Raw genomic sequence first — 57,671 nt, forward strand, 5'->3', positions numbered from 1 at the left:
GTGAATACTGAAAACTTACAGCTACCGGCAAAAACATCTAAAATAAATTATGCCTATAAAAGAGAAGCCTCTCCCGCGTTAGCAGAAGAGGCTTCTCTTTTCAATCTATACTTTAGAATTCTAAACCAGAATTCTAACCGGGTTCTCCAACAGGTTTTTGAATGTCTGCAGGAAGGCAGAACCAACAGCACCGTCTACTACACGGTGGTCGCAGGACAAGGTCACTTTCATCACATTGCCAATTTTGATCTCCCCGTTTTTCACAACCGGTACCTGTGAGATACCACCTACAGCCATAATACAGGCGTTCGGTGGGTTGATGATAGCTGTGAATTCATCAATGCCAAACATACCCAGGTTGGAAATTGAGAACGTGCTGCCTTCCATTTGAGCTGGCTGCAGCTTCTTGCTCTTCGCTTTGCCTCCAAGGTCTTTCACCTCAGCAGAGATAGCAGAAATAGTTTTGAAATCAGCGTTACGCACCACTGGTACCAGCAAGCCTTCTTCTACCGCTACAGCTACTCCGATGTTGATGTGCTTGTTGTAACGGATCTTATCTCCTAACCAGGAGGAGTTAACCGCCGGATGCTGACGCAAGGCTGCAGCAGCGGCTTTAATAACTAAGTCGTTAAAAGAAATTTTAACCGGAGACACCTCATTCATGCTGACACGTGCTTCCATCGCTTTGTCCATATCAATAGACATAGTCAGGAAGAAATGCGGTGCAGTGAAAAGGCTCTCTGACAGACGACGGGCAATTACCTTACGCATCTGCGATACGTTCACCTCTTCGTACTCCTCTGATGGCATACCCGGCGTGGTCGCAATTTGCGGAACAGCAGCTTTGTCCTTGGAGGCAGCTTCCTGCGGTGCGGCAGATGGGCTATAGTTCTCAATATCGCGCAAAACAATGCGGCCACCTTCGCCTGTACCTTTTATCTGGGATATTTTATAGCCTTTTTCCTCTGCCATTTTCTTGGCAAGCGGAGAAGCTTTAATACGTCCGTTTTCAGAGGAGGCATCCCCTTCTGATGGTGCAGCAGACTCCGGACCTGGCACTTTCGTTTCCTCTACTTTATCTGAAGTAACAGCGTCAGCTCGTGCTTCAATGTCCTCGTCAGTCTGGGCATTCTCTTCGCGCGACTGGTTGTTAGAAGAAGCAGCTTCCAATAGAGCTTTGTAGTTAGCACCTTCTTCACCTATAATGGCTATGATGGCATCTACAGCTACTGATTCACCTTCCTTTACACCTGTATAGAGCAGGGTGCCGTCTTCGTAAGATTCCAGTTCCATAGTCGCTTTATCGGTTTCTACCTCAGCTAATATATCACCGGATTTTACTTTATCGCCTTGTTTCTTCTGCCAGTTCACAAGCACACCTTCTGTCATGGTGTCACTCATTTTAGGCATTCTGATGATGTTTGCCTTGATGCTGCTTACATCCACAGCGGGCTTGGCAGGAGCTTCTTCTCTGGAAGCAGCAGGTTTTGTTTCAACCGGCTTCTCTTCCTCCTTCTTCGGCTCTTCTTTGGCAGCAGGCTTACCTCCGCCTTTTATTTCTTCCAGCAAGTCTGCAATATCCTCACCGTCTTTACCGATGATAGCGAGCACACCATCCACAGGAATAGTGTCTCCTTTTTTAGGCCCTATATATAACAGGGTGCCATCTTCGTAAGACTCCAGCTCCATTGTTGCCTTGTCTGTTTCAACCTCGGCCAGGATGTCGCCGGAGCTTACCTTATCGCCTTCTTTCTTAAGCCAAGATGCAATCACCCCCTCAGTCATCGTGTCACTCATCTTGGGCATTCTTATAACTTCAGCCATAAATTTTGTCTTATATTATTCGCCCAGTTGGTCTGTTTGTCTGTATATATCAGCCCAAATTTAGATTTAAAAATATTTTATTCAAACTATATGCTTCTTATTTGTTAAAAGCCTTCAAACAGGTTGCTCCTCCACCAGATGCGATACGTCACAATGCTTCTTAACAGTGAATATACTACCCGTATAATCGAGCTCGTAAAGGCACAGGTTTAGGTGCTCAAACTGGTCCATGCAGCGCAGCGGGTAGCGCAGCAGGTTGCATAGCATAATCCGCATCGCGCGCCCGTGCATACAAATCAGTATTGTTTCTTCCTCCGGCCTACTCAGCATCAGGTCTATGAACGGCTTTTGCCTTTCTGCCACCACCTCAGGGCTCTCCCCTCCTTCTACACATACATCGCAATTTCCCTCGCGCCAGGTTAGCAGCATATCAGCATAGTACTGATCTTCTTCCGGTGTCATACGGGTTCCTTCGCGGGTGCCCCAGTGGATTTCATTCAGCCCGGCGTGCTGCTCATGCGGCAGCCCCAGGTCCAGAAAACCCTGCACCGACTGAATAGTACGCTGCAAGGTAGAGGTATAAACCTTGTCAAAAGGAATATCTTTATACTTCTGATAAAACAGCCTGGCCTGCGCTTGTCCGGTCTCGTTTAGAGAGGAGTTAATGCCACTGCCCTGTACAATACTTTGCAGGTTATAATCCGTCTGACCGTGACGAATGAGGTATACTTTCTTAATACTCAAAATTCTTCTACTTTTGCCTTTTATACAAATGAAGCCCTAATTTAGGCATACATGTCTACACACGAAAATTATAATACGTTAGAACAGGTAAAGCAGTGGTGCAAAAATACAATGATGGAATACCTTGGCATCGAAATAACAGAAGTAGGCGATGACTACGTCTGTGGTAAAATGCCGGTAGACCATCGTACACACCAGCCAATGGGGTTATTACATGGCGGCGCCTCTGTGGTGCTGGCAGAGTCGCTGGCAAGTATGGGAGCCGCCCTTCAGGTAGATCTAACAAAGAAGGCCTGTGTTGGTTTAGAAATTAATGCCAACCACATCAGGGGTGTGCGTGAGGGCTGGGTTTATGCAAAAGCCACAGCCATACATAACGGGCGCAGCACTCAGGTTTGGGAAACAAAAATCACGAACGAAGCAGGCGATATGGTTTGCATCAGCCGCATGACAGTGGCCGTAATCGATAAAATATAATTAAATGGAACAAGCTACTGCTTCAGAAAGCGATACAACTGGTGCAGAGGCACATAGCAACACCTTAGCTCCTGTTATTCATACAGCTATCGGGAAGGGTAAAGCAGTAGCAGCCTGGAGGTTGCCTCATACAAATGAAGCACATGTAGCAGTGTCGCTTCAGGATAGCTTCACTCCAACGCCACCAACACTGGAAAACAGCCCGTTCGGCTTTCTCTTCTGCCCTTTTCAGGAAAGCGAGCCAGCACCAAATCTCTTTATCAAAGCGGATCTGTATATCAGCCAGGCAACAGGTAAACTTACAGCAGCAATTGATGCACCCGCACCTGAGGTGGCTGATTTTATGCAGGCACTGGAGCTTGGTTCAACCACACCTCAGCGGAGTTGGCACACTTCGAACGCTGGTGTACAGCAGCAGTCGGATTTGCATTTTCAGGACGCTGTAGCGGCGGCTGTAGCCGCGATAAAGGAGGAGCAAATGGAGAAGGTGGTACTGTCCCGCAACAGCATCCTTCCATTGCCTTTGCACCTGGACCTGGCAGCTGTCTTTGAACAGATGTGTCAGAAGCACTCAAGGGCCTTTGTTTCTGTGGTTTCGGTTCCGGGCGTAGGAACCTGGGCTGGAGCCTCTCCTGAGATTCTGGTCAGTATAAATGAGCAACAGGTTTTCCATACAGTGGCGCTGGCAGGCACACAGCCTGCTACCGAGAGTGTAGCCGATGCTATCTGGCGACAGAAAGAGATTGAAGAGCAGGCCATGGTAGAACGTTATATCCTGCTCTGCTTTAAAAGCCTGCGCTTACGCGAGTATACCGAAATAGGACCGCGCACGGTGGTGGCAGGCAACCTGATGCACCTGCGCACGGATTTTAAAGTTGATTTGAAAGAGGTGGACTTCCCGAGCCTGGGAACAGACATGCTGCGCTTGCTGCACCCTACTTCTGCTGTCTGCGGGCTGCCTAAAGCACCTGCACTGCAGTTTATACTGGAGCACGAGGGCTATGACCGTAGTTACTACAGCGGGTTCTTAGGTCCTGTGAACAGCAAAGCAGGCACCCATTTATTCGTGAACCTGCGTTGCATGCAATTATTAAAAGACAAAGCCATTATTTACGCTGGCGCAGGTATTACTGCTGAGTCTGACCCGGTAAAAGAATGGATGGAAACGCAGCACAAAATGGTTGCCATGCAGCGGATTCTTCAACAATTCTAGTTTCGTTGTTAGTTGCTCGTTATTAGTTGTTCGGGAAAGTTTAGAGTTAACTTGAATGATTTATTATACTATACACTTGTTCGTCATCTTTCTGATATAATCTGTAAGGCCTTCTGTACAAGAAAAAACGAACAACGAATAACCAACAACGAAAAACGATGATAATCCAACCTGTTGTAAATATAGCCGAGATATGTGCCCGCAAAGGCGTGGAGCAGGTAGTCCTCTCCCCTGGCTCCCGCTGTGCGCCGCTCACGATTGCTTTTGCCCGCCACCCGAAGCTGACGGTGCGCACGGTAAGCGATGAGCGTGCCGCGGCCTTCATTGCCTTGGGTATGGCCCAGACAACAGGTAAGCCAACAGTGCTGGTATGTACCTCCGGCACGGCAGCTTTGAATTATGCTCCTGCTGTAGCCGAGGCTTTCTTCCAGCAGGTACCGCTGCTGGTGCTCACCGCTGATCGGCCTCCGGAGTGGATTGACCAGCTAGATGGGCAAACTATCCGTCAGCAGAACATATATGGGCAGCACATCAAGCAGAGTTATACCTTTCCCGTAGACTTTTCTCATCCTGATGCTGTTTGGCACAGTGAACGCATGGTGTCAGAGGCACTGAATACAGCAGTTGCTTTCCCGGCAGGGCCGGTACACATCAATGTGCCGCTACGCGAGCCATTTTATCCTGCCCCGGATGAAGAGGTGACCTTTAGTGAAAGGTTAAAAGTGATCGATGAAGAGCACAATGCCTTCGAGCTAAACCACCAGCAGGTACAGCGACTACAGCAGGAACTGCAGCAGCATCAGCGTGTGCTTATAGTGGCTGGGCAGGATATATATGACCAACAGCTGCTGCAAAGCCTGGAGACGTTCGCAAGAAAAAGAGGTACTGTAGTGGTTGGAGACATCATCAGTAATGTGCAGCAAAACCCGGAGGTAATCAGATACCAGGATGCCATCTTCTCCTGCCCTGACGAGGAGAAGCTCAAAGTCTTGCAACCTGACCTGCTGATTACGTTCGGGAAGTCCATTATTTCGAAAAGCCTGAAGCTGTACCTCCGGAAATACAAGCCAAAGGCACACTGGCACCTGCAGCCAGCAGGAGATGTGGCAGACACTTTTCAAACCTTAACCAGAATCATACGCTGTAAACCTGTTCATTTTTTCACTAGTCTGGCAGGTGCAGAAGAAAAAGGTGCTAAGGCTTTTGCCGGGGTGTGGCAAAATATGAATGAAAAGGCCGGGAAATTTATACAGCAACATGTTACAGAAGCAGCTTACGGAGAATTGGCTGTAGTGGCACGTGTACTGCAGCACCTGCCGCAACAAAGTCACCTGCATCTGGCCAACAGCATGTCGGTGCGCTATGCCAATATACTGGCACTGCAACCTACACAGCATGTACAGGTATATGCCAACCGGGGCACAAGCGGCATTGACGGCAGCACCAGCACCGCTGTTGGCTGCGCCCTCGTCAGTTCCGGTATCACCACCCTGCTCACCGGCGACCTTGCCTTCTTCTACGACCGGAACGGGCTGTGGCACAACTATCTCCCCCAGAACCTGCGCATTGTGCTGTTAAATAATCACGCTGGCGGCATCTTCCGGTTAATTGATGGCCCTAAACAGCAGCCGGAACTGGAGCCTTACTTTGAAACGCACCAGGCGCTGAATGCAGAAAACACGGCGCGCGATTTCAACCTGAATTATACCCCGGTACATACTTTAGAAGAGCTGGAGAATGCCTTGCCTGCTTTCTTTTCAGCAGAAGCCGCTGGTATCCTGGAGATTTTCACTGATAGCCCCGCCAATGCAGAAGCATTTACCCGGTACAGGCAAGATGTCAGAAAGGTTATTTACTAATTTGTAAACAAGGCTGAAAAAGACGGGCTAATTCAAAAAAAATTCTCGGCGGTATATACCATAAAGCTGCAGCATTCCATTTTGTGGGTGCTGCTTTTTTATGCCAGGACTCCAGCTGATAATCTATTTTATACCTGCACAACCAGTTAGGTAAATGAAGACGTATATATAAATATAGCACCTGTTATATTAAATTTCTGCCCATGAGTTTAACACAGGAGGTAAACACTTCATCCCGCGTAAACAGCGCCAGCAATCCCGTCTGGATGGATGGTTTACGCATTCTACTAGGTCTTTTTCTATTCTTTAAAGGAATTATGTTTCTGGAGCATACCAGTGACGTGTTCTATATCTTCAGCCAAAGTCAGGATGTGCTTGATATAAAGAGGGCCTCCATATTAACCAGCGTAGTGCATATAGTGGGAGGATTGATGATAGCCTTTGGTTGTTTAACCCGTCTTGCCCTGCTTTGCCAGTTTCCCATCCTGATTGGTGCCGTACTCATTGTAAATCCACAGCGCGGTGTTCAGGTAGGAAACACGGAACTTTGGTTATCCATATTAGTTACGTGCCTGCTCCTGTTCTTTATGATTGTAGGCCCTGGCCGTTACTCTGTCGACAATAAGATCCTGCGTCAGAAGCACCCGGAAGCAGCTGATTCCGAGTAGAACAGCAGAAAGGTAAACTCCTGAAGCCAGGGTGTCTTTTAACTAATAGCAGTAATGATTTTGCTTACAGGTTAAGGCAAGTGTTTCAGCTTTTGCCCTTTCTCTCTTTGTTTCTAATTACAAAAATGAAATAATCTGAAAACAATTAAACCGGTTATGTCCAAATATTAACAGGAATCGTTTAAATAATTATAAATCAATGTTTTACTTAAATTTTTACAGCCATGAACCTGACACAAAGCATGCATCGCGTAGAGCATTGGTCTGACACACACCACCCGCTCTGGCTCGACTTTATTCGCGTTGGGCTTGGAGTTTTCCTCTTTATAAAGGGTTTTATGTTCATCCAGGACACTGGTGCCTTAATGAGTATCCTTCAGAAAAGCGAGTTTCCATGGGTTTCTGTGGGTCTGGCACATTATGTTGCCATGGCACATTTAGCAGGTGGGGTACTTATTGCTATTGGACTAGTCACGCGCGTCGCCATTCTTTTCCAACTTCCTATTCTGATAGGCGCCGTTTTCTTTGTTAATCCGGAACGGGGCTTTTACTCTGAAAATACAGAATTGTGGTCTTCTATCATTGTGCTCGCTTTACTGGTTTTCTTCCTGGTGTTTGGGTCAGGACGCTTTTCAGCAGATTACTTAATTCGGGAGAAGAAAAAAGACACAGTTGCTGATTAAATCAAATTGTGAGAGAATGATGTAAAGCGACACAAGTATATAGACATAAGTCTGATTTTATTTACAGCTTATATCAGGTATAAGCAGGCAAAACAAGCAGAGCAGGCAAAGCGTTATTTCTTTGCCTGCTCTGCTTGTTTTAAAGCTGCATTACAATGAATTTTGTAAGGAAACGTAACCAATAAAAATAATCATCCGCGTTGCCAATCATCCTCTTTGCATACTGTTAATTGACTGATATATGAACGAAAAATATCTTCTGCTCAACGGCAGAAAATTCTATTACGACGAAATAGCAGCCTATTCTTTCAGGAACAGCATTCCCCTGGACGGATACGAGAGCAAAACGCTGGAGTTTTGCCGCAATTGGTTAACCGGTGTACAGGAATTTCCTATCATGACCTCTGGCTCTACCGGGGTTCCCAAGACAATTTCCCTGACTCGTAAGCAAATGGAAGCCAGTGCTCGCAGAACGATAAAGCTCCTGCGCCTGGAAAAAGGGGACTGTGCCTTTGTGTGTCTGAATACAGAATATATAGCTGGTATGATGATGCTGGTCCGGGCATTTAAAGCCGATTTGAACATCATCATTGTAGACCCTGTCAGCAATCCGCTTTCGCTCGTAAGCCGGGAAGAGCAGCTGGACTTTGCCTCCTTTGTACCTTTGCAACTGCAGACTATTTTGCAGGAAATGCCGGAGGCCCTGCCGCAGCTAAACCGGATGAAGGGCATTCTGGTTGGCGGTGCCCCAATATCCGCTACCTTGCAACGGGAAATCCAACAAATAAAGCCACCGGTCTGCCTCACATATGGTATGACGGAAACTGCCTCACATATAGCCATTCGCCGCCTGAACGGATCTGAAGCGACCGATTATTACCAGGTGCTGGATGATATTGAGATAGGAATAGATAAACGCGGCTGCCTGACCATAAAAGGGGATGTTACAAACAATGAGCTGCTTGTGACAAACGATATAGTCGAACTTCTCACCCCAAGTCGTTTCCGGTGGATCGGCCGCGCTGATAACACCATCAACACAGGGGGCGTGAAAGTTCAGATCGAGAGCGTAGAACTGGCAATAACAGAGGCTTTAGCAGATACAGAAATCGCCCCCCGATTTTTTGTAGCAGCGCAACCCGATGAACTGCTGGGTGATAAAATTGTGCTGATAATGGAAGGGAAACCTTTAGGTGAGGCTGCAGAAAAGAAACTGTTTAGCCGCCTTCATACACGCCTTAAAAAATATGAAGTGCCGAAAGAAATCATCTACAGCCCCACATTTTCAGGAACAGCCACCGGTAAAATTTCGCGTCAGATTACCCTGCGGAAGCTTGGTTTACACACAGACTAACGCCCAATTATACAACAGCAGGAAGTTAGAACCGTAGAATATATAAATCAACATTATAATATATTATGCGAATTTTACTTCAGAATGCTTTTTTTGTTTTCCTGCTGGTGGGCCTTAACAGTTGTATCGGCAGGCTTTTCTCGTCCAGGGCTCCTGTAGAACTGGAGCAGGCCTGGGCGTCTGATAATACTTTGCGTACTCCTGAATCGGTTGTACACGACCCATTGCGTAACACCATTTATGTTTCCAACATCAACGAACAATCCGGTACCCGCAAAGACGGGGATGGCTTTATCTCCCGCCTGAGCACAACCGGACAAATAGAAGAACTGTACTGGGTATCAGGCCTGAACGACCCAAAAGGAACAGCCTTGCATAACAATGTGCTGTATGTAGCCGATGTAGATGAAATTGTAGCTATCTCTACCCAAACCGGCTCCGTTCTTGGGAAATACAAAGCCGATAATGCCCGGGATCTGAATGGTATAACAGTGGATAATAATGGAAATGTGTTTGTCACAGACTCTGACCAACGGCGCATTTACCAACTCAACAATGGCCGCGTGAGCGTTTGGGTAGATAACACCAGGCGTGAAAATCCGAATGGCATTTACAAGGAAGGCAACCGCATGATTGTAGCCTTTATGAACAGCGGTAAGATTCGCTTTCTGGATCCGGAAACAAAAAACTTCACAGACTGGACTGATGGAATAAAATCTGCGGACGGTATTGCGGAAGCCGGCGATGGAAATTATCTGATTTCGAGCTGGGACGGTGAAATATTCTATGTAAACAGCAATGGCAAGAACTGGAGCGTGTTGAATACCCGTGGCCAGAACATGAATACCGCCGATATAAGCTACGCTGAGAGATTAGGTGTTTTATTAGTCCCCACATTTAAAGATAACAGAGTGGTGGCTTACAGGGTAAGACAACGGTAAGCTACTACTAACATAACGAAGAGACTTAAAAAGGCAGCTGCACGGATGGTGTTAGCTGCCTTTTTTATATTGCTACAGAAAATTAAAATGACGATAGCATGAAAAAGCTCCCCACACTACACATCATAAACGGCGATGCCTCTCTTCCAGCCTTCGAAGCTGCCAGGCTACCAGGGCAGGTGCTGGTATGGCGTGAAATTCTTTCAGAAGGGCCTGCTGTAGCAAGCCTGCCCGAGCACGCGTTCTGGCAGAAGCGACAGGAGTACATCACAAAGACCTACAAGGAAGCAGCAGCTGACTATAATAAGAAAGTCCTGGATGAACTGCCCAAATTGAATGCGGCAGGCGCTTTCTTTGAGGTAGTGCTTTGGTTTGATGCTGACCTAATGTGCCAGGTAAACCTCCTGTACCTGCTACACCGCATGTACCTGCTTCAGCTATCCTCTGTAACTATTTGCACACCTCCCCTGCCTGAAAATATCGGCCTTCTTAAACCAGAAGAACTGCAACAGCTTTTCGAGACACGGCATCAGCAAAATGCCGCTCAGCTAGAAGAAGCCCACAGGATCTGGCAACTATATGCAGGTCCGGATCCTATGAAGCTTCAGAGCTACACACAGCAGCATCAAGAAGTTCAACCACCTTTTGGTAAGGCGATGGCCCTGCATCTGAGTCGCTTCCCGGGTTGTAAAACCGGCCTAGGCCAGCCAGAACTTGGACTGCTAGAGCTTATACAGCAAGGCGCTAATACAAAGAAGCAACTCATGCAACAGTTTTGGAAAAGCTATCCGGAGTATGGCTTTGGCGATTGGCAGCTCCTGCAACTACTTCAGCGCCTGCAACCACAACTCGTAGACGACAATGGGCTTCTAACAATGAGCCCTTTGGGGATTCAGGTATTACAAAACGAAGCCACTGTCATACCTAAAGAATACTGGCTTGGAGGCATTAAAATAAATGGCGCTACTAACAACTTGTGCTACAACACTCTACTTCAGCAGTTGCAAAATTCTTCTTCGCTATAGAATAAATTAAGAATTCTGGCCTCAAATGTGTATACTTCCTGCTGTACCTATACTTTTTCCAAAGGAATATGAAGACGAAGCAAAAGTATACCTTAGCGCTTGCCACCGTGTTACCACTGGCAGCCGCTTTTTGTTTGAGCACCACCGCACAAAGCCCTGCATCAGTACTGCCAGCACAACAGCAACCACATGTGCTGGTAAGCAATGCGAAGCATAGCAGCCAAAATTACGAAACGCTTTCAGGTATAAACCTTTATCACACCGGCAAGGGCAGCTATCAACTGGATTTCTCTCAGCATCTAAAAGAAAACGCATTATTGAGCATAAAGAACGTTGCTCAAAAAGTGGTTTACCAGAAGCCGGTGAGTATAAAAAGCAACAGCTCTTCCTGGCGCTACAAGCTAGGCAAAATGAAACCTGGCACTTACCTGGTAGAGGTCATTACCAGCGACACTACGTACTGGACCAAATTCAGAATAGGGCGCTAAGATATACTTTAGATGTTCAATGGATGCATCTGTGCCAGATGATCTTTTGGCACTTCAGGCAGGCAGTTATACTTTAGCCCACTCGCTTACGGCATGATACAGCAGCCCTGCAGCCAGTTTGGCGGTGCGGTTGTCGGTGTCAAAGGCAGGGTTAAGCTCTGCCACATCGAGGCTTAGCAATTTACCACTTGCTGCCACCTGCTGAAGCAGTTGCAGCACGATTCCCGGTTGAAGCCCCAAGACATTGACGGCACTCACTCCGGGAGCATAGGCAGCAGAAAAAACATCGAGGTCAATCGTCAGGTATACAGCTTCTACCTGTTCCAGCCATACCTGCAACTGCTCCTGCAGAACAGGAAACGTATGATGCCCCTGTGCTTGTTCCGCGAATGTATACTGTACTTGTAGCTTTTCTGCTGTATGGAAGAGAATTCGCGTATTTCCCTGCTGCTGTATTCCGATGCAATTGTATACAAATTCTTTTCCCTGTTCATGCAGCTTATCTGCTATCTGCAGAAATGGCGTACCAGAACTTGATTGCCGGGCATAAGAGCGCAAATCAAAATGAGCATCGAAATTCAGAATACCGAGCCTTTGCTTTACGGTTGCCTGCTCCAATCCTAAAAAGTGACCAAAGGCAATCTCGTGTCCGCCGCCCAGCACCAGTGGCCTATACCCATGCTGCAGCAAAACCGCCACTTTTCTTCCTAACTGTTCCTGTGCCTCCTCCAGGTTCTGATTGGTGCATAGCACATCTCCGGCATCGTAAAGCATGACTTTGGAAGGCAGGTGATGCGCAAAAGATGCCATGGCACTGCGCAGGCTTGCAGGACCGTCAACGGCCCCTGTTCTGCCCTGGTTCCGGCGCACCCCTTCATCACAGCAGAAACCTAAGAAAACAAAAGCAATCTTTGTGTCAGGCACAGGAGGCACTTCTCCTGACAAATCCAGAAACTTGATTACCTGATGCCACCGATACTCCAGTTCCTCATCATGTGCGTCAGTTCTGCCCTTCCAGGCCTGTTTAGAAGCGGGTTTATACATCAGATTGGTTGCTGTTGATGAATCTTTAAATACTTACCTTAAGGCCTGAGTTTATAATGTTTGTAAGGAAGACCAGGGATTGTCCATTGAAAGTACGTTTCTTTTGTATGGCTTCTTCTACAAGCAAACCCGTACCCCCTTCTTCCAGATGATAGCAGGTTTAAGCTTGCCTTGCTGGTACAAAATCTCTCTGTAATCTGCTGTCGGGAAAGCAATTATATCAGCTAAACATCCTTTTCCCAACTCACCCCTGTCAGATAGGTTGAGGGCACGGGAGGCACGGGTGGTAATGGCCGCAAAAGTTTCAGCAGTCGAAAGCTTTTCAGCAGCTCCTAAAAGAGCCGCCTGCGTTAGCAAATCACCCATTGGCGCTGAACCGGGGTTCCAATCGGTGGCAATGGTAAGACACAGGCCGCTGTCCAGCATCGTGCGTGCCGGGGCATAGCCCATGCCTAAGCCCAGAGAAGCACCCGGTAATACGGTTGCCACTACTCCTGCCTCTTTCAAAAGCGCCACAGAAGCCTCATCACTGGCCTCTAAATGATCTGCACTGAGGGCTCCTGCTTCAGCTGCCACCCTGCTTCCACCGGTACTGAACTGGTCAGCATGTACCGTGATGTCAAAGCCCATCTCCTTCGCTTTCAACAGGTAATCGAGTGATTCTTTCTCAGTAAAGGCTGATTCCTCTACAAAAATATCAACTCGGCTGGCTAAGTTCTGTTCCTGCACCTGCGGCAATAACACGTCCAGCAGGTGCTGCAGATAGAGTTTTGAATCTGTGAATTCCGGTGGTCGTGTATGAGCAGCCAGGCAAGTTGGTATCAGGTCCAGCGCATGATGCTTGTGCACAAGTGCTATCGCCTCAAGCATCTTCAATTCATCATCTACTGTAAGGCCGTAGCCACTTTTCACTTCACAGGTTGTCACTCCCTCCGCCAGATGCCGATCGCAGCGCTTCTTTAACAGGTCTACCAGTTCAATAAGCGTGGCTTCCCTTGTTTTGCGCACCGTTTCCAGAATACCGCCGCCACTGTGTGCTATCTCCAAATATGATTTACCGGCCACACGAAGCGCATAATCATTCGCGCGGGAGCCGGCGAAGCAAAGGTGAGTATGCGCATCAATTAGGCCTGGTAACAGCACCATCGGCTGCGCTATCCTATCAACCTGGTATGCATTCGCCTGCGCCCCCTGTTCCAGCTTCTGGTAAGCATCTACCTTTACAATTTTGCCTTCCTGTACCAGCACCCCTGCATTCGCCAGCACCTGCAGCTGCGTATCTTTTATGGGACCTGTCTTTGGCAGCCCCGTCATAGGTATAGCCTGGCTGAAGGGGCCGATTAGAGAAATTTCGGAATCACTTGTTTTCATTGTAATTGATGTGTTTGCTGTATGGCGCTGCATTTATTTACAATAATGCTTCACCCTTTTAGAAGGTGTGGCTATAAATCTAATCCAAACTTCTCCGCATTACCCTGCGCTGCTTCATACCCTGCATCTGCATGACGGAAAATGCCCAGGGCCGGATCATTGTATAGCACACGGCGCAAACAACGTTCAGCCCTATCAGTACCATCCGCTAAAATAACCATACCCGCATGCTGAGAATATCCGATGCCTACGCCGCCACCGTGATGAAACGATACCCAGGTGGCGCCCCCGCCGGTATTGGCCATGAGGTTAAGCAGTGGCCAGTCAGAAACGGCATCTGAGCCATCTTTCATGTCTTCCGTCTCACGGTAAGGCGAAGCGACAGAACCGCAGTCTAGGTGGTCGCGCCCTATCACCAGAGGTGCCTTCACTTTACCTTCCCGCACCAGCTGGTTAAACAGGAGTCCGGCTTTTTCCCGCTCACCCATTCCCAACCAGCAGATGCGGCAGGGCAACCCCTGAAACGCCACCTTTTCTTCCGCCTCATTCAGCCAGTGAATCATGTGCTTGTTCTCAGGGAACAATGTCTTCAGCGCTTCATCGGTCACACTTATATCTTCAGGATCTCCTGACAATGCCGCCCAACGAAACGGACCTTTACCCTCGCAAAAAAGCGGGCGGATATACTCCGGCACAAAACCGGGAATCCGGAAGGCATCTGTTTCCCCGCCCTGCTGCGCAAACTCCCGGAGGTTATTGCCATAGTCAAATACTTTACTGCCCCGTTTTTGCATCTCCAGCATACAACCGACATGGCGGGCCATGCTTTTCAGGGAGCGCTCCTTATAAGCTTCTGGAGTTGTTGACAGAAGTTCTTTAGCCTCTTTTAAGGTAAGGCCAACCGGTACGTATCCATTAAGCGGATCGTGCGCGGAAGTCTGGTCTGTAAGTATATCAGGAATAATACCTTCCTGCAGCAGGCGCTCCAGCACATCTCCTATGTTGCCGACCAAACCAACCGAAACAGCTTCGCCCTTCTCCTTTGCCTCCAGCACCCACTGCTTTGCCTCATGATAGTCTTCCGTCATTTTATGAAGATAGCGGGTTTCCAGGCGCTTCCGGATACGCTCCGGGTCAACATCCACACCCAGAAAAGTAGCTCCGGCCATAGTAGCGGCTAAAGGCTGGGCGCCACCCATGCCGCCCAACCCACCTGTTACCAGCAGCCTGTGGCGCAGGTCTCCCTTGAAATACTTTTCCCCGCAGGCCACAAAAGTTTCATAAGTGCCCTGGAGAATGCCCTGTGTGCCGATGTAGATCCAGCTGCCTGCCGTCATTTGGCCATACATAATCAGCCCACGCTTGCGCAGGTCGTTGAAGTGCTCCCATGTTGCCCAATGCGGCACCAGGTTACTGTTAGCAATCATTACCCGTGGCGCCTCCGGATGGGTGCGCACCTTCCCTACCGGCTTGCCAGATTGCACTAGCAGGCTCTCATCCTCCTCCAGTTCCAACAGGACTTCTATAATTTTACGGGCATCATCCGGGGTGCGTGCTGCCTGGCCTGTTCCGCCATATACAACCAACTCAGCGGGCGCCTCGGCTACTTCATCTGTCAGGTTATTAAGAAACATCCGTAGCGCTGCCTCTGCCTGCCAGTTTTTAGCGTTTAGCTCAGGTCCGCGAGGAGGATTGTAGACAGGATGATTCGCATACTTCTGCAGGAACTGTGCTGCTGTAAGCCTGGCCTTTTGCGGGGATGCTGGTGCAGGAATTGTGTTCATAGTTTGTAGGTTTAGATAAGCGTCTATTCAATTATGCGAAATTTTCTTTAGAAAGTATAGCGAATGTGTTTTAAATTGAGCGGAAGAACATTTTCAAACCTTGATATGAACGTACCTGCTATTGTCACTTTGCCCGCTATTTTTGGGAATATAGATATTTACCTGTTCGACCAGCTCCTGAAAGGCCGCATTAGGGAGGGTATGACAGTATTTGACGCAGGATGTGGCGCCGGAAGAAACATAGAATATTTACTAAAAGCAGGTGTAACGGTCTACGGAGCTGATATCTCAGCAGAAGCCATTAATCAAGTGCGTCAGCTAGCTTTACAGGAAAACCAGGAAGGTACAAATCAGAACTTTATAGTCGCTGACTTAGCAGATTTACCCTATCCAGATGAAAGCTTTGATGTGGTGCTTTGCAGCGCGGTACTACACTTTGCTAAAGACGAGCAGCATTTCAGAAGTATAGTGCAGGAACTATGGCGCGTACTAAAGCCTGGCGGCATGCTTTTTAGTCGGCTTAGTACGACCATTGGTATGGCAGGAAAGCTGCAACAGGTAAATGAACGCCAGTACCAGATGCCACATGGCCAAGTGTGGTTTCTGGCCGATGAGGCGCTGCTGCGGGAAATGGCATCTTTCTTACCGGCTGATTTTCTGGAGCCACTCAAGACCGTTTTAGTGGAGCAGGAAAGAAGCATGACGACGTGGGTATTGCAAAAGCAGTAAGCAGCGCCTTGAATCACTTAAGAGAATTTAAATTTTGCCCCCACTAACATTTACGGTGTGACTATAAACAATAAAGAGTCCCTTACCCTTAGCTAATGATTAGCAGCCAAGTGCAAGGGACTCTTTATTGTTTAACCTATGGCATAGAAACCTGCCACGTATAGAAGATCTACGACAGCAAGGTGTTAGTTACATAGTCATGACTCTGTCTGATGCTTTGATATGGATCCATATTCTCGGCAAAGTTTTCCTGCTCCACATATATATGCTCCACGTTAGAAGCAGACTGATTGAACAGCGACTGGTAATCGATGCTGCCACTGCCAATCTCCGTGTTCAGGGTCCTGTCGTTTCTATCCATGTCCTTCACATGCCACATCACAAAACGATTCGGATTTTCGTTCATCATGGCTACCGGGTCTTTTTCAGCTCTGTATACCCAGTAAAGATCCAATTCCATTTTCACTAACTCAGGGTCTGTCTCCTCCAATAGAATCTGATAGCCTGTTGTGTCACCAAACTGATCAAATTCAAAAGCATGGTTGTGGTAAGCCAGTTGGAGCCCCTCCTCATTTACTTTTTGTGCAGCCTCGTTGATGCGCTGTGCTAATTTTCTGTAGTCATCGGCACTCTGACGAAGTGAATCACCGATGTGAGGGATAACGATGTAAGTTTGGCCGATTGCCTTGGCTGCGTCTATAAAAGACTGGAGCATTTCCTCATTACCCCCTGATAAATAAGGGTCCATACTATAGTGACCACTCGGACTTGTTAAATTGTGAGACCTGAGCAGGTCATTAAAAGCACTTGGCTCCATTCCGAAGAAACCATTTTCCTGTGAGTAGCCATAAGTCTCTACTTTCTTGTAGCCTGCTTCAGCTACCTTCGGAATCACAACCTCTATTCCTTCACTTCCAATCTGCTCACGCAAGGAGTAAAGCTGTATACCAATCGCAGTATCTGTGTTGGCAGTTGCAGTACCGGTATCTGCTGTAGCACCCGTTGTTGCAGTGTCTTCATTGGCTTCGTTGTTTGTGCCACAGGAAATAAGGGCAGGAGTCATGAAAACCCCGGCAGACATTAAACCTGCGTATCGCAGGAAAGATCTTCTTTTGTTCATTATGCTCTTTTAAAGTATAAGTGGATAGTTTTATTTCTGAGATTAGATTAGTTTAAACATCACATATTTGAATAGCCTTCTGTAGCGAAGCCAGCTTATCTTCCTGTTCTGGAATAAACTCCTGCGCCACATATCCCTTGAATCCTGTTTCTTTGATGGCTCTCATAATGGCAGGATAATAGAGTTCCTGCGATTCATCTATTTCATGCCTGCCCGGAACACCTGCTGTATGGTAATGGGCAATATAAGGATGACTATCTCTGATGGTTCGAATAACATCTCCCTCATCAATCTGCATGTGGTAGATGTCGTATAGAAGTTTAAAGTTTTCAGAACCCGTTCTTTTTGCCAGTTCTACTCCCCAGGCGGTATGGTCGCACATATAATCTTTGTGGTCAATTTTGCTGTTTAGAAGCTCCATTACCAGCACCACCTTGTGCTTTTCAGCCAGGGGCATTATCTTTTTCAGGCCCTCGGCACAATTTTTAAGCCCTGTCTCATCATCCATTCCTTTTCTGTTTCCGCTATAACATATCAGGTTGGTATAGCCTGCCTTGGCAACGCGTGGAATCATTTCAGAGTAGTTCTTCATTAAGGTGGCATGGTATTGCGGGTCGTTCCATCCTTCCGAGAGACCTATCTCTGCTCCGTTGCACATAGTAGAATGTAATCCGTGCTTTTGCAGTGTAGGCCATTCGTTCGGACCTACCAGGTCTATGCCTTTTATACCCATTCCCTTTGCTGCCACACACAGCTCTTCTAACGAAAGGCCGCTGTAGGTCCAGCGACACACTGCGTGGTTGATATTACCTTTTAGTGGGGAAGCCTTTATATTGTCAGCTCGTGCTAATAATGGACTTATCATACCTGTAGCAGTTAAAGCGGCAGTACCTGCCAATACATTTTTAATTGCAGTTCTACGGTTAGGATGCTGTGACATAAATTGGGGTTAAATTATAAAGTATCGTTAAGGCAAGCTTGTAACTTTTATCTGCCCGGAGGCAGTATTCAGCGGCTGAGGCTCCGTAGCCTCCTGACCTGCATTCCTGTCTCTGAACAGCAGCAGGAAAAGAATCAGTACCACCGCAGCAATGCCAGCCGGTATCAGCCAAACAGACTGCCAGTTGTGGCCTCCCCCTGATGTTTGAAAAGCATCTACGATCACTCCAGACAAGAGGGAGCCAATCAGCATCCCCACACCATAGGTAGCCAGGGTAATCATGCCCTGTGCTGCACTTTTAAAGCGTGGCCCGGCAAGGTTATCAGTGTATATCTGGCCGGTCACAAAAAAGAAGTCATAGCAAATGCCATGTAAGACAATTCCCCCTATCAGCATCCAGTAATTGGTATCTATATCACCAAAAGCGAAAAATACATACCGCACAACCCAGGCAAACATCCCGATGGCCAGCATCTTCTTTACACCCAGCCTGACAAAGAACAAAGGCATCAGGAGCATAAACAGCAGCTCAGACATCTGCCCCATTGCTTGTTTCCCTGCAGCGGAATCCATCCCTAACTCGTTCAGGAACGGATTAGTAAAATTATAGTAGAATGCCAGTGGTATACAAATGGCAACAGAAGCCAGGAAAAAAGTAAGGTAAGAGCGGTTCTTCAATAAACCTATCGCCTCCAGACCTAGCATGTCACCAACAGTAGCCTTACCTGCAGCTTTTACAGGTGGCGTATGCGGCAGGTCAAAGCTGAAAAGACCCAGAACAGCAGAAGCAATAGCTGCCATACGGAAAGTAAGGCCAAGGTTTCCGTCCTGTTCCCAGTTAAGCCAACCGATGGTTAAGCCGGCAACAATCCAGCCAAGCGTACCAAGCACTCTGATTGGGGGAAATTCCTTGCTTGGATCCTGCATCTGCCGGAAAGAAACAGAGTTCACCAACGCCAGCGTAGGCATATACAGCACCATGTACACCAGGATAGTAGGATAAAACGTATCGAAATCCGTAGTGATAGAAGCATACCACAATAAAGCGGCTCCTAACAAGTGCAGCACACCAAGGATGCGTTGCGCTGGAAAAAAGCGATCCGCAATAAGACCAATGATGAAGGGAGCTGCAATTGCCCCGATAGACTGCGTTAAAAAAGCAACCCCCACCTGTGTGGCGGAGGTTGACAGTTCTGATAGTAAATAGGTACCTAGTGTAACAAACCAAGCCCCCCAGATAAAGAACTCCAGGAACATCATGAAAGACAACTTTACACGGGTAACCGGATGCATGGTTTCTTAGATTTAACTTGAGATACCTTTCAGCAACGCTAGCAGCTTTCCCAATAGCGTTATGCTCTGGATGGCATGTATTAGAGTTTTAAAAAATTTCTAATAAACTGTTTACTAAATGATTAAGCACTTAAAGTTAAAGTGCAGGATTAAAGCTCTTTGATCACAATATTTCTGTACCAGACTTCGTCACCGTGGTCCTGCAGCGCAATTTTACCTGTTTTAAAGGTTCCCCAATCGGGCATATCCGCAAACTTACTTCCGGCTACCATCGCTTTCCAGTTGTCATCCCACAGCGTAGTGTCTACTACCTGTGTTCCGTTCTGGATTAACTGCAGCTTACCGTCTTTGCTGATGATCTCCGCTTGGTTCCACTCTCCGGCTGGCTTTACATTCTCGGGACTACCTGTCACCAGATCATAGAGATCTCCTGAGCGGTGCTTAACAATTTTAGCATCCGGGTGGCCTTCGTTATCCAGCACCTGCATTTCGAGACCTGAATTATAGGTATTGGGGTACTTGGCAGGGTCTTCCTTCACATAAAAGATAATACCGCTGTTTCCGTTTTGCGCCACCTTCCAGTCCAGTTTCAGGTGAAAGTCGTCGTACTCTTCATCCGTCACAAGATCGCCCCTACTTCCCTCATCCGCTTTTGGATCCAGGTATAATGTACCATCTTCAGCCTTCCAGGCCTGCCCAGCAGTACTTTTACCGTAAGTGTGCCAGCCACTTATGGTCTGGCCATCAAACAATGGCTTCCAGTCTCCATCTTCGTTCTGTGAAGTGGCTGCTGGTGTTTCTGTGTTCATAGCCGTTTCGTTTTCTGTTTGAGATGACTGACAGGATAAGAGTACTGCAGACAGTAACACTGCGGAGAAGAAAGTACGAATCATATGTTTATTTCTTTAGTGACAACACATACTTAGCCATTTCACTGGCATCTTCACGACTTAAATCCGGATGAGGCGACATTGGTATCTGCCCCCAAACACCAGCTCCCCCTTCGATGATCTTGCCGGCCAGGTAATTAACATTCTTATCGTTGAATTCATACTTCTCGGCAACCTCTTCATAGCTAGGGCCTACCAGCCTAGCATCCACCTGGTGGCAGGCTAGGCAGTCAGAAGTAGCTATCAGGTTTTTACCTCTCTCAAAGTTCTCCTGCGTAGCAGCTGTACTGGCAGCAGTGTTTTCACGTGCAGCAGCTCCTGCTCCTGCTCCCGCCTGAGCGTCACCTGTAGTTGCTCCAGTACCTGTTGTTGTAGGCGTACGATCGGTTCCAATATTATTTAAATTGGTATCCACCTCAGACTGACGTGTTGAAGCACTTAATTCTGCCTCATTGGCAGAATCCGCATAAACAGGTGCCTCAGCTGTCGATTCTCTGTCGTAATACGACTCGTATTCTGCATTTTCTGCGTTTTCAGGGTTACTGCATGCCGCCAGAAAAGCAAAGCAGCTGGCAACCATCCATATTTTTTTCATAAGTTTTCTTTCGTTTAATATTATAAGCCTAGTATAGTACGATTTTTTGCTTCATCTACCCCAGAAGCGGCAAAATCGTCAAAAGCCTTTTCTGTTACTCTTATTATATGGTCTTGTATAAACATAGCACCTTCGCGGGCTCCGTCTTCCGGATGCTTCAGGGCACACTCCCACTCCAGCACAGCCCAGCCCTTAAAATCATACGCTGTGAGTTTGCTGAATACAGCACCAAAGTCTACCTGACCATCTCCAAGCGAACGGAAACGCCCTGCACGGTTTACCCAGCTTTGGTAGCCGCCGTACACGCCCTGCTTTCCGGTAGGATTGAATTCCGCATCTTTTACATGGAACATTCTGATACGCTCATGATAATGATCAATGTAAGAAACGTAATCCATTGCCTGTAGCACGAAGTGCGACGGGTCATATAGCAGGCAGGCTCTGGAATGGTTATTCACCGCTTCCAGAAACATTTCATAGCTCACACCATCATGCAGATCCTCACCCGGATGAATTTCATAGCAAACATCTACGCCTGCTTCGTCAAATGTGTTCAGGATAGGTGTCCATCGGTTCGCCAGTTCTTTGAAACCGGCTTCTACCAAACCTGCAGGGCGCTGAGGCCAAGGGTATACGGTATGCCATAGTAAACCTCCACTAAAAGTGCCGTGGGCAGTCAGGCCTAAATTCTGAGATGCTTTTGCGGCGTTCTTCAACTGCTGCACAGCCCATTCTGTGCGGGCTTTCGGGTTGTTGCGGTATTGCTCCGGAGCGAAGCCATCAAACAGGGTATCGTAAGCGGGGTTAACGGCTACCAACTGCCCATGCAAGTGGCTGGACAGTTCGGTTATCTTGAGTCCCTGGCCTTCCACTATCCCTTTTATCTCATCAGCATAAGTCTTACTCTCTGCCGCTTTCTGTACATCAAAATACTTCGTATCCCAGGTTGGGATCTGCACGCCTTCATAGCCTAGGCCTTTTGCCCATCGGCAAATAGACTCCAGGTTGTCAAAAGGTGGCTGATCGCCTAGAAATTGTGCTAAGAATATGGCTGGTCCTTGTATAGTCGTCATAGTCGTTTTAAATAGTGAAGTCAATCCATTTTTTGTCTGATTTGCCCGATGCAATCACATTCTCGATGAAGGCCATGCCACGCACGCCATCTTCAACACCCGGATAATCCTGCCACTCAGGCTGTGGCTCTTCACCATTCATTGCTGCTTTTACGCACAAGGCAAAGTTGCGGTAGAGGTTGGCAAATGCCTCCAGGTATCCTTCCGGGTGGCCGGCCGGAGTGCGGGAATTATGCTGTGCATACGAGCTAAGGTAGTTGCCTCCGTTTGTACGGTAAATTTCGGCAGGCCGGTCAAGCCACTTCAGCTTCAGGGTATTCTCATCCTCCTGCTGCCACTCCAGGCCTCCTCTTTCGCCATACACCCTGATTTTAACATTGTTTTCTTCACCTGCTGCAACTTGGGTGGCAAAAAGAACTCCACTGGCTCCGTTATTAAATTTAAGCAGGGCAGCACCGTCATCATCCAATTGGCGGCCTTCTACCACTACATTAATATTAGCGTTGATTTGCGTTACTGCTAAACCACTTACATACTCGGCCAGATTGAAAGCATGGGTACCAATATCACCCATAGCACCGGCTATACCACTTTGCTTGGGGTCTGTTCTCCAGGAAGCCTGCTTGAGCTGTGGGTTGTCACCTCCTTCTTTAAAGGTGCTCAGCCAACCCTGCGGATACTCCACATATACTTTGCGAATGTTACCTAACTTACCGGAAGCCACAATTTGTCTGGCTTCTTTCACCATAGGATAGCCGGTATAGGTGTGGGTCAGGCAGAACAACTTGCCGGTACGCTCTACTACCCCACGAAGTTCTAAGGCTTCAGCCAGGGAGAAAGTCATTGGCTTGTCCAGAATAACATGGAACCCGCTTTCCAGCGCTAGCTTGGCTGGTTCGAAATGCACATGATTTGGCGTCACGATGCTGATAACCTGCACCCTTTCGTTTTCCGGCAGCTGCTTCTCTTTATCGAACAGCTCCTGGTAAGTAGCATATACTCTTTCTGGAGACAAGCCTAACTCTTCGCCGCTAGCTTTAGATTTCTCCGGATTGCTGCTGAAGGCACCACATACTAACTCATATTGATTGTCTATCTGAGCTGCAATTCGGTGTACGGCCCCAATAAAGGCTCCCTGTCCGCCACCAATCATTCCTAATCTTAATTTTTGATGCATTAAAAGACTCTTTTTATAGCTTTATTTAAGTTGTTAAAATCGAAGTACAAATAAATTGCACACATGCCTTCTACGTGCGAAAAATCATTTACTATGAATCCGCAAGAAAATTATGAGACAGCCCAGGCTCTGTCACCTTTTTTATAAGGCATACAACCGTCGTACCGTCCCGGTACAGCCTCAAAGCGCAAAGCCTGTGTAGCGCCAACCTCAGATGAAAAGAACCCAAGGAGGGTGAGTTCTTTGATCATTCTGAAATAATGATTGGGCGCCCCTTCTTCTTTCGTGCGCATTTGCTCCTGTTGCTCCGCGTCCAATGCCCTTACCAGGGTGGTGCGCTGCTGGGGATTCAGTTCCATAAAATTCTTCCCAAACTCATTGTCGCTGGCTTCATTTAGCTTGGTGATGCCCTCTACAAATATTTGCTGATCTTCAGGTGCATAGCAGTCTCTCACCATAACAGCCATAAACTCACCTACATTAGCCGCCTTGGCTCCAGGAGTACTTGTGGCAGGCAGAATGGTATCTCCTACTTCATTTAAAAGCGCAACCTGCTCCTGTTGAAACAAATCACCTACTTCCAGTTTTCTGGAAGTACAGGATACCAAAAGGTCGGCACTGATTAAAGTACCACCCATTAACCAGGCTACTGCTGATATAGCTTCTCGTCTGTTCATGTTATTTTAATGACAGCGTTAATAAATATTTTCTTATTCAGGACCGGCACAGGAACTTACAAGGCCGGTATTAACAAAATTAAACCCCTAAGCTCCATCCATTTCGGTAATCCCGCTTCACGAACTGGTTTACCTCATCAAAATTGGTGATGCGCATGTTCTGGTTATCCCAAAGCAGCTTTTTGTATCTGCCTGGGTAGTCATATCCTTCACCCTCCGCTTTAGGCCTTCTGATATCATAGCCCCTAATAGCCAGGTTTGCCATGAGCAATGCTTCAGTAAGTGGGCCGGAAATCTCAAAAGGAGCACTCAGCTCTTTCTTACCGTATCCTGCAATGCAACCCTCTACCCACTGCGCATAGTGTCCGCTGGCACTGCCCGGCACACGTGCAATGGTTTGCTTCACCTTCACCTCTTCGTTTCTGGATAGCGGCAGCAAGCGTGGATTCTCAGCATAGGTACTGGACATCATTTTACCTTTAGTACCTATAAACAAGGTACCGTTCCCACCATCGCCAAACAATTCGTTCGGGCCCAGTTCCTCTGGTCGTACCGGCTGTATACCGCCATCCATCCAATGAAGTTTTACAGGACCATTTGTTTTCGATGTTTTAGGGAAGGTAAGGGTGACGTGGCTGGAGGGAGGACAGCTTTCGGGAAAGTACCCGCGCTTAAACTCATCCACGTATACACTGCCCACACTTGCCTGAACATCAGTGGCATATTGAAGTCCCAAAACACTGAACGGTGCTTCGATCAGGTGGCAACCCATGTCTCCCAGCGCTCCGGTGCCATAATCCCACCAGCCGCGCCAGTTGAAAGGCACCAGCTTTTCTACATAGTCTTTTTCAGGGGCAGTGCCCAGCCAAAGATTCCAGTCCAGGCCCTGTGGCACTTCAGCTTTACCTGTAGGCCAGGAAATGCCTTGCGGCCATACGGGTCTGTCTGTCCAGGCATAGATGGTATGCACATCACCGATAACACCGGCATCATACCATTCACGCAACTGCCGCACGCCATCGCCGGAAGCTCCCTGGTTACCCATCTGCGTGACAACTTTGTAGCGTTTGGCAGCATCGGTTAAGGCACGGGCCTCATAAATATCGTGGGTTAAAGGCTTCTGCACGTAAACGTGCTTGCCCAGTTGCATGGCGGCCATCGCCTGCACCGCATGGTTGTGGTCTGGAGTGGATATGGAAACGGCATCGAAATTCTTCGACTCCTTGTCCAGCATTTCCCGGTAATCTTTGTAGTACTTCGCCTTCGGGAAACTGGCCTTTGACTTGGCAGCTCTTTTGTCATCCACATCGCAGAGGTAGGCAATATTTGCCTTGCCACTCTTATAGAAGCTGGCCAGATCACTTTCGCCCTTACCGCCCACCCCAATACCCGCAATCACCAACTTGTCGCTGGGTGCCAGAAAACCGGGGCCTCCCAATACATGACGCGGCACAATCATGAAACCGGCTGCTGCAACGGCACCCGCTTTTAAGAAACTTCTTCTTGAACTGCTGGCGGATGAATCGGCTGTTTCCTTTTTAGACATTGCCTTCCTGTTTATAAGTGACTGAATGATTGAACACTATACCAGTTAACTCAACTATTTGATTAGATATTCTGTCGCTTTAACTCATTCACAGCATGGTCTACTGCTCTTGCGGTAAGTGCCATATAAGTGAGCGAAGGGTTCTGATTTCCGGCAGAGGTCATGCAGGCGCCATCGGTTACGTACACGTTAAGTGCATCCCACACCTGGTTGTTTCCATTGAGCACAGAAGTTTTAGGATCTCTTCCCATGCGTGCTGTTCCCATCTCGTGTATGCCCTGCCCTAAGCCATAGCCTGCATCGTAGGTTTGCACGTTTTTGATACCGGCCATTTCCAGCATCTCAGCAGCGTCCGCACTCATGTCCTTACGCATTTTACGCTCATTCTCCTTTATTTCAGCATCAATGGCCAATACTGGCAGCCCCCACTTGTCTTTCACATTTTGATCCAGACTGATCTTGTTCTCGTGATAAGGCAGTGTTTCACCGAAGCCGTTGATACCCATTGTCCATTGGCCTGGTTCTGTCAGGGCGTCTTTGAATTCGCCTCCCACATTCATTTCGGCAATCTCTCGGCTCCATCCTTCACGGCCTGCGCTGCCTTGATAACCGAAGCCACGGATGTAATCACGCTTATCGTCTCCGATGTTTCGGTAACGTGGAATATAGATACCGTTTGGCCGGCGACCATAGTAGTACTTGTCTTCGTAGCCTTCTACTGTACCGTTAGCTCCCGTACGGAAGTGGTGGTCCATCAGGTTGTGGCCTAATTCACCGCTGCTGCTGCCAAGGCCTTCCGGCCATACATCGGTAGCTGAATTCATCAGTACCCATGTAGAATTCAGCGCAGAGGCATTCAGGAACACCACTTTGGCCAGGTACTCATAGGTCTGGTTTGTCTCTGCATCCAGCACCTCCACTCCTCTTGCTTTCTTAGTGTCTTTATCATAAAGCACACGTGTAACAATAGAGAAAGGACGTAAAGTTAGATTACCAGTAGCCATGGCAGCCGGCAAAGTAGCAGACTGTGTACTGAAATAGGCGCCGAAGGGGCAACCCAACCAGCAATGGTTACGGTACTGGCAGTTGGTTCTGTTAGAGTGGGCCTGGGTAAGGTTTGCTACCCTGCCAATGATCATGTGTCGGTTATTATTGTAATGCGCTTTGATACGGGCAGCCACATCTTTCTCCACACAGTTCATGTCCATCGGAGGCAGGAATTCACCATCCGGAAGATGTGGGATATTTTCTTTCGAGCCACTGATGCCGGCAAAACGCTCTGCATGGCTGTACCAGGGGGCCAGGTCAGCGTAACGGATAGGCCAGTCTACTGCAATGCCATCTTTTGCATTGGCTTCGAAGTCCAGGTCGCTCAGGCGATAGCTCTGCCGCCCCCACGTAAGAGACCTGCCTCCCACATGGTAGCCACGGTACCAATCGAAGCGCTTAACTTCGACATAAGGGCTTTCCTTTTCATTCACCCAGTAATCCAGGTTTCGTTCGTTCAGCACGTAATCCCGTTTCAGCACAGGGTAGTTCTCGATCATCTCCTGTGTACGGCCACCACGGTGCTCAAATTCCCAGGGAGCCTTTGTCGCGTTTACATAATCCTTCACGTGTTCTATGTTCCGTCCACGCTCCAGCATGAGAGTTTTTAAGCCTTTCTCGGTAAGTTCTTTGGCAGCCCAACCGCCAGAAATTCCGGAACCTACTACAATTGCATCATAAACATTTTCAGCCATAATTCAGGGTGATTCGCTTTAAAAGTCAACTAAGATCAACATTCTCATGATGGAGGAAGACATGCCAAAAGGCTTAGCCAGAACTGCAGCACGACAAATGAACGAATAAGTATAAAGTTTAAATCAAACAAAAACAAGTTATACAGCGAAATACTGCTGCTTGTACCTGAGTACTCACTGTAATATAGAAGCCTAAATATAGGAATATTATGTTTTGGCGGCGATAGTTCCTGCTCTGGCCCTTTAAGTTAGCTATGTACAGAATATGGAAACACAAAGGATGTACGAAACGCTGGAAATTTTTCTTTCGCACCATTCACATTTTAAATTATATGAATGACCTGAAAGCCATTTCCTGGTGAGCGTAGCATTGCAGTTGTGTTGTATGGCAGCCCTCCTTAATGTTGACTCTCATTAATCCACTTTTCCTGTTACCTATAAAACCTTATCTTTCCCTTTCTATTCATTAGCACTATCATATAAACATGAGAAACACCCTTCGCAAACTCAGGCTACTGCTGCTGTTACTGCCATTCATGGTAAACATGGCCTTAGCTCAGAAACTCCCTAGTATTGTCTCCAAAACGGAAGGCATGAAACGATACCCCGGCTACTTTACCTTTTACTGGGATGAAGCCGGAGGCAAAGTCTGGCTAGAAATCAACCGCTTTGATACCGACTTTTTATATGTCAACTCCCTCGCCGCCGGACTGGGCTCCAACGATATCGGCCTCGACCGTGGGCAGCTGGGGGGCGAGCGTGTGGTTTCTTTCCGTAAAATTGGCCCGAAAGTAATGCTGGTGCAACCGAATTTAAGCTACCGCGCCAACACCACTAACCGGAACGAAGCCCGCGCGGTAGAAGAGTCCTTTGCACAGTCTATCCTTTGGGGGTTTAAAGCTGAGGCTGAAGAGGGAGGCCGCGTGTTGGTAGACGCTACCGATTTCCTGCTCCGCGATGCACATGATGTTATCGGAAGCCTGAAAGGCAGCAGACAGGGAAGTTACCGACTCGATGCCAGCCGCTCTGCCTTATACCTACCCCGCACAATGAACTTCCCAAAGAACACGGAGTTTGAAGCCATGCTGACTTTTACCGGGGGCGACGATGCCGGGCGTTATGTGCGTGAGGTGGCCCCGGATGTGCAGGCCCTTACCATGCGCCAGCACCACTCTTTTATTCAGCTGCCGGACGGTAATTATGAACCCCGAAAAATGGACCCTCGGGCGGGCTACTTCGGCATAACGTACTATGACTATGCTACTCCCGTCGGCGAAGACATTGAGAAACGCTTTATTGCCCGGCACCGGTTGCAGAAAAAAAATCCGGGTGCTGCCCGTTCAGAGGCAGTGGAACCAATCGTATATTATGTAGACAATGGCGCACCGGAGCCAATCCGGACTGCCTTGCTGGAAGGAGCCCGCTGGTGGAACCAGGCGTTTGAAGCGGCTGGTTACCAGAACGCTTTCAAGGTAGAAGTACTGCCCGATTCGGCTGATCCGATGGATGTGCGCTATAATGTGATACAATGGGTGCACCGCAGCACACGCGGCTGGTCCTACGGCGCAACCGTTACAGACCCGCGCACCGGTGAAATCATTAAAGGGCATGTATCACTGGGTTCTCTGCGGGTGCGCCAGGATTATCTGATTGCAGAAGGATTGCTGGCGCCATACCAGGAAGGAAAGCCGGAGTCAGAGGAAATGATGCAGATGTCACTGGCCCGCATCCGGCAGCTTTCGGCGCATGAACTGGGCCATACGCTGGGCATTATGCACAACTATGCCGCCAGTGTAAGCGACCGCGCCTCGGTAATGGATTACCCGCACCCACTGGTGCAGCTGGATAAAGGCGGTAACCTGAATCTCTCTAACGCCTATGCCGCAGGCATTGGAGAATGGGACAAGGTAGCTGTGACGTATGGTTATGAAGATTTTCCGGAAGGAGTGAACGAAGAACAGGCTTTAAACAAGCTGTTGCTGAGTGGTATCGACCGCGGTCTGCAGTTTATCTCCGACCGCGACGCAAGAGCGACAGGTGGCGCACACCCGCAAGCGCACCTGTGGGACAATGGACCTGATGCAGCTGAAGAACTGAGAAACGTGCTGGCCGTGCGCCAGAAAGCGCTTCAGAACTTTTCACCGAATAACATTAAGCCCGGAATGCCTTATGCACTGTTAGAAGATGTTCTGGTGCCGGTATACAATTACCACCGCTATCAGACGGAAGCTACCGCCAAACTAGTGGGAGGCGTGAACTATACTTACGCTGTCCGTGGAGACAAGCAAACAGTAACAGCGCCCTTAGACAAAAAAACACAGCAGCAGGCGCTGGATGCTTTGCTGGCCACACTGCAGCCGGACGTGCTTACTGTGCCCGAACACATTATTAAGCTGATTCCACCGCGCCCGCCAGGCTACCAGGCATCACGAGAGTTATTCGACAAGCGCACAGGCCTAACCTTTGACCCAATGGCCGCCGCCGAAGCCTCTGCTGATTTCACTATGAGCATGCTGCTGCACCCCGAACGCGCAGCAAGGCTGGTAGAATTGCAGGCCCGCCACAACAGCCTGGGATTAAGCGATGTGACAGACCAACTGGTGAAGAGCACCTTTAAAGCAACACGCAAGAAAGGTCTGGAAGAACAGGTGCAGCAGCAAACGGAGCAAGTGGTATTAACACACCTGCTGGCGCTGGCCAACAACGAAAGCACCTCATACCAGGCGCGCGCTGTAGCTAGCCTGACACTGAACAACCTGAAAGACTACCTCCAGCGCCAGACCCGCCGCATGGGCGACAGCCCTTATAAGGCCCACCTGACTTACGCCATAGAGCGTATCGAAAATCCAGGTATGGTGACCGTGAAGCTCCCGCAGCATAAAGATCTTCCTCCTGGTGCTCCGATTGGCAGTGGGGTGATGGGATGTGAGTAGAATGATTGAGATTAAATGAAAAGCGGCCCTGCCAGTTATACCTGGCAGGGCCGCTTTTCATTTAGTTTAAGATATGGGTACTATAACATTATATGTCTTATTCGTGCCAGCTACCCATTTTGCCAGCCTGGTAGTCGCGGAAGGCTTCCTGTATTTCCTGCTCTGAGTTCATTACAAAAGGACCTTGGGCCACAACCGGCTCATTAAATGGAAGGGCGTGGCCAAAGAGCAGCACCGCATCCTCAAGGGCTTCAACTTTTATTTCATCACCATCCTGCTCAAACTCCACAAGGTGTAGCTTTTCTACCGGCTCATTATTTACGTTTACCTTTCCGCGTACTACATAAAAGAAGATATTGCGTTCGGCTGCCACTGTTGTTGTGAAGGTGCCGCCTTTCTGCAACTCTATACTACTCATATCAATTCCGCCCAAGGAATCGATTGGCCCCTGCACATCACCCCATTTACCGGAAATGACATTGACTTTTACGTTACCGTTATCTTCTGTAGCCGTTGGTATCTGGTCCTGCTGCAGGCCTATATAATTAGGTTTAACCATTTTGTGTTTGGCAGGCAGGTTAAACCATAGCTGCAGAATCTCAAGAGGGCCTCCCTCCTTTTTAAATTTATCGGAGGAGATTTCAGCATGTATCAATCCTGAGCCAGCGGTCATCCATTGCACTCCTCCTTTTTCAATCACGCTTTTGCCGCCGCCAGTGTCCTGGTGCATGATATCACCTTCCAGAATGAACGTCAGCGTTTCGAAGCCACGGTGCGGGTGCGGCCCGAATGGCAAACCATTATTTTTCGGCTTGTATGTTTGTGGTCCGTGGTGGTTCAGAAATAGAAACGGATCTATATACTCTACCTCACGCGTAGGCAGCGCCCGATAGGTAATAAGATCAGCAATGGGAGCGCTGGTGGCTTTGTATTTCTTTTTTATTTTTCTCATCGTCATTTTTGCTTCTTATGATTTTACCTGCTAATTAATGTATGTACATACAAAATAGCAAATTGTTTAAACTTTGATGTTATAGCCTAATAGAATACAGCCTGAAACCTGCTTTGAACATTTTCTCCTTGATTAGCGAAAAGCCATGACTTTGCAGCGCAGGGAAAGTTTCTATGGCAGGACTACAAAAAAAAGCTTCTCATTTATTCATAGTACACCCTTCACTACGAAAATTTGGCAGCTAGTGTATACAATGAAACCTCGATGTAAAAGAAAGAAGCCGGACATACAGCTGATTAAGCTTGTCCGGCTTCTGGTAACAGTTTCTTTTGCCACCTATTATTTTGCTGTTGCCTAGGCGAACAGGTCAGAAGACAGGTACCGATCGCCTCTATCGCAGATAATACATACCACTACCCCTTCCTCTAAGTCTTCTATCAGTTTAGTGGCCGCAAAAACGGCGCCTCCGCTGCTCATGCCCGCAAATACCCCTTCCTCTTTTGCGAGCCGCCTGGTCATAGCAGTGGCTTCCTCCTGAGACACATCAATGGTGATATCTACGCGCTCTTTTTCAAAAATTTTGGGCAGGTACTCCTGCGGCCAGCGGCGTATACCGGGAATCTGCGAACCTTCTACAGGCTGTGTGCCAACAATCTGAACGATGCTGTTCTGCTCCTTCAGATAGCGTGACACACCCATGATAGTACCCGTTGTTCCCATAGAAGAGACAAAATGCGTCACCTCTCCGTTGGTGCCCCGCCAAATTTCCGGGCCGGTAGATTGGTAATGCGCTATATAGTTATCCGGGTTTGCAAACTGGTTCAGCAAGAGGTAGCCTCCCTGCGCCACTTTATCGTTCACATAATCAATCGCTCCTTCCATAGAGCTTTCAGCGGGTGTGAGTGTCACTGTGGCACCATAAGCTTCCATTGTCAGCACACGCTCCTGAGTGGCATTTGCTGGCATTACGAGCTCTATCTCCACACCAAAAAGACGCGCAATCATGGCCAGTGCAATGCCGGTGTTGCCACTGGTAGCCTCAATTAATTTCATGCCAGGCTTCAGTTCGCCACGGTCCAAGGCGCCTTTGATCATGCCATACGCGGCACGGTCTTTTACGCTACCGCCGGGGTTGTTACCTTCCAGCTTTGCGTATAGTTTAACACCGGGTTTTGTATTTATATGCTGCAGCTCCACCATTGGAGTGTTGCCAATTAAATCAAGTAGCGTAGCCATTTGTGTTGGTTATGTTATGTGCCATTTTCCTTAACCACAAAAGTAAGGGGTTTGTTGGAAAACGGGTAAAGAAAAACATCTACCCTCTACTCTTATGGCAGGATGAGTTAACCACCATTTAACATAAAAACCCCACTTAACAATTTTATGTCAAGTGGGATTATGAAATAATGCGCTATAGCAGAAACCAATTATCTATTCATCAGCCTCAGCAGTTCTTCAGCCGCCCCTTCTGAGGAAGCAGGATTCTGGCCTGTAATCAGGATACCATCACGCACTATATGCGGCTGCCAGTCTTCTACCTTTGAATAATGGCCTCCCAACTCTTTCAGCTTATCCTCCAGTAAAAACGGTACAACTTCTGTCAGTTTCACAGCCTCTTCTTCTGTGTTGGTAAAACCTGTCACATTCTTTCCTTTCACCAAAGGCTCACCGTCTCCCCCTTTCACTTTTGCAAATACAGCCGGTGCATGACACACCGCTGCAATCGGCTTCTTCTGCTTCGCAAAGTTCTCAATCAGCCTGATAGAATCTTCACTGTTTGTCAGGTCCCACAGTGGCCCGTGGCCTCCGGGGTAAAAGACTGCGTCGTAATCATCTGCCTTCACCTCACTCAGCTTCACCGTCTGTGACAGCTTCTTTTGTAAGTCCTGGTCGTCATTAAAGCGGTTTGTAGCCTCTGTCTGGGCTCCGGGAGCTTCGCTGCTCGGGTCCACCGGCGGCTTACCTCCTGCCGGTGACGCCAGTGTGATGTCTACACCAGCATCGGACAATACGTAATATGGAGCGGCAAATTCTTCAATCCAAAAACCTGTTTTATGTCCTGTATCCCCTAGTTTATCATGGGAGGTTAATACAAAAAGTACTTTTTTCATAGCTTATAATTTATGGTTGCTTACTGATTTGTTCTTTATATACGGCTGCCCTCCCTACTATATACATGCAACCTGCTACCGACTGGTGTGTACCGACAAAATTCAAAGACAGACAGCGAGTTGCCAGCACAGGAAATTAAATGCCGTAATTCGTACCTTTGCCTCCTAACCGCATCTGTATTGAGTCAAGCAATCCGAAAGATAATCCACGTGGACATGGACGCTTTTTTTGCGTCGGTGGAGCAGCGCGATCACCCCGAACTGCGTGGAAAGCCCGTGGCGGTGGGTGGTTCGAGGGAACGTGGTGTGGTGGCTGCGGCCAGTTACGAAGCCCGCAGGTTTGGTGTGCATTCAGCGCTGGCCTCTAAAATTGCAGCACAGCGTTGCCCGCAACTTATTTTTGTAAAGCCCCGGTTCGAGGTATACAGTGCGGTGTCGCGGCAGATAAGGGAGATCTTCTTTTCCTATACCGACCTGGTGGAGCCGCTGTCGCTGGATGAAGCCTACCTGGACGTGACGGAAAACAAGATTGGCATGCCCTCTGCCAGCATTATCGCCAAAGAAATAAAAGCGCGTATTGCAGAGGTAACCGGGCTAACCGCTTCAGCAGGTGTCTCCTATAATAAGTTTCTGGCAAAGCTTGCATCCGACATGGACAAGCCAAATGGCTTCACTCTTATCACACCAGATAAAGCGGAGGCAATTGTCGCAGGTTTATCCATAGATAAATTCCACGGCATTGGCAAAGTGACAGCGGCAAAAATGCAAAGTATGGGCATTGTAACAGGTGCCGACCTGCGTCAGCGTTCAGAGGAAGAACTGGTGCGCAACTTCGGCAAGGTAGGGCGCTACTACTACCGCATTTCCCGCGCCCAGGACGAGCGCGAGGTACAGCCACACCGCATCCGCAAATCCATTGGCTCAGAGCGTACCTTTGATGCGGACCTGACGGAGGAGTATGACATGCTGGAGCGCCTGCAGTATCTGGCAGAGGAAGTTGCCCAGGACATGGCACGGCTGAAAGCCACCGCCAAAACGGTAACGGTGAAAATCAAATATTTCGATTTCACGCTGAACACCCGCAGCAAAACCTACCTCAGCGAGTTCAGCTCCGCTGATGCCATTTTCACCATTGCACGTGACCTGCTGCGCACGCCGCAACTCCCTGCTTACCCGGTGCGCCTGCTTGGCATCGCCGTGTCTTCTCTCCTTTACCAGCACGACAAACAGGAAGGCTACCAACTAACAATAGAGTTCTAGCACAAGAATTCACGAGGCTACTTGTGCAAGACTATAAAGCAAAAAGCGTTATATAAAAATCTCTATTAAACCTTCTTCTTAGTCCGCAGTCTTAAGAAAAGCTGCACCTGCTTAGAAGTTTCAGCACAAATCTCTATTTTCGAAAAACTTTACCTAACAAACCTATCTTAATTAACCTGATGCAAAAAAAATTACGCTATGCGCCCATAGTGGCCTTGCTGCTGACGGGTTGTACACTAGCCTCACCGGCCACAGCCCAGAAAGACAAGAAAAAAAATAAAGCCAGGCAAGAGGCTACTGCGGCTTCACCCACAAATAAAGATGACGGTTCTCCAAAGGCTTATGCCGAGGTGATAACAGCCAAAGCGGTCACCGATGATGGCCTCTTCAAAGTACACCGTATCGATGAAAAATATTTTTACGAAATACCGGACACGCTCCTGAACCGTGATATGCTAATGGTTAGCCGCATAGCCAAAACGGCGAACAACGTTGGCTACGGCGGTGAAGAGCTGAATACGCAGATGCTGCGCTGGGAGAAGAAAGGCAACCGTGTGCTGCTCCGGGTAGTATCCACTGAAAACGTAGCCGCTGACACCCTTGAAATTTTCCGGTCCGTGCAGAACTCAAATTTGGCTCCTGTGGTACAGGCTTTTGATATTAAAGCCTTTGGTGAGGGAACGCAGGTGGTAGAGGTGACAGACTTCTTCTCTAAAGATGTGCCTGCCCTTGGTCTGGATAAAGACAGCCGTGAAAAGTATAAAGTAAAGAAACTCGATGACAAGCGCTCATTCATAGAAAGCGTAAAGAGTTTCCCACTGAACATTGAGGCACGTTCTCTGATGACGTATGACGCGACGGATGCCCCATCCAATTCTTCAACCGGAACTATATCAGTGGAACTGAACCACTCGATGGTGTTGCTGCCTAAGACTCCGATGGCTGCCCGTAAATTTGATCAGCGGGTCGGGTTCTTCACTATTTCTCAGACAGACTATGGTACAGATGAGCAGCGGGCCGCTGCCCGCAAGTATATTGTGCGCTGGAGGCTGGAGCCAAAAGACACGGAAGCCTATGCCCGTGGCGAACTGGTAGAGCCAAAGAAACAGATTGTCTATTACATTGATCCGGCCACTCCTATGAAATGGCGCCCTTACCTGAAGCAGGGCGTGCAGGACTGGAACAAAGCGTTTGAGGCGGCAGGGTTCAAAAATGCGATTGTGGCCAAAGACCCGCCTTCTTATGAGGAAGACCCGGAGTTCAGCCCGGAAGATGTACGTTATTCCGTTATCCGCTACTTCTCTTCTGAGACGCAGAATGCCTATGGTCCCAACGTGCATGATCCCCGTTCCGGTGAAATCCTGGAAAGTGATATCGGCTGGTACCATAACGTGATGAACCTTGTCCGCAACTGGTATTTCATTCAAACAGCAGCCGTTAACCCTGATGCCCGCAGTGTGAAATTCAAGGATGAAGTAATGGGTGAGTTAATCCGATTTGTGGCCGCTCACGAGGTAGGCCACACCTTAGGTTTGCCGCACAACATGGGATCCAGTGCCGCTTACCCTGTAGAGAAGCTGCGTGACGCTGAGTTCACTAAAACCATGGGCACGGCACCTTCTATTATGGATTATGCCCGCTTTAACTATGTGGCACAGCCGGAAGACAAAGGAGTAGCCTTGATGCCCGCCATTGGCGTGTACGACAAGTACGCCGTGCAATGGGGCTACTCATACTTTCCTGAGAAGAACGGTTCGGATAATACTGAAAAACTTGCCTCCTGGATTAAGGCCCACGAAAATGACCCGATGTATCGCTTTGGACGCCAGACAGGCCGCCCAACAGACCCTTCTTCGCAGACAGAAGATTTGAGCGACGATGCAATGAAGGCCAGCACCTATGGTATTGCCAATTTAAAGCGTATCGTGCCGAACCTGATTTCCTGGACAGCCGAGGATAATAAAGACTATGCTGACCTGGAGGAAATGTACCTGCAGGTGCTGGGCCAGTGGAACCGTTACATGGGCCATGTAACCAGTAACATCGGTGGGGTGTATGAAAATTACAAGACCTACGATCAGAAGGGCGATGTATACAGCACGGTGCCAAAAGAAAAGCAGCAACGTGCTATGAAGTTTCTTAATGAGCAGAGCTTCGCTACCCCAACCTGGATGCTGGATGAAAACATTCTGCGCAAAATCGAATCTGCCGGAACAGTGGACCGGGTGCGGAATGCGCAGGTAAACGTGCTGAACAATGTGCTGGAACCAGGCCGCATGGCGCGTGTACTGGAAGCTCAGGCGATGCTGGGTGACAAAACCTATACCCTGCCAGAGATGATGGCTGATTTGCGCACTGGTATCTGGTCAGAGATTGCAACAGGCAAGACGATTGATATGTATCGCCGCAACTTGCAGCGAGGCTATATTGAGCGTATGGAGTACCTGATGAAAGAAGAGCCGGCTGCAGTATCAGGCAGAGCACGTTCATTTATGGGTGTTACGCCTATCAAGGTGTCACAATCTGATATACGTCCGATGGTACGGGGCGAACTGAACCTGCTGCGTAACCAGATTAAAGGCTCTATCGCTAAGACCAAAGACACCATGACGAAGTACCACCTGCAGGACGCGCTTGTACGTATCGATGCTATTCTTGACCCAAAGAGTTAAGCACATACTAATACAGAGTCATAAAAAGTATAGCTCTGGCCTGTTTGGTCGGAGCTATTCTTTTTATATCAGGTTTGGAACAGACTCTGATGTAACAAATCAATGCTCCATGAGCTTATATTCACCGTTGTTGCGTTTTTATCATCAATGGTATACAGGTCAAAGGAATTACAGAAAGGCTTTAAGAAAATCAAAATGATCTTGTATTACTGTGGCACTTGTGCTGATAAAGCAGCTCTTATTGTAAGCGTAAGGAATCTATCAAAGCTAATACCGTCTCCTTTTCTTGTAAGAGTTTTTTCTGGCGTCAGGTGTGGTAAAAAAAATTTAACCATGAACTAGTGAACGATTTAAAATAAGGCTCAATGAAGATTGATGCGAATAAATATTATAACATATAAATATGAAGCTTATATGATGACAATAAAATATACAAAAACTATTTTCTTAACTAACGGAAATCAAAGGACATAGCAAAACTTCATCTCTAATATATATAAGGTTATAAATTAAAGATGAACCATTTTAATGCCTTTAAAGTGCTTGACTATTAAGAAAGATATCCTAAGGGGCGGCGACATCTGTTGACTGATCGTCAGGATAATCAAATTATTACAGTACCTTTGCAGTCCATAAGACTTACCCTAACTTATGGCTACTAAATATATATTCGTTACAGGCGGTGTTACGTCCTCCCTTGGCAAAGGCATTATTTCTGCCTCTCTTGCTAAACTGCTACAGGCAAGAGGCTTCACTGTAACTATTCAGAAATTTGACCCTTACATTAACATCGATCCGGGCACGCTGAACCCTTACGAGCACGGTGAGTGCTTTGTAACGGAAGACGGCGCTGAAACCGATTTGGACCTGGGGCACTATGAGCGTTTCCTAAATACTCCTACATCACAGGCGAATAATGTTACTACCGGGCGCATTTACAACCACGTGATTACGCGTGAGCGCGAAGGAGCTTATTTAGGCAAAACAGTACAGGTTATACCGCATATTACAGACGAGATTAAGCGCCGCATGCTGTTGTTAGGGCAGACGGGGGAGTTTGATATTGTGATTACTGAGATAGGCGGTTGTGTGGGTGACATCGAGTCCCTGCCATTTATTGAGGCCTTGCGCCAGTTGCGCTGGGAATTGGGCGTGCATGAGACAGCGGTTATTCACCTGACACTGGTACCTTACCTGCGGGCAGCGGGCGAGTTGAAAACCAAGCCGACGCAGCACTCTGTGCGAACGCTGTCCGAGGCTGGTGTTCAGCCGGATATATTAGTGTGTCGTTCAGAGCACCCGATACCTGCTGAAATGCGCAAAAAGATTGCTTTGTTCTGTAACGTGAAGACCAATTCAGTGATTGAGTCTCTGGATGCTGAAACCATTTATGACGTGCCTTTGCTGATGCGCAAAGAAAAACTGGATGAACGCGTTATCAGCAAACTGAAGCTGCCACACAGGGTAGAACCAAACCTCGACAGTTGGAAAGAGTTTTTAGGTCGTTTGAAAAACCCTACCGCCGAGGTAAATGTTGCTTTGGTAGGTAAATATGTGGAGTTACCGGATGCCTACAAGTCTATTATAGAGTCTTTTGTACATGCCGGATCTGCCAATGAGTGCAAAGTGAATATCAAGTGGTTCCAGTCTGAGAACCTTAACTGCGACAATGTTGCCTCTTTGCTAAAAGACATGGATGCCGTATTGGTGGCACCCGGCTTTGGAGAGCGTGGCTTTGCAGGCAAATTAGAGGCTATCCGTTTTGTGAGGGAAAACAATATCCCGTTCATGGGCATCTGCCTGGGCATGCAATGCGCCGCTGTGGAGTTTGCCAGAAACGTGCTGGGCTTAGAGGGTGCCGCCTCTACCGAGATGTTCCCGGACACCCAGCATCCGATTATTGACATGATGGAAGACCAGAAACAAGTAACACAAATGGGTGGTACGATGCGATTAGGAGCCTATACCTGTGAACTAAAAAGAGGTTCTAAGGCTTATTCTATTTATGGAAAGGCAAAAGTTACAGAGCGCCACAGGCACCGTTATGAATTCAACAACAGGTACTTAGAGGCCTTTGAGCAGGCTGGCATGATTGCCTCCGGCATCAATCCGGACACAGGCCTGGTGGAGGTAATTGAGTTGCAGCATCACCCTTGGTTTGTAGCGGCACAGTATCACCCGGAATTAAAAAGCACCGCATTGACCCCTCACCCGCTTTTCGTTAAGTTTGTGAAAGCGGCCATAAATTACGCTAAATCTAAATAAGCACAAATAACACTTCAAATTACAGTAAATGGATAGAAATCAAGCAATTGGCTTTGGATTGATTGCCGTGCTGCTGCTGGCTTACTCGTTCTTCTTTTCGAGTCCGGATCCGGAACAGCAGGCAGTGGTAGTACAGGACACAGCCAAGGTAGAACAACTGCAGCCAACAGCAGTTGTGGAAGACGACTCACTGGTTCAGGCTCGCAGAGCGTCGGCTCTGGGTGCTTTTGGCGCTGCCGCAACCGGCGAGGCAAGCACTGTAGCCTTAGAGAACCAGAACATACGGGTAACCTTCAACACAAAAGGCGGCCTGGTAGAAGAAGTACTGCTGAAAAACTATAAGACGTACCTGGGCGACACGCTGGTGCTCTTCGACAGCGAAAGCAGCAATACAGATCTTGCCTTCGCCACCACCGATGGAAGAACTGTTCAGCTTTCTGACCTTTACTTTACAGCCTCTGATGCCAGAGCGGTTCAGGGAGAAGGCAATATATCAGGCAAGACAATTTCTTTCCGGGCTGACTTAGGCAACGGCCAGTATATTGAGCAGGTGTATACCCTCTATGACGAGAACTTCCTGATGGGCTACAAACTCAATTTTGAGGGGCTGGCGAACCAGGTAAGCGGCAACACCATGACCTTTACCTGGACTGATCGACTGAAGCAACTGGAGCATGACCTGAAGCAGAACCGGGCCAAGTCTACCATCAACTATTATACCTCCGAAGAGGATTTTGATTACCTTTCTATTTCTGAGACAACTGAAGCAGAGACGCTTAATCAGCCGCTGAAATGGGTTGCCAACAAGCAGAACTTCTTTACGGCTGGTATCATTGCAGGTAACCAATTTGCCGGTGCAAAACTGGAAACATCTGTAGATGAAGCCGACACCACTGTTGTAAAGACGCTGGCTTCCCAGATTCTGATACCTACAGAGGATGTACTGTCAGGTGAGGGAGAGTTCATGTTCTACTTCGGCCCTAACGACTATAACATTCTGAAGCAAATCGGACATGATTTTGACAGAAACCTTGACTTAGGCTGGGGCATCTTCTCTTATGTGAATAAGTGGCTGATTATACCGGCCTTCGACTTCCTGGAGAACTATATCACCAACTACGGTATCATTATCATGCTGTTGGTGCTGTACATTAAAACCATCCTCTTCCCGCTCACTTACAAGTCTTATGTGTCGATGGCGAAGATGAAGGTACTGAAGCCGGAAATTGACGCCATTAAAGAGCGTAACGATGGCGACATGCAGAAGACGCAGATGGACACCATGAAGCTCTACCAGGAGATGGGCGTGAACCCGATGAGTGGCTGTATCCCGATGGTGCTGCAGATTCCTATCCTGTTCGCGATGTTCAACTTCTTCCCGAACTCAATTGAACTGCGTCAGGAGTCATTCCTATGGGCAAATGACCTTTCAACCTACGACGTATTTGCCAGGCTGCCGTTCGAAATTCCGTTCTATGGCAGCCACGTCAGTATGTTTACGCTCCTGATGACGGCCTCTACCATTCTGTATACCTGGTCTAACAACCAGGTGAATACCATGCAAGGCCCGATGAAGTTTTACAGCTACCTGATGCCGGTCATCTTTATGTTCGTGCTGAACTCTTTCCCTGCCGGTCTTTCATTCTACTACTTTGTTTCTAACATTGTAACTTTTGGTCAGCAAGCTGCCATCCGTAAGTTTGTGGATGAGGGTAAAGTGAGAGCAAAACTGGAAGAGAACAAGGAGAAGAACAAGGACAAGAAGAAATCAGGTCCTTCTTTTGCGGAACGTATGCAGGAAGCAATGCGCCAGTCTGAAGAAAAAAAGCAGCTAAAACGCAAAGCAAAAAAATAATCATCGCCTTATCAAATAGTCAACAAAAAAGCCTTGCCGTTATCGGTAAGGCTTTTTTGTTGACTATACATGTACATGGCACGTATGTAGGAGTACTATGAATAAATCATTACAAAACCTGGCATGTCCTGCCCTGCTGCTCTTTACTCTTACCGTTTTCAGTTGCCAGTCGGGTACTGAAGAAGGCACTATTGCCAGTACGCATCCTGAACTGGCCGATCAGTTGGCAAAAGATTCCGTTAGCATGCCTATTACAGACAACCAAAACCCTGACCTTTACCAGCGTTATCAGATTACGATGGAAGAGTACGCGCGCAGTGGAGAATTTGATGTAGGTGATATGTATAGGGGCCGATTGGCTCCTCTGGATGAAAGCAGCCACGCCGATACCCGCACCTATCGTACTGCCCTGCGGGAAGGACTGGAGGAAGGCGTAAATTTTGCAGGCAGGTATACGGTGGTAACTGTTGGCTGTGGCACCAACTGCCAGCAACATTATGTGGTAGACAGAGAAACCGGTAAAGTGCTTGACAAACTTCAAAGCAGCATTGGCGCAAAATTTACCCCCAATAGCCGCTTGTTTATCGTCAACCCGCCAGACTCTACTGTCAGGTATGGTGAATGCCGCGATTGTACACCAGAAGCTTATGTTTTCGAAAATAAACAATTCCGGAAGCTACCAGCAGCGAAGTGAGCGACAAATAAACACAACCACCCTATACATGAAACGATACATTTTACTACCACTGATAACATGCATATGGCTACTGATGAACGGATGCAACGCAAGGCAGGCACTATCTAATTCAGAAGCAGGGCAATCAAATCAGCCTCTCCTGCTCTTTCAGAAATCACCCTGCCTTGGGACATGCCCTGCTTACAATGCCACTATATACCAAGACGGCAGCATCAGCTTTGTAGAATTTAAGAATGCCCTCGCTCAGGACACCATACTGTTTCAGCTGCCAGAGGAGGAGCTCCGGCAGCTGAAACAGGAACTTGAAAAGTTAAAATACAAAGATCTGCAAAACAGCTACCTCTCAAACTGGAGCGACATATCCACCACCTCTCTTACCTTTTATGAGGACGGCAAGGAGGTGAAGCAGGTGAGGCATGAGGAAGGTGGTCCTCAGCGACTTGTTCAGTTTCAGGAGTGGCTTCATAAACTCATATGGCAACGGGCAGAAGAGAAAAAAAGGCCTACGTATTAATACATACCCTTCCTGTGCATATGCATTAACAGTTTTTTGCACTACTTTACTCTTCCTCACGTCCTGATGGCCTTTTGCACTTCATCAACACCCTTGTCTCCCTTGTTATATCATTGTACTAACCGCCAAATAAAGAAGCACCCTATGCTGCTGTGCTTATACCTTTTTTTGTACATTATTCTGCTTCAAAAGACATAATTTACCTCTTCCCACTACTGCTGCTATTTGGACTGATTCAGTATTTTTCCCAACAATTACTACTTACCACCGTATGAAAATATAAACAGTTTAATAATAGCAAACTCGGCAAAGCTATATTTTTATATGGCCATACTTAAATAGAATGAAGGAATCATCAGATAAAATACAATCAGAGTTTGAGCAGAAGCTCAGGCAAAGTGAGTCAGCAAAAAACAACCCTAAACCTGTTGTTGATGAGCGTAAGACTATTGCTAACGAGCCTGCAAGGGCCCCTGAAACCGCAGACAGAAATGCATCTGCCAATCAGCAGTCCAGGGTGATTCCGGTTGTGGAGGAACAGATAAGGGTAAACAAGAAAACAGTTGAAACTGGCAGTGTACATGTTTCCAAAGATGTACATGAGGAGGAAGTGACAGTAGATGTCCCTACACTTCATGAGGAAGTAAATGTAGAGCGTGTTGCAATAGATAGATACGTTGACTCTCCCCCGCCTCCTGTTCGCCACGAAGGAGACGTGACAATTATTTCTGTACTGAAAGAAGAGATAGTGGTTACGAAACGACTAAAATTGGTAGAGGAAGTTCATGTGACGAAACGCAAGCATGAAACACAAGAAAACCAACATATAACGCTTCGTAAAGAAGAAGTTAAAGTGAACCGGGTTGATTTAAACAATGAAAACCCGAACAAAGTCTGAAAAACAGACTTTACGACGTATAATACAACCTAAAATAAAACACAAACTATGAAAGGACAAACAGTAATAGGAATATTCGATTATGGAGTAGATGCACAAATGGCCGCACAGCAATTAATGTCAAACGGCATACCTGAAAGCAAAATAGACGTTGCCGTAAGAGGTGCAAGAGATAAGAGTGGTAGCACTGCTAACACAGCTAACAATACCACTACTGCTAACCCAGCTGCCGACAGGCCAAATCCTACTGCATCTACCGCAGCTAACCCAAACGCATCAGCTGCAAACAGAACTGATAACGACAGTAACTTCTTTAGCAACCTGTTTACTGATGATAATGACAGGAGCAAATATTCAGAAGTTGCTCAGCACGGATCTATTGTAACGGTACACGCTGAGTCGAAAGACGAAGCACATCGTGCCGCTGAACTATTGGATAAATTCGGTGCTATTGATGTAGACGAGCGTGCAGAGAAATATAAATCAATGCCACGTGAGAAGAGAGCCCAATGGATAAACTCTTCTATACCAGTAGTGCAGGAGGAAATGAAAGTAGGAAAGCGTGAAGTAGAAACTGGTGGCGTGCGCTTAAGAAGCCGCGTTATTGAAAAGCCGGTTGAAGAGCATCTGCGCCTGCGTGAAGAACACGTACGGGTAGAGCGAAACGCCGTTAACCGCCCTGCAAGCGAACAAGACCTGGCTACATTTAAGCAAGGCGACAAAGAGTTTATTGAGCATGCAGAGGTACCTATGGTTGAAAAGCAAGCCCGTGTGGTAGAGGAAGTGAATGTAGGAAAACAAACTAATACACGCGAAGAAACTGTACGCGATACAGTTAGAAAGCAGGACGTAGAAGTAGATAAAATACAAGCTAAAAACGACCCTAAGACAGGTCCAACAGGTCCGGCTAATAAATAAGTTTTGTAAAAATACGCAAAACAGATAATCTGGAAAGGGCAGCTGATTTATTTCGGCTGCCCTTTCTGTGTCCTGTAGCTTCATGTTAAACCTGTGCAAGTTTACTCAATCAGCCAGATATATCTGCCAGCATACTAATTTTTGCTTTGTCAGCGTATAAAAAAACAGCTGCTGCCTTACCAGAAGCCCCTGGAGTTTTAGAAGTCAGCATTTTAACAGTATCATCAAAATATACCGAAACACTTCTTTATCCGTTTCTTATTATAGGACCCCGGAACATGCAAGGGAGAACCCGGCATTTGTTTAGAAAATGTACTGCGGGTTCGGAATTGCATCAGTCTTTGTAGGTAAAAAACTGTATCTTTGCGCAAATTTAAGCTATCTTGCATAGCTATAAGAAAACATTAAAACAGCTTCATTATGAAAATAACGTACTACGGACAGTCATGCTTCTTATTTGAAATTGGAGAAAACCGCATCTTGTTTGATCCCTTTATCTCCCCTAATGAACTTGCCTCCCAGATAGACGTGAATGACATAAAAGCAGATTATATCCTACTCTCGCATGGCCACCAGGATCATGTGCACGACGCAGAGCAAATAGCCAATAATAATAAGGCAACCATCGTGGCCATTCATGAAATTGCGACCTGGTACGGCAACAAAGGAGTAGAGAACACGCACCCAATGAACATTGGCGGCAAGGTAACTTTGCCTTTCGGAACTGTTAAGATGGTAAGTGCCGTACACTCCAGCTCACTGCCTGACGGTTCTAACGGCGGCGTTGCAGCAGGTTTTGTAGTGGAAACCGAAACACAAACCTTTTACTTCGCCGGTGATACAGCCTTAACTTACGATATGAAACTCATTCCGGAGCAGTACGATCTGGATTTTGCCCTGATGCCGATCGGCGATAATTTTACCATGGATATACATGATGCCATGGTTGCCGCTGATTTTGTGCAAGTTGATACAGTGATCGGTATGCATTACGACACCTTCCCGTACATCAAGATAGATAAAGAGCAGGTGAAGGAAGTGGCGAAAATGGTAGAAAAGGAACTTATTCTGATGGAGATAGGTCAAACTATAAATCTCTAATTTATATAATGGGAAAAATAATTGCGGTTGCAAACCAAAAAGGTGGGGTTGGTAAAACCACTACCGCCATTAACCTGGCGGCTAGTTTGGCAGCTCTGGAGTTCAAGACTTTACTCGTTGATGCAGACCCGCAGGCTAATGCTACCTCTGGACTGGGTTTCGATCCGGCAACTATCACCAGCAGCATCTACGAGTGCATGGTGGAAGATGTAAAGGCAGAGGAGATCATCCTGCAGTCGCCCAATATAGACTACCTCGACCTCATCCCATCACATATCGATTTGGTGGGTGCTGAGGTAGAGATGATCAATGTGCCCAACCGTGAGGAGAAGATGCGGGAGGCCCTGAAAAGCCTAAAGCAGCACTACGATTTTATTATCATCGACTGTTCTCCTTCTTTGGGTTTGATAACGGTAAATTCTCTTACCGCTGCAGACTCTGTGGTTATCCCGGTACAGTGTGAATACTTTGCGCTGGAGGGCTTGGGCAAGCTCCTGAACACCATAAAAATCATTCAGTCGCGCCTGAACACAGAGCTGGCCATCGAAGGTATCCTGCTCACGATGTATGATGTGCGCCTGCGCCTGAGTAACCAGGTGGTGGAAGAGGTGAAAACGCATTTCCAGCAGATGGTATTCGACACGATCATCCCTAGAAACGTGAAGTTGAGCGAGTCACCAAGCTTTGGTATACCTGCCCTGCTGCATGATGCGGAAAGCAAGGGTGCCCTGAGCTATCTAAACTTAGCCCGCGAAATTGCTGAGAAGAACAGCGTTGAGCTGGCAAAATAATCATACCATTACCCCTTACATGTCTGACAACAAAAAACCAGCAGTTAAACGCACAGGCGGCCTCGGAAGAGGTCTTGGCTCTCTTTTGGAGGGTAACAAGTACACTGGGAAAACCGAATCTTCCACTATAAACGAAGTTAATACCATCGCAGATATAGCCATAGATCAGATCCAGACGAACCCATTCCAGCCGCGTACCCACTTCGACCAAACTGCGCTGGAAGAATTGGCCGAGTCTATTAAAGTACAAGGAATCATCCAGCCTATTACTGTCCGGCAACTCGACCAGAACAGCTATCAGCTAATTTCAGGGGAGCGCCGCTACCAGGCCTCCAAAATTGCCGGACTAACCGTAATTCCAGCTTATATCCGGAAGGCTGACGACCAGCAGATGCTGGAGATGGCCCTGATTGAGAACATTCAGCGTGAGAACCTGAATGCTATCGAGATTGCCCTCTCCTATCAGCGCCTGCTGTCGGAGTGTAGCCTGAAGCAGGAGGAGTTGGGAGATCGTGTTGGCAAAAAACGCACCACCGTTACAAATTACCTGCGCTTGCTTAAGCTGCCGCCTGATATTCAGATTGCCCTACGCGATAACCAAATAAGCATGGGCCATGCCCGCGCACTCATCAATATTGATACAGTAGAGAAGCAACTGGACGTATTTAAAGAAGTAGTTGCCAAGGAATTATCTGTTAGAAAGGTAGAGGAGCTGGTACGTAACCTTCAGAATGCAAACAAGAAGCCAGACAACCAGCAAAAGCTTCAGTTCAATAAATACGAAGGAGAATTGAAAGGCGTAGAAACCCGCCTGTCCTCTCAGTTTGGCACTAAAATACAGGTAAAGGCAAACAACGAAGGCAAAGGAGAAATTAAAATCCCTTTCCTTTCTGTGGATGAGCTGAACCGTATTCTAGATATCTTAAACTACTAAGAAAGCTACATGAGGCTGTACATCGGCTTTGTTGCCTTGCTGCTGAGCATGTTATTCAGCTTTGCTCCTGTAAAAGCGCAGGTGATAACCGAGGGTCCTGATTCCGTACGGGTTCTTACTCCTGACACACTTGCTGCTACTGAAAAAGGCTTTTTTCTCAGCAACTTAAAAGACTTAGACAGACCCGGCAAAGCGGCACTTTACTCGGCCATTTTGCCCGGTGCCGGCCAGTTTTACAACAGGGCTTACTGGAAAATACCCATCGTTTATGCAACTGGTGCCGTGCTGGGTTATTTCCTGATAGACAACCACACCAATTACCAAAGCTATAGAATTGCATTGAACACACGCTTAAGTGAGGGCGTGGCATCAACTGATGAGTATGCAGACCACCCTTACTTAGGAGTGAGTAACGGGGCAACGCAAGGAAGCTCAGCAGTTAACAATCTGAAATACAGGCGTGACTATTACCGCCGCAACCGCGATTTGACCGTTCTGCTTTCTATTGGCGCTCATGTCCTGCAAATTTCCGAAGCATATGTGCACGCGCACCTGAAGGAGTTTGATGTGAGTGATGATCTGGCACTGCGTATTCAGCCAGGTATTATACCTGTTGCCGGCCCTGCAAACTCCCTTTCACCTGGTTTAACTTTTACTTTATACACCCGATCTAAATGAAGATTCTCCTGATAGGCTATGGCAAAATGGGTAAAACCATAGAGCAGACGGCTTTGGCGAAAGGCCATGAAATCATTGGCAGAATAGACCATGACAATGCCCATGAATTGAAAAACTACACTTCTGATAATACAGATGTAGCCATTGAGTTCACTCACCCTGAATCTGCCTTCGGTAATATATCCTATTGCCTGGTGCATGGTATCCCGGTGGTGTCTGGCTCTACGGGGTGGTTAGATAAGTTTGAAGAGGCTGTTGCCTTGTGCCTGAAGAAGAATGGCGCCTTCTTCTATGCCTCTAACTATAGTGTGGGAGTAAATCTTTTCTTTCATTTCAATGAATACATTGCCAGCAAGATGCAGGCATATAAAGCCTACGATGTGTCTATCAAAGAGGTGCACCACTTGCAGAAAGTTGATAAGCCTAGTGGCACCGGTATTACCGCAGCAGAGGGCGTATTATCCAGCTACACAAATTTAGAAGGCTGGGTGGCTGATAATCCGGAAGAAAAAAGTAAATTAAACATCACTTCTGAGCGTGAACCCGACGTGGTTGGTACACACATTGTTACCTATGCCTCTGAAGTTGACAAAATTGAACTTGGCCATATTGCCCACAGCCGCACAGGCTTTGCCGAAGGTGCCGTAATGGCAGCTGAGTGGCTCAAAGACCGTGAAGGCGTATACGGCATGAAAGACATGCTAAACCTGTAACCATAGCTATTGCAGATGAAAGTGAAATTCTGGGAAAAGAAACCAGTAACAAAGGCGCCGAAAAAAAAGAAGAGTTTTGCCCGTGAATGGGGCGATGCTATCATCTTTGCGGTGGTGGCAGCCAGTTTAATCCGTTGGGCAACGTTTGAAGCCTATACCATTCCAACTCCATCTATGGAGAAGTCGTTGCTGGTGGGCGATTTCCTTTTTGTAAGCAAGCTGCACTATGGCCCGCGCACACCCATCACGCCATTACAGGTTCCTTTAACACACCAGACGATCTGGGGAACCAATATCCCCTCCTATTCCGATGCTATTCAGCTGGACCCTCACCGCCTGCCGGGTTTTTCGGAGGTACAGCACAATGATGTAGTGGTATTTAACTATCCGCCGGAAGAAGAACACCCCGCTGACCTGCGTACCAATTATATTAAGCGTGCCATTGGCTTGCCTGGAGATTCTTTGGAAGTAAGAGACATGCAGGTATATATTAATGGCAATGCTGTAAATGCACCTGAAGGCCTGCAGTATAAGTACCTGCTGGTGCCGAACACACAGCTTTCTGAGAAATTCTTCCAGGATCGTAATATAAACCTGCGCGATGTGATACCTTATGAAAACGGCTATGTGGTAGATGCATCCCCGGAACTTGCCGCGCAAATGGCACAGTTAAACTTTATCACAGATGTTATCCTGCTGAAGGATCTGCCAGGCAAAGCTGATCCGGAAGTATTCCCGCAGGTTCCAAGCCGGTATGAGTGGAACAAAGACAACTACGGCCCTATTTATATTCCACAGGAAGGTGCCACGGTGGCAATCACACCGGAAACGCTGCCTTTCTACGAAAAGATTATCCTGGAATATGATCGCAACGAAAACGCGGAAATCCGGGATGGAAGCTTATTCATGAACGGGACCGAAGTAAACGAGTATACTTTCAAACAGAACTACTACTTCATGATGGGTGATAACCGCCACAACTCCCTCGACTCCCGCTACTGGGGCTATGTACCGGAAGACCATGTTGTTGGTAAAGCCGTGATGATTTGGATGTCGACAAACCCGGAAGGCACCTTCTTTGACAGAATTCGCTGGAGCCGTTTGTTTAAGACGATTGAGTAAAAGCAAAACCTTTAAATTCAAAAGCCAGACCTATCATGTCTGGCTTTTTTGTTTCCGGTTCGTTCAATCTATGTCTGCCGTATCATCAAGTGCATAGGCAATTATAAAAGCGACTCAGGATTCTTACAGTAACTCCTGCACATTCTCTGGCGGGCGCCCTAACACGGCTTTATCTTCTTTCACAACAATAGGCCGCTCTATTAACACTGGGTTTTCTACCATTGCCTGTATCCACTCTTGGTCCGTCATGGTTTTACCTTTATATGCTTCTTTATAGATGGCTTCGTTCTTTCGCAGGAGCTGCTCTGGCTTCATATTCAATTTCTGAAGCACGTCCTGCAATCCGGCAGCATTTGGTGGTGTTTTGAGGTATTCAACAATCTCCACCTCCTGTCCTGAATCTTTGATCAGTTCCAGTGTTTGGCGGCTTTTACTGCATCGGTTGTTATGATATATTTTTAACATTGTATTGGTGTTTCTTTGTTAAATTGCTTTGCTCGCGAAAGAGCTTATGATATGTACTTAGTACCCAAAAGCTCTACCACTCAATCGGATCTTTGCCATGCTCCTCTAAGTATTTATTTGCTTTGCTGAAGTGGTGGCTCCCGAAAAACCCTCTGTCAGCGGCAAAAGGGGAAGGATGGGCTGCTTTTAATACAAGGTGCTTCTCTTCATCTATAAAGGCTCCTTTTTTCTGCGCGTAAGCTCCCCACAACATAAACACAACGTTCTCCTTCAGGTCATTCACTTTCTGCACAACAGCATCCGTAAACTCCTCCCAACCCTTCTTCTGGTGCGATCCCGCTTTCCCGGCCTGTACCGTAAGGGTTGCATTAAGCAGCAGTACTCCTTGCTCTGCCCAGCGCTCCAGGTTGCCTGTGGCCGGCATCTCTTTGCCTATGTCGTTTTTTATTTCCTTAAAAACATTGAGCAAAGATGGCGGGATGCGCACCTGGTCACTCACAGAAAAGGCGAGACCGTTTGCCTGGTTCGGGCCATGGTAAGGGTCCTGCCCCAGTATAACCACCTTTACCTCATCAAAAGGGCATTTCTGAAAGGCATTGAATATTTGATTGCCTCCGGGATAAACTTTTTGGGTGGTGTATTCGTCTTTAACAAAAGAGACAAGATTTTTGAAATAAGGCTTTTCAAATTCATCTTGCAGTACATTCTGCCAGCTTTCTTCTATCTTTACATTCATGCGTTAATAAGCTTGAGGGTTAGGGAAAGAGAGTAAAATTCCACTGAAGCAGCCTGCAGCTACTGCACTGGTTGTTAAGTATACAAAAAACATTGGAACATGGATACAAAAACAACTGAAGGAGTAAAGATCACGGTTACGGCCAACTATCTGCCAGACTACTCCAGTCCGGTGCAGCAGCACTTTGTTTTTGCTTATAAGATAAAAATTGAAAACCACAGCGAGTTCACTGTTAAGCTGTTGCGACGCCACTGGCACATACACGATGCAACAGGTGTGGTGCGTGAGGTAGAAGGAGAAGGAGTTGTAGGGCAGCAACCGGTACTGGAGCCCAGCGAGATGCATGAGTATGTATCTGGTTGCAACCTGAAAACAGGCATTGGCAAAATGCGCGGCACTTATCTGATGGAGCGCTTAATAGATGGCCGCCAATTCCACGTCACCATTCCAGAGTTTACCTTAGTTGTACCTTACAAACTGAATTAAGATAATAAGGAACAGGTGTAGCACGAGTACCCGCACCAGCATGTAAAGCAAGTTGGATTCGTGTTGCTTCTCCTGTATCTTGTCTCCCAACATAACCCCTGTGTCTTCTCTTCGATTAGCTGCTGATTACCTGCTGTACCGGAAACGTGCGTTCAAATTGCACGGTGTCCACTCCCCCTTCATTTTCGATCTTTACCACAACGTTTTAATGCACGACGGGCATTTTCCGGCTTATGATCGGGTAGAGACGCTTCGTGTGGCAATGCTGCAGGACAACCGACAGCTACAGGTAACAGATTTAGGGGCAGGATCAAAAACGCTAAGGCAGCGCCAACGGAAAGTAAAAGATATTGCCCGCTCTTCAGCTAAAACCGCTAAATACGGGCAATTGCTGTTCCGGCTGATAAACTACTTTCAGCCGCAAACAATATTTGATTTAGGCACCTCCCTTGGCATTACCACTTCCTATTTAGGTGAGGCACGCAGAGAGGCAGAAATATACACTTTTGAAGGCTGCCCCAATATAGCCAAAGTAGCCTGTGAAAACTTCAGCCAGCTAGGATTAAAACAAGTGCAGCTTATAAAAGGCGATCTGAGTGACACATTAGAAGAACAGCTGCAGCAGGTAGCACAACTGGACTTCGCCTTCTTCGACGGGAACCATCGCTATACCCCCACCATGAAGTACTTTAAAACCTGCCTTACAAAAAAACACGAGCACAGCGTGTTCGTAATGGATGATATCTATTGGTCCGGGGAAATGAAGCGGGCCTGGAAGGAGATAAAGCAGCACCCTCAAGTCATGCAGACGGTAGACCTCTTCTTTGTAGGCCTTGTCTTTTTCAGAACCACGCAACCCAAAGAACATTTTACCTTGAGTTTCTGATAATATACTTTTTGGACGAAGGAGAACAGACAAAGGATGATAGATGCACCATATGATGCATCTATCATCCTTTGTCTATAAAGCCTTTGTCTTTGCGTCCTTCTTCTATAACACTGCCTGGCGGATGCGGATCAGTTTTCTCAGCAGGTCTTCTAGTTGATCCAGTGGCAGCATGTTAGCACCATCAGACTTAGCTATGCTTGGCTGCGGATGTGTTTCTATGAATAAACCGTCTGCTCCAACTGCAATAGCCGCTTTAGCGATTGTTTCAATCAAAGCGGGTTTGCCTCCTGTTACCCCTGAACTTTGGTTTGGCTGCTGCAAAGAGTGCGTTACATCCATCACCACAGGTGCACCTAAAGCTTTCATTTCAGGCAGATTCCGGAAGTCAACCACCAGGTCAGAATAGCCGAAGGAGTTTCCTCTATCGGTCAGGATCACTTTCGCGTTTCCTGATTCGTGTATCTTCTCTACGGCAAAGCGCATGGCTGCACCAGATAGGAACTGTCCCTTCTTTATGTTGACTACTTTACCTGTGTTGGCAGCAGCAACTAATAAATCGGTTTGGCGGCACAGGAAAGCAGGTATCTGCAGCACATCCACGTATTCGGCAGCCATGGCAGCCTCTGTTGTTTCATGTATATCTGTTACTGTGGGCACATCAAACTCCCTGCTTACCTTCTGCAGAATCCGGAGTGCTTTTTCATCCCCTATACCGGTAAAAGAGTCTAGGCGCGAACGGTTGGCCTTACGATAAGAGCCCTTAAAGATGAGCGGAATCTGCAATGAATCTGTCAGCGTTTTCAGGCGCTCCGCAATTTGCATGGCGATTTCCTCTCCTTCAATGGCACAAGGGCCGGCCATCAAAAAAAAGTTACCACTATCAGTATGTTTTAGTTTCGGTATTTCAAACATGGTTTTTATGTTTTTATCGCCAAAAGGCACAGCAAAGGTACTATATCAATTAAGAATTACGAGTGATGCGTTGTGAATTGTTCTGAGCCGTAAGGCAGGCCTTATTCAAAAATGGAGGATTGTTGCTGCGCTGCCGTTCACTTCTTCTGCAGCAGCATAAAAACCTCCCGCCCCTGCCGTGGCTGAATGGAATTATAGGCTGTGTCGAAGTGCAGGAAATGGAAGTATGGCTCAAAGTATTTTCTATACTCTTCGCGGCTACCGCTAAAGGGAGGCCCCTCGTGCGCGAAATCAGTGTCGAATAGCAGCCCCATCAGCTTACCTCCCGGCTTAAGCAGGTTTGCGCATTGGCGGGCATAGTCCTGCCTGAGTGAAGGGTCAAGGGCGCAAAAGAATGTCTGTTCCACTAGTAGATCGTACTCCCCTTCCAGTGAGAAGAAATCCTGGTGCAGCAGGTGCTCCTTCGGAAAACCAGGCACCCGGCGCGCAAAGCTCTGAAGTGGTGCTTCCGCTACATCCACGAGATATACCTGCTTAAACCCATGTTTAAAAAGGTATTCAGCCTCATAACCGTTGCCACTGCCTGGAACCAGGATACGGATATCTTTATTCGGCAACTGATCAAAATAATTCTTGAGCGGCGGCGTTACTTCTCCAACATCCCAGCCGGTTTGGTTTAACTGATAACGGTGCTGCCAATATGCTGCATTAAATTGTTGCCCCATCAAAGTAGATTAATAAATCAAAAATATTATATTTGATGCTTGCTCAGACTGAGCTACTGGTTTTATTTAAAATAAAGCTTAAATTAACAGAAACAACAAACAAAATACACATATGTCAGCTAACACACCTGAAAAACGAAGCAACAGAAAGCTTTTGATTGGTGGCCTGCTCGTCGTCCTGATCAGCATTAATGGTATTCTAATTTATATGAACTACCAGAAAAAAGAGAAGACGGAAGAGCAAGCCGAGGTTATCCGCGTTAAAAACAATGAACTGGAGAACCAGATTAAGGTTTACGAAGCCCTTAAAGCCGACTTTGAGCGCCAAAGCCAGGAACTACAGGCAATGGGCCTTGAGAATGACTCCCTGGAAACTCAAATCGCCGCTATTGGTGCTGACCTGGATGAACTGCGTGGCTTCAGAAAGCGCAGCTACAGCTTAGCAGATCAGCGCCGTTTCCGTGACAGAGCTTCGGCTTTTGAGCAACAACTGAAGCAGAAAGACGAGGAAATCGTACAACTGAAATCAGACAATGAAGTATTGTTCACAGAGAACACTGAATTGAAGTCAACTCAAAACCAGCTGTCAGATAGCCTGGTAACTTTCAAAACCAGCAACCGGGATCTGAACGAGAAAGTGAAGTTAGCTTCAAAACTAGAGGCGCAAAACATGAACGTGAACATCATTAACCAGCGTGGTAAAGAGAAAGAAGATAATGATAATGAGTTCCGGGCGAAGCGTGTAGACAAGATTCGGGTAATCTTTAACCTTGCGAAGAATGATGTAGCTGCCAAAGAGCCAAAGACTGTGTATATGCGTTTGATTGAGCCTGACGGAGCAGCACTCTATAACCTAGCCACAGGCTCTGGTTCCTTTCAGATAGACGGAGAAAATATGTATTTTACTGCCAAGCGCGATTTCGTATTCGATAACACGCAACAGCAACTAAGCTTTACTTATGACAAAAACGCCGAATATAAAAAAGGCCAGCATGTAGTAGAGCTTTATACAGATGGTTTCATGATCGGAAAGTCTTCTTTTGTTTTGAAATAGGCTTCTCCATCAGCATCACATAAAAAGGCCCCTGCCATACGGCAGGGGCCTTTTTATGTGATGCTGATTCTAGTATAAAGCCATGTTAGTTCATTGATGTCACTCGGTGAGTACTCTCCTGTCCTGTATCACTTTAAAGCTCTCCACCATTTTTACGGCCTCCTGTATGTCTTCTGTAAAAATGGATATGATTGATCCGGCCTCAGCATGCTCCAGGGCGTAAGCAATCGCCCGCATTTCTTCTGGTATAAGTTTTGGTTTTTTGTCGGGAGCGCTGTCTTCTATGCCCTGCATGAGAGGGGCTGTAATCTCTTCTGCCTTTTTGCCGCGTAAGTCCGCATCCAGGCGTATGATGATGTCATCAAAGATCTGCCCCGCTACCTGTCCCAATGCATACAAATCCTCCAGCCTTCGGTCTCCTACACCAGCAACTATGCCCACTTTCTTAGCAGCATCCAGGCTGTTGATAAATTCTCCAACCGCTTTAAGTCCGCCTACGTTGTGTGCGTAATCCACCAACACTTCAAAATCCGGAAACTTAAAGAGATTCATCCGTCCGGGTGTTTTGCCTGGTGAAGGTATAAAAGTTCGGAGGGAGGTTTTGATGTTCTCCTTATCAAAATGAGAGATGTAGCCTGCCAGCAAAGCGGCCAGAATATTCTCTATGTTGAAACGGGCTTTACCACCAAAAGTCAGTGGAATATCTGCCACGCGGTCTATTCTTATCTTATAGCTGTTTTTAAACAGGGAGATGTATCCGTTTTCATAAACAGCAGCCAGGCCACCGTCTGCAATGTGTTGCAGGACACGCGGGTTTTCTTCATTCATACTGAAGAAAGCTACTTTACATTCCAGACCATCCGCCATAGCATACACCAGGTCATCATCCGCGTTCAATATAGCATAGCCCTCTTTGCTCACACTCTTTGGTATCACTGCTTTTACCTGCGCCAATTCCTCCAGCGTGTGGATGTCGCGTAAGCCCAGATGATCTGAACTCACGTTTGTGACGATGCCAATATCGCACTGCTGAAAGCCGAGGCCAGAGCGTAACAAACCGCCACGGGCACATTCCAAAACAGCAAAGTTTACTGTAGGGTCTTTCAGCACGAACTCAGCACTGAAGGGGCCGGTGGTATCTCCCTTCTCCAGCAGTTTATCCTGAATATAGATGCCGTCGGTGGTGGTATAACCAACCTGGAAGCCGTTCGCCTTCACCATGTGCGCAATCAGGCGGGTAGTAGTGGTTTTACCATTGGTGCCCGTTACGGCTATTATTGGTATACGGGCGGGCTGATTGTGCGGAAAAAGCATATCGATTACAGGCTCTGCCACATTGCGTGGCAAACCATAAGCCGGAGAAACATGCATCCTGAACCCGGGTGCTGCGTTCACCTCTAACACGGCACCACGCGTTTCATTTAGCGGTATGGCGATATCGGTCGTCATTACGTCTATGCCGCAGATATCCAGCCCCACAAGGCCTGCGATGCGTTCAGCCATCAGGATGTTGTAGGGGTCCACCAAGTCTGTTACATCAGTTGCAGTGCCACCCGTGCTGATGTTGGCTGTGCTCTTGAGGTAAAGCGTCTCCCCTTTTTTCAAAACAGAATCAGTGGTCAGATTCCGGCTCTTGAGGATGCTACGGGTATGTTTGTCTATGTTGATTTTAGTGAGAGACTTTTCGTGACCGATACCCCGCTTCGGATCCTTATTCTCTTTGTTGACTAGCTGTTTGATGGTGGAGGTCCCATCACCGGTCACCATAGCAGGTGAACGCATGGCAGCCGCTACAAAACGCCCGTTGATGACAAGAAGCCTGAAGTCAGAGCCATCGATGTATTGCTCCACAATAACACCAGCGGAAAACTTCCGAGCCTCGGCAAAGCCTTTTAAGGCATCTTCAAGATTAGTTACGTTAATTGAGGCCCCTTTCCCATGGTTACCGTCAAGCGGCTTTATCACCACCGGGAAACCTAGCCAATCTACTGCTCGCTTTAGTTCTTCCTTGTCGTAGGCGGTGGTGCCTTTGGGCACCTGAACACCCGACTCACGGAGTATCGCTTTGGTTGCTCTTTTGTCTCCGGCTATTTCTACAGCGAAACAGGCTGTTTTACAGGTTAAGGTAGCCTGAATGCGCTTCTGATACTTTCCGTATCCCAGCTGGATAAGCGAATGGTTGTTAAGGCGGATATATGGTATGCCCCTGCTCACAGCTTCTGAAACAATAGAGTAGGTACTTGGCCCAAAAAATTCGTCTTCCCTGATTTCGTGCAGGCGTTTTACATCATCACTCACCTTATACTTTTCCCCTTTCACAAGGGCCTTGGTGATACGCAGAGCGGCATAAGCAGCATACTCCCCTGCCCGCTCCTCCTGGTAAGAAAATACGACCACCATATGCCCCTCCTCATAAGCAGGATAGCACCGACCATAGCCACACTCCATACCTGCCATTGTCTGGAGCTCCAGCGCCACGTGCTGCACTACATGTGCGAATGTAGTACCAGCTTCCACCGTCTTGAAAAAGCCACTCTCCACTCCCTCTACAGAACGATGCTTCAGCAAACCTGGCAGCATTTTTTTTAACCTGGGAAGAACACCTGGAATGTCGTTCGTTAGTTTATGGCTGAGGGCTTCCAGTTCCAGTTTAAGGACAATGATTTTAGGATGCTTAACTGACCAGTAGTTTGGTCCGCGCATAACGCGCAAATCTACAATGTTCATGAGTTG

Annotated in this window: 51 protein-coding genes; 28 read left to right on the forward strand and 23 right to left on the reverse strand. The window is 47.5% G+C overall.

Going from position 1 to position 57,671, the window contains the following annotated elements:
- Window positions 1-120 precede the first annotated feature (120 nt).
- The gene (locus DXT99_RS03965; protein ID WP_115564227.1) at window positions 121-1,824 is read right to left on the reverse strand and encodes a pyruvate dehydrogenase complex dihydrolipoamide acetyltransferase; all 1,704 of its coding nucleotides are present in this window, start codon (window positions 1,822-1,824) and stop codon (window positions 121-123) included.
- Window positions 1,825-1,938: 114 nt separating this feature from the next.
- Window positions 1,939-2,568 (reverse strand): histidine phosphatase family protein, encoded by a 630-nt coding sequence (locus tag DXT99_RS03970; protein WP_115564228.1) that lies wholly within the window; start codon window positions 2,566-2,568, stop codon window positions 1,939-1,941.
- Between the two features lie 51 nt (window positions 2,569-2,619).
- Between DXT99_RS03970 and DXT99_RS03975 the strand changes: the two genes are divergently transcribed.
- The 9 genes from DXT99_RS03975 to DXT99_RS04015 all read left to right on the forward strand — a co-directional run bounded on the left by DXT99_RS03975 (window position 2,620) and on the right by DXT99_RS04015 (window position 11,276).
- Window positions 2,620-3,045 carry a PaaI family thioesterase gene (locus DXT99_RS03975; protein WP_115564229.1) on the forward strand — a complete coding sequence of 142 codons (426 nt, stop codon included), beginning with the start codon at window positions 2,620-2,622 and terminating at the stop codon, window positions 3,043-3,045.
- Between the two features lie 4 nt (window positions 3,046-3,049).
- Window positions 3,050-4,258, forward strand: a complete 1,209-nt coding sequence (locus DXT99_RS03980) for a chorismate-binding protein (RefSeq protein ID WP_115564230.1) — start codon at window positions 3,050-3,052, stop codon at window positions 4,256-4,258.
- Between the two features lie 158 nt (window positions 4,259-4,416).
- Entirely contained in the window at window positions 4,417-6,117 is a 1,701-nt protein-coding gene (gene menD / locus DXT99_RS03985; protein WP_115564231.1) for a 2-succinyl-5-enolpyruvyl-6-hydroxy-3-cyclohexene-1-carboxylic-acid synthase, read from the forward strand.
- A gap of 203 nt (window positions 6,118-6,320) precedes the next feature.
- A complete protein-coding gene (locus DXT99_RS03990) occupies window positions 6,321-6,785 on the forward strand; it encodes a DoxX family protein (protein ID WP_115564232.1) in 465 nt (154 codons plus the stop codon).
- 224 nt (window positions 6,786-7,009) lie between these two features.
- Complete coding sequence (locus tag DXT99_RS03995) at window positions 7,010-7,468, forward strand: DoxX family protein (RefSeq protein ID WP_115564233.1); 459 nt, start codon at window positions 7,010-7,012, stop codon at window positions 7,466-7,468.
- A gap of 241 nt (window positions 7,469-7,709) precedes the next feature.
- Window positions 7,710-8,822: an AMP-binding protein gene (locus DXT99_RS04000; RefSeq protein ID WP_115564234.1), complete on the forward strand. Its 1,113-nt coding sequence runs from the start codon at window positions 7,710-7,712 to the stop codon at window positions 8,820-8,822.
- Window positions 8,823-8,887: 65 nt separating this feature from the next.
- A complete protein-coding gene (locus tag DXT99_RS04005) occupies window positions 8,888-9,763 on the forward strand; it encodes an SMP-30/gluconolactonase/LRE family protein (RefSeq protein WP_115564235.1) in 876 nt (291 codons plus the stop codon).
- Window positions 9,764-9,861: 98 nt separating this feature from the next.
- On the forward strand, window positions 9,862-10,788 hold the full coding sequence (locus DXT99_RS04010) for a DUF1835 domain-containing protein (protein ID WP_115564236.1): 927 nt from the start codon (window positions 9,862-9,864) through the stop codon (window positions 10,786-10,788).
- 68 nt (window positions 10,789-10,856) lie between these two features.
- Window positions 10,857-11,276, forward strand: a complete 420-nt coding sequence (locus DXT99_RS04015) for a hypothetical protein (RefSeq protein WP_115564237.1) — start codon at window positions 10,857-10,859, stop codon at window positions 11,274-11,276.
- A 66-nt stretch (window positions 11,277-11,342) separates the two neighbouring features.
- On the opposite strand, the gene hutG is transcribed toward DXT99_RS04015, so the two are convergent.
- The 3 genes from hutG to hutU form a co-directional block, all read right to left on the reverse strand.
- Window positions 11,343-12,320 carry a formimidoylglutamase gene (gene hutG, locus DXT99_RS04020; protein ID WP_115564238.1) on the reverse strand — a complete coding sequence of 326 codons (978 nt, stop codon included), beginning with the start codon at window positions 12,318-12,320 and terminating at the stop codon, window positions 11,343-11,345.
- A gap of 117 nt (window positions 12,321-12,437) precedes the next feature.
- Window positions 12,438-13,691: an imidazolonepropionase gene (gene hutI / locus DXT99_RS04025; RefSeq protein WP_115564452.1), complete on the reverse strand. Its 1,254-nt coding sequence runs from the start codon at window positions 13,689-13,691 to the stop codon at window positions 12,438-12,440.
- Between the two features lie 71 nt (window positions 13,692-13,762).
- Window positions 13,763-15,475 carry a urocanate hydratase gene (hutU, locus tag DXT99_RS04030; protein ID WP_115564239.1) on the reverse strand — a complete coding sequence of 571 codons (1,713 nt, stop codon included), beginning with the start codon at window positions 15,473-15,475 and terminating at the stop codon, window positions 13,763-13,765.
- A gap of 105 nt (window positions 15,476-15,580) precedes the next feature.
- On the opposite strand from hutU, the gene DXT99_RS04035 reads away from it, so the two are divergent.
- The gene (locus DXT99_RS04035; protein ID WP_115564240.1) at window positions 15,581-16,204 is read left to right on the forward strand and encodes a class I SAM-dependent methyltransferase; all 624 of its coding nucleotides are present in this window, start codon (window positions 15,581-15,583) and stop codon (window positions 16,202-16,204) included.
- A gap of 169 nt (window positions 16,205-16,373) precedes the next feature.
- Here the strand turns inward: DXT99_RS04035 and DXT99_RS04040 are convergent, their stop codons facing one another.
- The 10 genes from DXT99_RS04040 to DXT99_RS04085 all read right to left on the reverse strand — a co-directional run bounded on the left by DXT99_RS04040 (window position 16,374) and on the right by DXT99_RS04085 (window position 27,257).
- Window positions 16,374-17,324, reverse strand: a complete 951-nt coding sequence (locus DXT99_RS04040; protein ID WP_115564241.1) for a sugar phosphate isomerase/epimerase family protein — start codon at window positions 17,322-17,324, stop codon at window positions 16,374-16,376.
- 52 nt (window positions 17,325-17,376) lie between these two features.
- Entirely contained in the window at window positions 17,377-18,264 is an 888-nt protein-coding gene (locus tag DXT99_RS04045; RefSeq protein WP_115564242.1) for a hydroxypyruvate isomerase family protein, read from the reverse strand.
- 27 nt (window positions 18,265-18,291) lie between these two features.
- Window positions 18,292-19,557: a nucleoside permease gene (locus tag DXT99_RS04050; RefSeq protein WP_115564243.1), complete on the reverse strand. Its 1,266-nt coding sequence runs from the start codon at window positions 19,555-19,557 to the stop codon at window positions 18,292-18,294.
- Window positions 19,558-19,706: 149 nt separating this feature from the next.
- On the reverse strand, window positions 19,707-20,366 hold the full coding sequence (locus DXT99_RS04055; protein WP_115564244.1) for a 3-keto-disaccharide hydrolase: 660 nt from the start codon (window positions 20,364-20,366) through the stop codon (window positions 19,707-19,709).
- An 88-nt stretch (window positions 20,367-20,454) separates the two neighbouring features.
- A complete protein-coding gene (locus DXT99_RS04060) occupies window positions 20,455-21,042 on the reverse strand; it encodes a c-type cytochrome (protein WP_115564245.1) in 588 nt (195 codons plus the stop codon).
- 20 nt (window positions 21,043-21,062) lie between these two features.
- Window positions 21,063-22,115, reverse strand: a complete 1,053-nt coding sequence (locus DXT99_RS04065) for a sugar phosphate isomerase/epimerase family protein (RefSeq protein WP_115564246.1) — start codon at window positions 22,113-22,115, stop codon at window positions 21,063-21,065.
- Between the two features lie 7 nt (window positions 22,116-22,122).
- Entirely contained in the window at window positions 22,123-23,292 is a 1,170-nt protein-coding gene (locus DXT99_RS04070) for a Gfo/Idh/MocA family protein (RefSeq protein ID WP_220273347.1), read from the reverse strand.
- A 110-nt stretch (window positions 23,293-23,402) separates the two neighbouring features.
- Window positions 23,403-23,969 carry a gluconate 2-dehydrogenase subunit 3 family protein gene (locus tag DXT99_RS04075; protein ID WP_115564248.1) on the reverse strand — a complete coding sequence of 189 codons (567 nt, stop codon included), beginning with the start codon at window positions 23,967-23,969 and terminating at the stop codon, window positions 23,403-23,405.
- 79 nt (window positions 23,970-24,048) lie between these two features.
- Window positions 24,049-25,515 (reverse strand): Gfo/Idh/MocA family protein, encoded by a 1,467-nt coding sequence (locus DXT99_RS04080; RefSeq protein WP_115564249.1) that lies wholly within the window; start codon window positions 25,513-25,515, stop codon window positions 24,049-24,051.
- A gap of 62 nt (window positions 25,516-25,577) precedes the next feature.
- Window positions 25,578-27,257, reverse strand: a complete 1,680-nt coding sequence (locus tag DXT99_RS04085) for a GMC oxidoreductase (RefSeq protein WP_115564250.1) — start codon at window positions 27,255-27,257, stop codon at window positions 25,578-25,580.
- A gap of 485 nt (window positions 27,258-27,742) precedes the next feature.
- Between DXT99_RS04085 and DXT99_RS04090 the strand changes: the two genes are divergently transcribed.
- Window positions 27,743-30,190: a zinc-dependent metalloprotease gene (locus tag DXT99_RS04090; RefSeq protein WP_115564251.1), complete on the forward strand. Its 2,448-nt coding sequence runs from the start codon at window positions 27,743-27,745 to the stop codon at window positions 30,188-30,190.
- A 97-nt stretch (window positions 30,191-30,287) separates the two neighbouring features.
- Here the strand turns inward: DXT99_RS04090 and DXT99_RS04095 are convergent, their stop codons facing one another.
- From DXT99_RS04095 to DXT99_RS04110, 3 genes are all read right to left on the reverse strand, one after another.
- Window positions 30,288-31,142 carry a pirin family protein gene (locus tag DXT99_RS04095; RefSeq protein ID WP_115564252.1) on the reverse strand — a complete coding sequence of 285 codons (855 nt, stop codon included), beginning with the start codon at window positions 31,140-31,142 and terminating at the stop codon, window positions 30,288-30,290.
- A gap of 354 nt (window positions 31,143-31,496) precedes the next feature.
- On the reverse strand, window positions 31,497-32,378 hold the full coding sequence (gene cysM, locus DXT99_RS04105) for a cysteine synthase CysM (RefSeq protein ID WP_115564254.1): 882 nt from the start codon (window positions 32,376-32,378) through the stop codon (window positions 31,497-31,499).
- 191 nt (window positions 32,379-32,569) lie between these two features.
- Window positions 32,570-33,253 (reverse strand): type 1 glutamine amidotransferase domain-containing protein, encoded by a 684-nt coding sequence (locus DXT99_RS04110; protein WP_115564255.1) that lies wholly within the window; start codon window positions 33,251-33,253, stop codon window positions 32,570-32,572.
- Window positions 33,254-33,433: 180 nt separating this feature from the next.
- Here DXT99_RS04110 and dinB point away from each other — a divergent pair, with 180 nt between their 5' ends.
- From dinB to lepB, 14 genes are all read left to right on the forward strand, one after another.
- Window positions 33,434-34,513 carry a DNA polymerase IV gene (dinB, locus tag DXT99_RS04115; RefSeq protein ID WP_262511352.1) on the forward strand — a complete coding sequence of 360 codons (1,080 nt, stop codon included), beginning with the start codon at window positions 33,434-33,436 and terminating at the stop codon, window positions 34,511-34,513.
- A gap of 179 nt (window positions 34,514-34,692) precedes the next feature.
- On the forward strand, window positions 34,693-37,185 hold the full coding sequence (locus DXT99_RS04120; RefSeq protein ID WP_115564257.1) for a zinc-dependent metalloprotease: 2,493 nt from the start codon (window positions 34,693-34,695) through the stop codon (window positions 37,183-37,185).
- A 651-nt stretch (window positions 37,186-37,836) separates the two neighbouring features.
- Window positions 37,837-39,450: a CTP synthase gene (locus DXT99_RS04130; RefSeq protein ID WP_115564259.1), complete on the forward strand. Its 1,614-nt coding sequence runs from the start codon at window positions 37,837-37,839 to the stop codon at window positions 39,448-39,450.
- A gap of 28 nt (window positions 39,451-39,478) precedes the next feature.
- Window positions 39,479-41,305 carry a membrane protein insertase YidC gene (yidC, locus tag DXT99_RS04135; RefSeq protein WP_115564260.1) on the forward strand — a complete coding sequence of 609 codons (1,827 nt, stop codon included), beginning with the start codon at window positions 39,479-39,481 and terminating at the stop codon, window positions 41,303-41,305.
- A 97-nt stretch (window positions 41,306-41,402) separates the two neighbouring features.
- Window positions 41,403-41,999: a hypothetical protein gene (locus tag DXT99_RS04140; protein ID WP_115564261.1), complete on the forward strand. Its 597-nt coding sequence runs from the start codon at window positions 41,403-41,405 to the stop codon at window positions 41,997-41,999.
- 28 nt (window positions 42,000-42,027) lie between these two features.
- Window positions 42,028-42,516 carry a DUF6438 domain-containing protein gene (locus DXT99_RS04145; RefSeq protein WP_147294167.1) on the forward strand — a complete coding sequence of 163 codons (489 nt, stop codon included), beginning with the start codon at window positions 42,028-42,030 and terminating at the stop codon, window positions 42,514-42,516.
- 343 nt (window positions 42,517-42,859) lie between these two features.
- The gene (locus DXT99_RS04150; RefSeq protein ID WP_115564263.1) at window positions 42,860-43,414 is read left to right on the forward strand and encodes a YsnF/AvaK domain-containing protein; all 555 of its coding nucleotides are present in this window, start codon (window positions 42,860-42,862) and stop codon (window positions 43,412-43,414) included.
- A 48-nt stretch (window positions 43,415-43,462) separates the two neighbouring features.
- The gene (locus DXT99_RS04155) at window positions 43,463-44,332 is read left to right on the forward strand and encodes a YsnF/AvaK domain-containing protein (protein WP_115564264.1); all 870 of its coding nucleotides are present in this window, start codon (window positions 43,463-43,465) and stop codon (window positions 44,330-44,332) included.
- A gap of 420 nt (window positions 44,333-44,752) precedes the next feature.
- Window positions 44,753-45,433: a metal-dependent hydrolase gene (locus tag DXT99_RS04160; RefSeq protein WP_115564265.1), complete on the forward strand. Its 681-nt coding sequence runs from the start codon at window positions 44,753-44,755 to the stop codon at window positions 45,431-45,433.
- Window positions 45,434-45,441: 8 nt separating this feature from the next.
- Window positions 45,442-46,224, forward strand: coding sequence for a ParA family protein (locus DXT99_RS04165; RefSeq protein ID WP_115564266.1), 783 nt, complete (start codon window positions 45,442-45,444; stop codon window positions 46,222-46,224).
- Between the two features lie 19 nt (window positions 46,225-46,243).
- Window positions 46,244-47,158 (forward strand): ParB/RepB/Spo0J family partition protein, encoded by a 915-nt coding sequence (locus tag DXT99_RS04170; RefSeq protein ID WP_115564453.1) that lies wholly within the window; start codon window positions 46,244-46,246, stop codon window positions 47,156-47,158.
- A gap of 9 nt (window positions 47,159-47,167) precedes the next feature.
- Window positions 47,168-47,836: a DUF5683 domain-containing protein gene (locus DXT99_RS04175; RefSeq protein WP_115564267.1), complete on the forward strand. Its 669-nt coding sequence runs from the start codon at window positions 47,168-47,170 to the stop codon at window positions 47,834-47,836.
- Window positions 47,833-48,549: a 4-hydroxy-tetrahydrodipicolinate reductase gene (gene dapB, locus DXT99_RS04180; RefSeq protein ID WP_115564268.1), complete on the forward strand. Its 717-nt coding sequence runs from the start codon at window positions 47,833-47,835 to the stop codon at window positions 48,547-48,549. The genes DXT99_RS04175 and dapB overlap by 4 nt, the downstream gene beginning before the upstream one ends.
- Before the next feature lie 15 nt (window positions 48,550-48,564).
- On the forward strand, window positions 48,565-49,671 hold the full coding sequence (gene lepB, locus DXT99_RS04185) for a signal peptidase I (protein ID WP_115564269.1): 1,107 nt from the start codon (window positions 48,565-48,567) through the stop codon (window positions 49,669-49,671).
- Window positions 49,672-49,794: 123 nt separating this feature from the next.
- Here lepB and arsC read toward each other — a convergent pair whose 3' ends face one another.
- Both arsC and ung read right to left on the reverse strand, forming a co-directional pair.
- Window positions 49,795-50,136: an arsenate reductase (glutaredoxin) gene (gene arsC, locus DXT99_RS04190; RefSeq protein ID WP_115564270.1), complete on the reverse strand. Its 342-nt coding sequence runs from the start codon at window positions 50,134-50,136 to the stop codon at window positions 49,795-49,797.
- A 73-nt stretch (window positions 50,137-50,209) separates the two neighbouring features.
- A complete protein-coding gene (gene ung / locus DXT99_RS04195; RefSeq protein ID WP_115564271.1) occupies window positions 50,210-50,872 on the reverse strand; it encodes a uracil-DNA glycosylase in 663 nt (220 codons plus the stop codon).
- 99 nt (window positions 50,873-50,971) lie between these two features.
- Between ung and apaG the strand changes: the two genes are divergently transcribed.
- The gene (gene apaG, locus DXT99_RS04200; protein ID WP_115564272.1) at window positions 50,972-51,358 is read left to right on the forward strand and encodes a Co2+/Mg2+ efflux protein ApaG; all 387 of its coding nucleotides are present in this window, start codon (window positions 50,972-50,974) and stop codon (window positions 51,356-51,358) included.
- 100 nt (window positions 51,359-51,458) lie between these two features.
- On the forward strand, window positions 51,459-52,244 hold the full coding sequence (locus DXT99_RS04205) for an O-methyltransferase (protein WP_115564454.1): 786 nt from the start codon (window positions 51,459-51,461) through the stop codon (window positions 52,242-52,244).
- Window positions 52,245-52,349: 105 nt separating this feature from the next.
- Here DXT99_RS04205 and kdsA read toward each other — a convergent pair whose 3' ends face one another.
- Entirely contained in the window at window positions 52,350-53,159 is an 810-nt protein-coding gene (kdsA, locus tag DXT99_RS04210; RefSeq protein WP_115564273.1) for a 3-deoxy-8-phosphooctulonate synthase, read from the reverse strand.
- A 137-nt stretch (window positions 53,160-53,296) separates the two neighbouring features.
- Complete coding sequence (locus DXT99_RS04215) at window positions 53,297-53,884, reverse strand: methyltransferase domain-containing protein (RefSeq protein ID WP_115564274.1); 588 nt, start codon at window positions 53,882-53,884, stop codon at window positions 53,297-53,299.
- A gap of 112 nt (window positions 53,885-53,996) precedes the next feature.
- Here DXT99_RS04215 and DXT99_RS04220 point away from each other — a divergent pair, with 112 nt between their 5' ends.
- Complete coding sequence (locus DXT99_RS04220; protein WP_115564275.1) at window positions 53,997-54,938, forward strand: hypothetical protein; 942 nt, start codon at window positions 53,997-53,999, stop codon at window positions 54,936-54,938.
- Between the two features lie 99 nt (window positions 54,939-55,037).
- On the opposite strand, the gene cphA is transcribed toward DXT99_RS04220, so the two are convergent.
- Window positions 55,038-57,665 (reverse strand): cyanophycin synthetase, encoded by a 2,628-nt coding sequence (gene cphA, locus DXT99_RS04225; RefSeq protein WP_115564276.1) that lies wholly within the window; start codon window positions 57,663-57,665, stop codon window positions 55,038-55,040.
- Window positions 57,666-57,671 lie beyond the last annotated feature (6 nt).

Source organism: Pontibacter diazotrophicus (assembly GCF_003367245.1).
In the GTDB taxonomy this organism is placed as follows: domain Bacteria; phylum Bacteroidota; class Bacteroidia; order Cytophagales; family Hymenobacteraceae; genus Pontibacter; species Pontibacter diazotrophicus.

Coding starts and splice junctions, on each gene's coding strand:
- DXT99_RS04015 (WP_115564237.1), top strand. CDS start 10,857: ATGAAGACGAAGCAAAAGTATACCTTAGCGCTTGCCACCGTGTTACCA.
- cysM (WP_115564254.1), bottom strand. CDS start 32,378: ATGGCTACGCTACTTGATTTAATTGGCAACACTCCAATGGTGGAGCTG.
- DXT99_RS04050 (WP_115564243.1), bottom strand. CDS start 19,557: ATGCATCCGGTTACCCGTGTAAAGTTGTCTTTCATGATGTTCCTGGAG.
- DXT99_RS04040 (WP_115564241.1), bottom strand. CDS start 17,324: ATGAACAAAAGAAGATCTTTCCTGCGATACGCAGGTTTAATGTCTGCC.
- apaG (WP_115564272.1), top strand. CDS start 50,972: ATGGATACAAAAACAACTGAAGGAGTAAAGATCACGGTTACGGCCAAC.
- DXT99_RS04010 (WP_115564236.1), top strand. CDS start 9,862: ATGAAAAAGCTCCCCACACTACACATCATAAACGGCGATGCCTCTCTT.
- DXT99_RS04155 (WP_115564264.1), top strand. CDS start 43,463: ATGAAAGGACAAACAGTAATAGGAATATTCGATTATGGAGTAGATGCA.
- hutU (WP_115564239.1), bottom strand. CDS start 15,475: ATGAACACAATTCCTGCACCAGCATCCCCGCAAAAGGCCAGGCTTACA.
- DXT99_RS04075 (WP_115564248.1), bottom strand. CDS start 23,969: ATGAACAGACGAGAAGCTATATCAGCAGTAGCCTGGTTAATGGGTGGT.
- dapB (WP_115564268.1), top strand. CDS start 47,833: ATGAAGATTCTCCTGATAGGCTATGGCAAAATGGGTAAAACCATAGAG.
- DXT99_RS04110 (WP_115564255.1), bottom strand. CDS start 33,253: ATGAAAAAAGTACTTTTTGTATTAACCTCCCATGATAAACTAGGGGAT.
- DXT99_RS04085 (WP_115564250.1), bottom strand. CDS start 27,257: ATGGCTGAAAATGTTTATGATGCAATTGTAGTAGGTTCCGGAATTTCT.
- DXT99_RS04090 (WP_115564251.1), top strand. CDS start 27,743: ATGAGAAACACCCTTCGCAAACTCAGGCTACTGCTGCTGTTACTGCCA.
- DXT99_RS04065 (WP_115564246.1), bottom strand. CDS start 22,115: ATGACGACTATACAAGGACCAGCCATATTCTTAGCACAATTTCTAGGC.
- DXT99_RS04005 (WP_115564235.1), top strand. CDS start 8,888: ATGCGAATTTTACTTCAGAATGCTTTTTTTGTTTTCCTGCTGGTGGGC.
- DXT99_RS03975 (WP_115564229.1), top strand. CDS start 2,620: ATGTCTACACACGAAAATTATAATACGTTAGAACAGGTAAAGCAGTGG.
- DXT99_RS04215 (WP_115564274.1), bottom strand. CDS start 53,884: ATGGGGCAACAATTTAATGCAGCATATTGGCAGCACCGTTATCAGTTA.
- DXT99_RS04045 (WP_115564242.1), bottom strand. CDS start 18,264: ATGTCACAGCATCCTAACCGTAGAACTGCAATTAAAAATGTATTGGCA.
- menD (WP_115564231.1), top strand. CDS start 4,417: ATGATAATCCAACCTGTTGTAAATATAGCCGAGATATGTGCCCGCAAA.
- arsC (WP_115564270.1), bottom strand. CDS start 50,136: ATGTTAAAAATATATCATAACAACCGATGCAGTAAAAGCCGCCAAACA.
- DXT99_RS04120 (WP_115564257.1), top strand. CDS start 34,693: ATGCAAAAAAAATTACGCTATGCGCCCATAGTGGCCTTGCTGCTGACG.
- yidC (WP_115564260.1), top strand. CDS start 39,479: ATGGATAGAAATCAAGCAATTGGCTTTGGATTGATTGCCGTGCTGCTG.
- ung (WP_115564271.1), bottom strand. CDS start 50,872: ATGAATGTAAAGATAGAAGAAAGCTGGCAGAATGTACTGCAAGATGAA.
- DXT99_RS04165 (WP_115564266.1), top strand. CDS start 45,442: ATGGGAAAAATAATTGCGGTTGCAAACCAAAAAGGTGGGGTTGGTAAA.
- DXT99_RS04060 (WP_115564245.1), bottom strand. CDS start 21,042: ATGAAAAAAATATGGATGGTTGCCAGCTGCTTTGCTTTTCTGGCGGCA.
- DXT99_RS04000 (WP_115564234.1), top strand. CDS start 7,710: ATGAACGAAAAATATCTTCTGCTCAACGGCAGAAAATTCTATTACGAC.
- DXT99_RS04150 (WP_115564263.1), top strand. CDS start 42,860: ATGAAGGAATCATCAGATAAAATACAATCAGAGTTTGAGCAGAAGCTC.
- DXT99_RS04055 (WP_115564244.1), bottom strand. CDS start 20,366: ATGAACACAGAAACACCAGCAGCCACTTCACAGAACGAAGATGGAGAC.
- DXT99_RS03995 (WP_115564233.1), top strand. CDS start 7,010: ATGAACCTGACACAAAGCATGCATCGCGTAGAGCATTGGTCTGACACA.
- hutG (WP_115564238.1), bottom strand. CDS start 12,320: ATGTATAAACCCGCTTCTAAACAGGCCTGGAAGGGCAGAACTGACGCA.
- DXT99_RS04160 (WP_115564265.1), top strand. CDS start 44,753: ATGAAAATAACGTACTACGGACAGTCATGCTTCTTATTTGAAATTGGA.
- DXT99_RS04175 (WP_115564267.1), top strand. CDS start 47,168: ATGAGGCTGTACATCGGCTTTGTTGCCTTGCTGCTGAGCATGTTATTC.
- DXT99_RS04080 (WP_115564249.1), bottom strand. CDS start 25,515: ATGTCTAAAAAGGAAACAGCCGATTCATCCGCCAGCAGTTCAAGAAGA.
- DXT99_RS04130 (WP_115564259.1), top strand. CDS start 37,837: ATGGCTACTAAATATATATTCGTTACAGGCGGTGTTACGTCCTCCCTT.
- cphA (WP_115564276.1), bottom strand. CDS start 57,665: ATGAACATTGTAGATTTGCGCGTTATGCGCGGACCAAACTACTGGTCA.
- DXT99_RS04140 (WP_115564261.1), top strand. CDS start 41,403: ATGAATAAATCATTACAAAACCTGGCATGTCCTGCCCTGCTGCTCTTT.
- DXT99_RS03980 (WP_115564230.1), top strand. CDS start 3,050: ATGGAACAAGCTACTGCTTCAGAAAGCGATACAACTGGTGCAGAGGCA.
- DXT99_RS04070 (WP_220273347.1), bottom strand. CDS start 23,292: ATGCATCAAAAATTAAGATTAGGAATGATTGGTGGCGGACAGGGAGCC.
- kdsA (WP_115564273.1), bottom strand. CDS start 53,159: ATGTTTGAAATACCGAAACTAAAACATACTGATAGTGGTAACTTTTTT.
- DXT99_RS04145 (WP_147294167.1), top strand. CDS start 42,028: ATGAAACGATACATTTTACTACCACTGATAACATGCATATGGCTACTG.
- DXT99_RS04095 (WP_115564252.1), bottom strand. CDS start 31,142: ATGAGAAAAATAAAAAAGAAATACAAAGCCACCAGCGCTCCCATTGCT.
- DXT99_RS04170 (WP_115564453.1), top strand. CDS start 46,244: ATGTCTGACAACAAAAAACCAGCAGTTAAACGCACAGGCGGCCTCGGA.
- lepB (WP_115564269.1), top strand. CDS start 48,565: ATGAAAGTGAAATTCTGGGAAAAGAAACCAGTAACAAAGGCGCCGAAA.
- DXT99_RS03965 (WP_115564227.1), bottom strand. CDS start 1,824: ATGGCTGAAGTTATAAGAATGCCCAAGATGAGTGACACGATGACTGAG.
- DXT99_RS03990 (WP_115564232.1), top strand. CDS start 6,321: ATGAGTTTAACACAGGAGGTAAACACTTCATCCCGCGTAAACAGCGCC.
- hutI (WP_115564452.1), bottom strand. CDS start 13,691: ATGAAAACAAGTGATTCCGAAATTTCTCTAATCGGCCCCTTCAGCCAG.
- DXT99_RS04035 (WP_115564240.1), top strand. CDS start 15,581: ATGAACGTACCTGCTATTGTCACTTTGCCCGCTATTTTTGGGAATATA.
- DXT99_RS04220 (WP_115564275.1), top strand. CDS start 53,997: ATGTCAGCTAACACACCTGAAAAACGAAGCAACAGAAAGCTTTTGATT.